This window comes from Pseudomonas machongensis, from assembly GCF_034961125.1.
Lineage (GTDB): Bacteria > Pseudomonadota > Gammaproteobacteria > Pseudomonadales > Pseudomonadaceae > Aquipseudomonas > Aquipseudomonas machongensis.
Genome location: NZ_JAYFUI010000197.1, coordinates 1 through 55,270, shown reverse-complemented (window position 1 = coordinate 55,270; position 55,270 = coordinate 1). Strand labels below are relative to the sequence as shown.

Annotated in this window: 53 protein-coding genes, 2 pseudogenes and 1 riboswitch (1 of these 56 cut by a window edge); of the genes and pseudogenes, 18 read left to right on the top strand and 37 right to left on the bottom strand. The window is 63.7% G+C overall.

Annotation, left to right across the window (positions count from 1 at the left end):
* The 4 genes from VA602_RS26085 to VA602_RS26070 all read right to left on the bottom strand — a co-directional run.
* A protein-coding gene (locus VA602_RS26085; RefSeq protein WP_323454726.1) for a 3-deoxy-7-phosphoheptulonate synthase crosses the window boundary here: on the bottom strand, positions 1-310 show its 5' portion. 752 nt of this gene lie to the left of the window's left edge; only the first 310 of its 1,062 coding nucleotides appear in the window; the start codon lies at positions 308-310; the stop codon falls past the left edge of the window.
* Between the two features lie 564 nt (positions 311-874).
* Positions 875-2,026: an acyl-CoA dehydrogenase family protein gene (locus VA602_RS26080; protein WP_125929948.1), complete on the bottom strand. Its 1,152-nt coding sequence runs from the start codon at positions 2,024-2,026 to the stop codon at positions 875-877.
* 17 nt (positions 2,027-2,043) lie between these two features.
* A complete protein-coding gene (locus tag VA602_RS26075) occupies positions 2,044-3,114 on the bottom strand; it encodes an enoyl-CoA hydratase/isomerase family protein (protein ID WP_054890642.1) in 1,071 nt (356 codons plus the stop codon).
* 233 nt (positions 3,115-3,347) lie between these two features.
* The gene (locus VA602_RS26070) at positions 3,348-4,733 is read right to left on the bottom strand and encodes an aldehyde dehydrogenase family protein (protein WP_323454725.1); all 1,386 of its coding nucleotides are present in this window, start codon (positions 4,731-4,733) and stop codon (positions 3,348-3,350) included.
* 118 nt (positions 4,734-4,851) lie between these two features.
* Here VA602_RS26070 and ptrR point away from each other — a divergent pair, with 118 nt between their 5' ends.
* Positions 4,852-5,715 carry a putrescine utilization regulator PtrR gene (ptrR, locus tag VA602_RS26065; RefSeq protein WP_054890640.1) on the top strand — a complete coding sequence of 288 codons (864 nt, stop codon included), beginning with the start codon at positions 4,852-4,854 and terminating at the stop codon, positions 5,713-5,715.
* Positions 5,716-5,945: 230 nt separating this feature from the next.
* The gene (locus VA602_RS26060; RefSeq protein ID WP_054890639.1) at positions 5,946-6,467 is read left to right on the top strand and encodes an acyloxyacyl hydrolase; all 522 of its coding nucleotides are present in this window, start codon (positions 5,946-5,948) and stop codon (positions 6,465-6,467) included.
* Positions 6,468-6,598: 131 nt separating this feature from the next.
* On the opposite strand, the gene VA602_RS26055 is transcribed toward VA602_RS26060, so the two are convergent.
* The 18 genes and pseudogenes from VA602_RS26055 to paaF all read right to left on the bottom strand — a co-directional run bounded on the left by VA602_RS26055 (position 6,599) and on the right by paaF (position 25,374).
* Entirely contained in the window at positions 6,599-7,621 is a 1,023-nt protein-coding gene (locus VA602_RS26055; RefSeq protein WP_200602403.1) for a FecCD family ABC transporter permease, read from the bottom strand.
* Complete coding sequence (locus tag VA602_RS26050) at positions 7,621-8,589, bottom strand: ABC transporter substrate-binding protein (RefSeq protein WP_323454724.1); 969 nt, start codon at positions 8,587-8,589, stop codon at positions 7,621-7,623. The genes VA602_RS26055 and VA602_RS26050 overlap by 1 nt, the downstream gene beginning before the upstream one ends.
* On the bottom strand, positions 8,586-9,362 hold the full coding sequence (locus VA602_RS26045; protein ID WP_323454723.1) for an ABC transporter ATP-binding protein: 777 nt from the start codon (positions 9,360-9,362) through the stop codon (positions 8,586-8,588). Before VA602_RS26045 ends, VA602_RS26050 begins: the two co-directional genes overlap by 4 nt.
* A 112-nt stretch (positions 9,363-9,474) precedes the next feature.
* Positions 9,475-9,680: riboswitch (cobalamin riboswitch) on the bottom strand.
* A gap of 83 nt (positions 9,681-9,763) precedes the next feature.
* On the bottom strand, positions 9,764-11,815 hold the full coding sequence (paaZ, locus tag VA602_RS26040; RefSeq protein ID WP_323454722.1) for a phenylacetic acid degradation bifunctional protein PaaZ: 2,052 nt from the start codon (positions 11,813-11,815) through the stop codon (positions 9,764-9,766).
* A 24-nt stretch (positions 11,816-11,839) separates the two neighbouring features.
* The gene (locus tag VA602_RS26035) at positions 11,840-13,072 is read right to left on the bottom strand and encodes an OprD family porin (protein ID WP_323454721.1); all 1,233 of its coding nucleotides are present in this window, start codon (positions 13,070-13,072) and stop codon (positions 11,840-11,842) included.
* Between the two features lie 33 nt (positions 13,073-13,105).
* A pseudogene (locus tag VA602_RS26030) lies at positions 13,106-14,674 on the bottom strand (cation acetate symporter); the annotation flags it as partial.
* Entirely contained in the window at positions 14,665-14,973 is a 309-nt protein-coding gene (locus VA602_RS26025; RefSeq protein WP_063544952.1) for a DUF485 domain-containing protein, read from the bottom strand. The pseudogene VA602_RS26030 and the gene VA602_RS26025, both read right to left, overlap by 10 nt.
* Positions 14,974-15,260: 287 nt before the next feature.
* Positions 15,261-16,337, bottom strand: a complete 1,077-nt coding sequence (gene paaE / locus VA602_RS26020) for a 1,2-phenylacetyl-CoA epoxidase subunit PaaE (RefSeq protein WP_323454720.1) — start codon at positions 16,335-16,337, stop codon at positions 15,261-15,263.
* 15 nt (positions 16,338-16,352) lie between these two features.
* The gene (gene paaD / locus VA602_RS26015; RefSeq protein WP_323454719.1) at positions 16,353-16,886 is read right to left on the bottom strand and encodes a 1,2-phenylacetyl-CoA epoxidase subunit PaaD; all 534 of its coding nucleotides are present in this window, start codon (positions 16,884-16,886) and stop codon (positions 16,353-16,355) included.
* On the bottom strand, positions 16,873-17,631 hold the full coding sequence (gene paaC / locus VA602_RS26010) for a 1,2-phenylacetyl-CoA epoxidase subunit PaaC (RefSeq protein WP_323454718.1): 759 nt from the start codon (positions 17,629-17,631) through the stop codon (positions 16,873-16,875). The genes paaD and paaC overlap by 14 nt, the downstream gene beginning before the upstream one ends.
* 8 nt (positions 17,632-17,639) lie before the next feature.
* Positions 17,640-17,921 carry a 1,2-phenylacetyl-CoA epoxidase subunit PaaB gene (paaB, locus tag VA602_RS26005; RefSeq protein ID WP_004374528.1) on the bottom strand — a complete coding sequence of 94 codons (282 nt, stop codon included), beginning with the start codon at positions 17,919-17,921 and terminating at the stop codon, positions 17,640-17,642.
* 26 nt (positions 17,922-17,947) lie between these two features.
* Positions 17,948-18,937: a 1,2-phenylacetyl-CoA epoxidase subunit PaaA gene (gene paaA / locus VA602_RS26000; protein ID WP_054893413.1), complete on the bottom strand. Its 990-nt coding sequence runs from the start codon at positions 18,935-18,937 to the stop codon at positions 17,948-17,950.
* 223 nt (positions 18,938-19,160) lie between these two features.
* The gene (gene paaK / locus VA602_RS25995) at positions 19,161-20,480 is read right to left on the bottom strand and encodes a phenylacetate--CoA ligase PaaK (RefSeq protein WP_323454717.1); all 1,320 of its coding nucleotides are present in this window, start codon (positions 20,478-20,480) and stop codon (positions 19,161-19,163) included.
* A gap of 111 nt (positions 20,481-20,591) precedes the next feature.
* Positions 20,592-21,812, bottom strand: coding sequence for a 3-oxoadipyl-CoA thiolase (gene pcaF / locus VA602_RS25990; protein WP_323454716.1), 1,221 nt, complete (start codon positions 21,810-21,812; stop codon positions 20,592-20,594).
* Positions 21,805-22,260 carry a hydroxyphenylacetyl-CoA thioesterase PaaI gene (gene paaI / locus VA602_RS25985; RefSeq protein WP_323454715.1) on the bottom strand — a complete coding sequence of 152 codons (456 nt, stop codon included), beginning with the start codon at positions 22,258-22,260 and terminating at the stop codon, positions 21,805-21,807. Before paaI ends, pcaF begins: the two co-directional genes overlap by 8 nt.
* On the bottom strand, positions 22,253-23,770 hold the full coding sequence (gene paaH / locus VA602_RS25980) for a 3-hydroxyacyl-CoA dehydrogenase PaaH (protein ID WP_323454714.1): 1,518 nt from the start codon (positions 23,768-23,770) through the stop codon (positions 22,253-22,255). Before paaH ends, paaI begins: the two co-directional genes overlap by 8 nt.
* 1 nt (position 23,771) lies before the next feature.
* Positions 23,772-24,563 carry a 2-(1,2-epoxy-1,2-dihydrophenyl)acetyl-CoA isomerase PaaG gene (paaG, locus tag VA602_RS25975; protein WP_054893418.1) on the bottom strand — a complete coding sequence of 264 codons (792 nt, stop codon included), beginning with the start codon at positions 24,561-24,563 and terminating at the stop codon, positions 23,772-23,774.
* A 37-nt stretch (positions 24,564-24,600) separates the two neighbouring features.
* A complete protein-coding gene (gene paaF, locus VA602_RS25970) occupies positions 24,601-25,374 on the bottom strand; it encodes a 2,3-dehydroadipyl-CoA hydratase PaaF (RefSeq protein ID WP_323454713.1) in 774 nt (257 codons plus the stop codon).
* A 304-nt stretch (positions 25,375-25,678) separates the two neighbouring features.
* Here paaF and paaY point away from each other — a divergent pair, with 304 nt between their 5' ends.
* Both paaY and paaX read left to right on the top strand, forming a co-directional pair.
* Positions 25,679-26,278: a phenylacetic acid degradation protein PaaY gene (gene paaY, locus VA602_RS25965; RefSeq protein ID WP_323454712.1), complete on the top strand. Its 600-nt coding sequence runs from the start codon at positions 25,679-25,681 to the stop codon at positions 26,276-26,278.
* Between the two features lie 77 nt (positions 26,279-26,355).
* Positions 26,356-27,279, top strand: coding sequence for a phenylacetic acid degradation operon negative regulatory protein PaaX (paaX, locus tag VA602_RS25960; protein ID WP_197890890.1), 924 nt, complete (start codon positions 26,356-26,358; stop codon positions 27,277-27,279).
* A gap of 113 nt (positions 27,280-27,392) precedes the next feature.
* On the opposite strand, the gene VA602_RS25955 is transcribed toward paaX, so the two are convergent.
* The gene (locus VA602_RS25955; protein WP_323454711.1) at positions 27,393-28,247 is read right to left on the bottom strand and encodes an NmrA family NAD(P)-binding protein; all 855 of its coding nucleotides are present in this window, start codon (positions 28,245-28,247) and stop codon (positions 27,393-27,395) included.
* A gap of 119 nt (positions 28,248-28,366) precedes the next feature.
* Here VA602_RS25955 and VA602_RS25950 point away from each other — a divergent pair, with 119 nt between their 5' ends.
* Complete coding sequence (locus tag VA602_RS25950) at positions 28,367-29,278, top strand: LysR family transcriptional regulator (protein ID WP_323454710.1); 912 nt, start codon at positions 28,367-28,369, stop codon at positions 29,276-29,278.
* Positions 29,279-29,413: 135 nt separating this feature from the next.
* On the opposite strand, the gene VA602_RS25945 is transcribed toward VA602_RS25950, so the two are convergent.
* The 5 genes from VA602_RS25945 to VA602_RS25925 form a co-directional block, all read right to left on the bottom strand.
* Positions 29,414-30,028 carry a class I SAM-dependent methyltransferase gene (locus VA602_RS25945; protein ID WP_323454709.1) on the bottom strand — a complete coding sequence of 205 codons (615 nt, stop codon included), beginning with the start codon at positions 30,026-30,028 and terminating at the stop codon, positions 29,414-29,416.
* A 370-nt stretch (positions 30,029-30,398) separates the two neighbouring features.
* Positions 30,399-31,418, bottom strand: a complete 1,020-nt coding sequence (locus tag VA602_RS25940; RefSeq protein WP_323454708.1) for a transketolase family protein — start codon at positions 31,416-31,418, stop codon at positions 30,399-30,401.
* Entirely contained in the window at positions 31,418-32,263 is an 846-nt protein-coding gene (locus tag VA602_RS25935) for a transketolase (RefSeq protein WP_063544917.1), read from the bottom strand. Before VA602_RS25935 ends, VA602_RS25940 begins: the two co-directional genes overlap by 1 nt.
* 17 nt (positions 32,264-32,280) lie before the next feature.
* Positions 32,281-33,579 carry an MFS transporter gene (locus VA602_RS25930; RefSeq protein ID WP_153773657.1) on the bottom strand — a complete coding sequence of 433 codons (1,299 nt, stop codon included), beginning with the start codon at positions 33,577-33,579 and terminating at the stop codon, positions 32,281-32,283.
* 99 nt (positions 33,580-33,678) lie between these two features.
* Positions 33,679-34,428 carry an SDR family NAD(P)-dependent oxidoreductase gene (locus tag VA602_RS25925; RefSeq protein ID WP_323454707.1) on the bottom strand — a complete coding sequence of 250 codons (750 nt, stop codon included), beginning with the start codon at positions 34,426-34,428 and terminating at the stop codon, positions 33,679-33,681.
* A gap of 173 nt (positions 34,429-34,601) precedes the next feature.
* Between VA602_RS25925 and VA602_RS25920 the strand changes: the two genes are divergently transcribed.
* The 7 genes and pseudogenes from VA602_RS25920 to VA602_RS25895 all read left to right on the top strand — a co-directional run bounded on the left by VA602_RS25920 (position 34,602) and on the right by VA602_RS25895 (position 40,361).
* Complete coding sequence (locus tag VA602_RS25920; protein ID WP_112898264.1) at positions 34,602-35,519, top strand: LysR substrate-binding domain-containing protein; 918 nt, start codon at positions 34,602-34,604, stop codon at positions 35,517-35,519.
* 151 nt (positions 35,520-35,670) lie between these two features.
* Positions 35,671-35,748 (top strand): annotated as a pseudogene (locus tag VA602_RS26920) (hypothetical protein); the annotation flags it as partial.
* 114 nt (positions 35,749-35,862) lie between these two features.
* Positions 35,863-36,390: a (2Fe-2S)-binding protein gene (locus VA602_RS25915; protein ID WP_323454706.1), complete on the top strand. Its 528-nt coding sequence runs from the start codon at positions 35,863-35,865 to the stop codon at positions 36,388-36,390.
* On the top strand, positions 36,387-37,388 hold the full coding sequence (locus tag VA602_RS25910; protein WP_323454705.1) for an FAD binding domain-containing protein: 1,002 nt from the start codon (positions 36,387-36,389) through the stop codon (positions 37,386-37,388). The genes VA602_RS25915 and VA602_RS25910 overlap by 4 nt, the downstream gene beginning before the upstream one ends.
* Positions 37,385-39,583, top strand: a complete 2,199-nt coding sequence (locus tag VA602_RS25905) for a xanthine dehydrogenase family protein molybdopterin-binding subunit (RefSeq protein ID WP_323454704.1) — start codon at positions 37,385-37,387, stop codon at positions 39,581-39,583. Before VA602_RS25910 ends, VA602_RS25905 begins: the two co-directional genes overlap by 4 nt.
* A gap of 51 nt (positions 39,584-39,634) precedes the next feature.
* The gene (locus VA602_RS25900) at positions 39,635-40,060 is read left to right on the top strand and encodes an SDR family NAD(P)-dependent oxidoreductase (RefSeq protein WP_323454703.1); all 426 of its coding nucleotides are present in this window, start codon (positions 39,635-39,637) and stop codon (positions 40,058-40,060) included.
* On the top strand, positions 40,035-40,361 hold the full coding sequence (locus tag VA602_RS25895; protein WP_323454702.1) for a helix-turn-helix transcriptional regulator: 327 nt from the start codon (positions 40,035-40,037) through the stop codon (positions 40,359-40,361). Before VA602_RS25900 ends, VA602_RS25895 begins: the two co-directional genes overlap by 26 nt.
* 8 nt (positions 40,362-40,369) lie before the next feature.
* Here the strand turns inward: VA602_RS25895 and VA602_RS25890 are convergent, their stop codons facing one another.
* A complete protein-coding gene (locus VA602_RS25890) occupies positions 40,370-40,876 on the bottom strand; it encodes a peroxiredoxin (protein ID WP_323454701.1) in 507 nt (168 codons plus the stop codon).
* A gap of 205 nt (positions 40,877-41,081) precedes the next feature.
* Here VA602_RS25890 and VA602_RS25885 point away from each other — a divergent pair, with 205 nt between their 5' ends.
* Positions 41,082-42,452 (top strand): GntT/GntP/DsdX family permease, encoded by a 1,371-nt coding sequence (locus VA602_RS25885; RefSeq protein WP_323454700.1) that lies wholly within the window; start codon positions 41,082-41,084, stop codon positions 42,450-42,452.
* A 48-nt stretch (positions 42,453-42,500) separates the two neighbouring features.
* Here the strand turns inward: VA602_RS25885 and VA602_RS25880 are convergent, their stop codons facing one another.
* The 3 genes from VA602_RS25880 to VA602_RS25870 form a co-directional block, all read right to left on the bottom strand.
* Entirely contained in the window at positions 42,501-43,004 is a 504-nt protein-coding gene (locus tag VA602_RS25880; RefSeq protein ID WP_323454699.1) for a hypothetical protein, read from the bottom strand.
* 107 nt (positions 43,005-43,111) lie between these two features.
* Complete coding sequence (locus VA602_RS25875) at positions 43,112-43,702, bottom strand: HD domain-containing protein (RefSeq protein WP_323454698.1); 591 nt, start codon at positions 43,700-43,702, stop codon at positions 43,112-43,114.
* A gap of 3 nt (positions 43,703-43,705) precedes the next feature.
* Positions 43,706-44,305 (bottom strand): TetR/AcrR family transcriptional regulator, encoded by a 600-nt coding sequence (locus VA602_RS25870; protein WP_153773647.1) that lies wholly within the window; start codon positions 44,303-44,305, stop codon positions 43,706-43,708.
* Positions 44,306-44,548: 243 nt separating this feature from the next.
* On the opposite strand from VA602_RS25870, the gene efeU reads away from it, so the two are divergent.
* The 5 genes from efeU to cprA all read left to right on the top strand — a co-directional run bounded on the left by efeU (position 44,549) and on the right by cprA (position 50,371).
* The gene (gene efeU / locus VA602_RS25865) at positions 44,549-45,391 is read left to right on the top strand and encodes an iron uptake transporter permease EfeU (protein WP_323454697.1); all 843 of its coding nucleotides are present in this window, start codon (positions 44,549-44,551) and stop codon (positions 45,389-45,391) included.
* Positions 45,392-45,393: 2 nt separating this feature from the next.
* Positions 45,394-46,602 carry an iron uptake system protein EfeO gene (efeO, locus tag VA602_RS25860; RefSeq protein ID WP_323454696.1) on the top strand — a complete coding sequence of 403 codons (1,209 nt, stop codon included), beginning with the start codon at positions 45,394-45,396 and terminating at the stop codon, positions 46,600-46,602.
* Between the two features lie 17 nt (positions 46,603-46,619).
* The gene (gene efeB / locus VA602_RS25855) at positions 46,620-47,918 is read left to right on the top strand and encodes an iron uptake transporter deferrochelatase/peroxidase subunit (protein ID WP_323454695.1); all 1,299 of its coding nucleotides are present in this window, start codon (positions 46,620-46,622) and stop codon (positions 47,916-47,918) included.
* A gap of 30 nt (positions 47,919-47,948) precedes the next feature.
* Positions 47,949-48,761: an iron uptake system protein EfeO gene (gene efeO, locus VA602_RS25850; protein ID WP_323454694.1), complete on the top strand. Its 813-nt coding sequence runs from the start codon at positions 47,949-47,951 to the stop codon at positions 48,759-48,761.
* 461 nt (positions 48,762-49,222) lie between these two features.
* Positions 49,223-50,371, top strand: coding sequence for a cationic peptide resistance protein CprA (cprA, locus tag VA602_RS25845; RefSeq protein WP_323454693.1), 1,149 nt, complete (start codon positions 49,223-49,225; stop codon positions 50,369-50,371).
* 55 nt (positions 50,372-50,426) lie between these two features.
* Here the strand turns inward: cprA and VA602_RS25840 are convergent, their stop codons facing one another.
* The 5 genes from VA602_RS25840 to VA602_RS25820 all read right to left on the bottom strand — a co-directional run.
* The gene (locus VA602_RS25840; protein WP_063544901.1) at positions 50,427-51,059 is read right to left on the bottom strand and encodes a response regulator; all 633 of its coding nucleotides are present in this window, start codon (positions 51,057-51,059) and stop codon (positions 50,427-50,429) included.
* A complete protein-coding gene (locus tag VA602_RS25835) occupies positions 51,056-52,411 on the bottom strand; it encodes a cache domain-containing protein (RefSeq protein WP_323454692.1) in 1,356 nt (451 codons plus the stop codon). The genes VA602_RS25840 and VA602_RS25835 overlap by 4 nt, the downstream gene beginning before the upstream one ends.
* Before the next feature lie 106 nt (positions 52,412-52,517).
* Positions 52,518-52,721 carry a YbdD/YjiX family protein gene (locus tag VA602_RS25830; protein ID WP_153773642.1) on the bottom strand — a complete coding sequence of 68 codons (204 nt, stop codon included), beginning with the start codon at positions 52,719-52,721 and terminating at the stop codon, positions 52,518-52,520.
* 11 nt (positions 52,722-52,732) lie between these two features.
* Positions 52,733-54,790: a carbon starvation CstA family protein gene (locus VA602_RS25825; RefSeq protein WP_065862908.1), complete on the bottom strand. Its 2,058-nt coding sequence runs from the start codon at positions 54,788-54,790 to the stop codon at positions 52,733-52,735.
* Between the two features lie 222 nt (positions 54,791-55,012).
* Positions 55,013-55,270: hypothetical protein (locus VA602_RS25820; RefSeq protein ID WP_323454691.1), on the bottom strand; the 258-nt coding region annotated here is incomplete at its 5' end.

Here is a 55,270-nt window from a genome sequence, read left to right as displayed (position 1 = left end):
CCACGTAGGCACGCATCACCAGCAGCAGCTTGTCATCGACTTCACGGCTCAGGGCCGCCAGACGGTCGGCGTATTCGAGGGCCGAGCGTGGGTCGTGGATCGAACAGGGGCCGACGATCACCAGCAGGCGTGGGTCGCGGCCTTCGAGAATGGCGCGCACGGCCTGGCGATGGGCGTGGACTTGCTGGGCGAGTTCGCTGGAAAGCGGCATCTGCTGCTTGAGCAGGTGGGGGCTTGGCAGACGCTGGCTGACGGAGGCGTTGGCAGCGGCAGGTTGGGTCAGTGGCAGAGCGAGATTCGAAGCTTGCATGGCGTTGTTTCCCTGGGCGGACGGCGGGTGCTTCCCGCGCGGTCGGCCCTATCGAGGTGTTCGACAGGTATTCGGATGATTACTGTGTGCAGCGTCGCCACCAGTGATGGACCGTACGGAGGCGGCAGGCTGGCCCGAGCGGGATTGGCTAAATCGCCAGGCGTAGGTGTCTGCGTAGGGGTAGCTGGTGTAGTTCATGAATCTGTCCTCGGAACGAATGAATGTTTTTCAGGGCCTGGAAACGCAAAACCCCCGGTCGGGGAGCCGACCGGGGGTTTGAGTATTCTCATGTTCGGCGGCCCCTCGAAGGTGGGCGCCGTGTGGGTATCGGCGCCTAGTGGCTAAACCAATACCCAAAATAGGAGCAGGCGACGGTACGACCGGCAACGGCCAGCACAGGGCGCGAGGTGCGACCGGTGGTGTTGGCGTGATTGCAGGTATGTTTCGACATGTTGCTCTCCAGTGAATGGGGTCGAGCTTACTGCACCTGTAACGCTGTGTTCAATGGATAAATGCTATCGCGATGATAATCCGGGGCAGCGGCGCGGCCCCGGGTGCGCGCTATCACAGCGGGTAATGCTTGAGCTCGCGCGCGATCAGCATCCGCTGAATCTCGCTCGAGCCCTCGTAGATCTGTGTGATGCGCGCATCGCGGTAGTACTTTTCCACCGGATAGTCCTCTAGATACCCATAGCCGCCATGCACCTGGATGGCCATGGAGCACACCCGTTCGGCCATTTCCGAGGCGAACAGCTTGGCCTGCGAGGCTTCCGACAGGCATGGCTTGCCGGCCGTGCGCAGGCGCGCGGCGTGGAGGATCAGCAGGCGTGCGGCGTTGACCTGCACCTGCATGTCGGCCAGCAGGTTGGCGATGCTCTGGTGCTCGTTGATCGGTTTGCCGAACTGGATACGCTCGCGCGAATAGGTCAGCGCGGCCTCGAACGCGGCACGGGCAATGCCCAGGGCCTGGGCGGCGATGCCGATGCGTCCGCCTTCGAGGTTGGACAGGGCAATGGCCAGGCCCTTGCCGCGCTCACCCAGCAGGTTGGCGGCCGGGATGCGGCAATTGTCGAGGGTGACTGCGCAGGTGTCAGAGGCGCGGATGCCCATCTTGTGTTCGCTGCGATCGACCTTGAAGCCTGGGTTGTCGGTCTCTACCAGAAACGCCGACAGGCCCTTCTTGCCCAGCTCCGGATCGGTGACGGCAAAGACGATGGCCAGCCCCGCACGGCGGGCGTTGCTGACGAATTGTTTGGCGCCGCTGATGACCCAGTGGCCGTCCACCAGCTCGGCGCGTGTGCGCAGGTTATGGGCTTCGGAGCCGGCCTGCGGCTCGGTCAGGCAGAAGCAGCCAATCACTTCGCCACTGGCCAGGCGCGGCAGCCATTGCTGCTGTTGCTCAGCGCTGCCATAAGCCAGCAGCGGGCCGCAGCCGACCGAGTTGTGGATGCTCATCATCGCACCGGTCGCGCCGTCGCCAGCCGAGATTTCTTCTACCGCCAGGGCATAGGCGACGTAGTCGGTGTAGCTGCCGCCGAAGGTGTCGGGCACGACCATGCCCAGCAGGCCCAGCTCACCCATGGCGCGGACCACGTCATCGTCGATCCAGCCAGCCTTCTCCCAGGCCTGGGCATGGGGCGCGATCTCGCCACGGGCAAAGTCCCGGGCCATGTCGCGGATCATGATCTGTTCTTCGCTCAGTTCCAGGTCTTGCATGCTGTGTACTCCCGGGCTCACAGGCCTTCGAAGAATTGATCGACCCGCTGGCGCGACAGCGCGGCGAGTGTGGGCGGGTTCCAGCGGGGCTGCTTGTCCTTGTCGACGATCAGCGCACGCACGCCCTCGATGATGTCGCCATGGGCGAACCACTGGCGGTCCAGGTGCAGCTCCATGGCGAAGCATTCTTCCAGGCTCAGGCGGCGACCGCGACGCAACATCTCCAGGGTAACCGCCATCGCCAGTGGTGAACGGGTTTCCAGCTGATCGGCGGTGGCCAGCGCCCAGGGGCGGCTGTCGCCGATGCTCACGGCGCGCAGTTGCTCGATGATGCTGGTCAGGTCGGGCAGGGCGAAGAAGTGATCGATGGCCGGGCGCAGTTTGGCCAGGGGCGCGTCTTCCAATATCTGCGAGCCAAGTTTGGCGAGCAGACCTTGCAGATCCTTGAGTGGCTGGTCGCCGAAGTTCAGATGGTCCAGGCCTTCGTCCAGCGCGGCCAGCTTTGCGCTGTCCACATACCAGTCCGCCAGCCCGCAGTACAGCGCATCGGCGGCCTGGATCTGCGCGCCGCTGACACCCAGGTAGATCCCTAGCTCGCCAGGGATGCGCGAAAGGAAGTAGCTGCCGCCGACATCGGGGAAGTAGCCGATACCGACTTCGGGCATCCCTAGACGACTGCGTTCGGTGACGATGCGCAGGTCCGCGCCCTGGGCCAGGCCCATGCCGCCACCGAGTGTGAAGCCGTCCATCAGTACCAGGATGGGTTTGCGGTAATGATGGATGCACAGGTCGAGGGCATATTCCTCGACGAAGAAGCGTTCATGCAGGTCGCTGCCGGACTTGAAGCTGTCGTGCAGCGAGCGGATGTCGCCGCCGGCGCAGAAACCCTTGGGGCCTTCGCCGCGCAGTACAACGGCCTTGACTTGCGGATCCTGCGCCCAGGCGTCGAGGTGATGCTGCAGGCTGCGCACCATGTCGAGGGTCAGGGCGTTGAGGCCGGAGGGACGGTTGAGTGTCAGGTGGCCGATGTGATTGCGGGTGTCGGCCAGAACATGATCCGTGGCCGTTGGTTGAGCGTGCGCGGTCATCGCGGTCTCCCTGCTTTGTTATTGATTTTCCAAGGTAAGTCTGGAAGTACGCTGGAGGATCAACGGATCCTGCCATGCGTATTTGCCTGACACAATTGGTAAATCTGCAGGGGAGGGGTGCATTTTTGTGGCAGATGATCAGGAATCTGCTGTGTGGGTGCTGCCCTTTTCGCGGGCAAGCCCGCTCCTACAAGGAGCGGGCTTGCCCGCGAAAAGAGCGACGCGCACTCGCCTCAGTTACGATCCAGCCACACCGTCTGCACGTTGCAGAACTCGCGCACACCAAAGTGCGACAGCTCACGCCCGAAACCGCTCTTCTTGACGCCGCCGAACGCTACGCGGGGGTCGGAGGCGCAGTAGCCGTTGATGAACACACCGCCGGTGTCCAGCGCCGAGGTCATACGCTCTGCCTTTGCCAGGTCGGCGGTATAGATCGTCGCCGCCAGGCCGAACTCGCTGTCGTTGGCCAGTTCTATCGCGTGTTCGGCGTCACGGGCGCTGATGATCGCCGCCACCGGGCCGAACAGCTCCTGCTTGAAGGCAGTCATGTCGCGGGTCACGTTGGCGAACACGGTCGGCTCGTAGAAGTTGGCGCTGCCTTCGACTTTCTTGCCGCCCAGCAGCAACGTGGCGCCTTCGGCGAGGGTTGCCTGAACCTGGCCATCGAGCTCGTCGCGCAGGTCGAATCGGGCCATCGGGCCGATGTAAGTGTCGTCCTGCAGTGGGTTGCCGATTTTCAGGGCGCGGGTCGCTTCCACGAACTTCTGCGTGAAGGCCTCGACGATGCTGTCTTCCACGATGAAGCGTTTGGCCGCGGCGCAGACCTGGCCGGTGTTCTGGTAGCGGCCGATCACTGCAGCCTTGACGGCGGCATCGAGGTCGGCATCGGCCAGCACGATGAACGGATCGGAGCCGCCCAGTTCGAGCACGCACTTCTTCAGCGCTGCGCCCGCTTGGGCGCCGATGGCCATGCCGGCACGCACGCTGCCGGTGAGGGTAATGGCGGCGATGCGCGGGTCATTGATCGCGCGGGTGACGCCATCCGGAGTGACGTTGACCACCTCGAACACGCCTTGCGGCAAGCCAGCCTGCTTGAACAGCTCGGCCAGCAGGTAGGCGCTGCCCATCACGTTCGGCGCGTGCTTGAGCACATAGGTGTTGCCGGCCAGCAGGGCAGGGACGGCGCCACGCAGCACTTGCCAGATCGGGAAGTTCCACGGCATCACCGCGAGGATAGGGCCGAGTGGGCGGTATTCGATACGCGCTTTTTCGATCTGGGTGGCCTCGGGGGCGAGCATGGCCGGGCCGTGTTCGGCGTACCACTGGCACAGGCCGATGCACTTGGTCACTTCGCCACGGGCCTGGGCGATCGGCTTGCCGATTTCGCGGGTGATCATCACCGCGAAGGCCTCGTGGTTGGCCTGCAGTGCGTTGGCCAGAGCGATCAGGTATTCGCTGCGCTGACCCAGCGACACCTGGCGCCACTGGGCGTAGCCGGCCTTGGCGCGTTGCAGGGCTGCGTCCAGTGCGGCATCGGTGTCGTAGGGGTAGACGCCAATCTGTTCGCCGCTGTACGGGTCGACGGAAATGGCATGGGTCAGGCTGCTGATCTCGCTCATGGCGGGTCCTCTTGTTGTCTTGGCGGTGTCGTATTCGACTGAAGGCCAGACTAGTGGCGTGCGCCTTTAATGAAAACTGAATAATAATGAGCGAAACATTCACGAATGGAGAAAGACTGTGGACCTGGTGCAACTGGAGATGTTCAAGGCCGTGGCCGAACACGGCAGCATCAGCGCTGCCGCCCAACACATCCATCGGGTGCCGTCGAACCTGACCACCCGTATCAAGCAGCTCGAAGAAGACCTGGGGGTGGAGCTGTTCATCCGCGAAAAGAGCCGCCTGCGCCTGTCTCCGGCGGGCTGGAACTTCCTGGAGTACACCCGGCGCATCCTGGAGCTGGTGCAGGAGGCGCGCTCGACCGTGGCCGGCGAAGACCCGCAAGGCACCTTTGCCCTCGGCTCGCTGGAGAGCACCGCAGCGGTGCGCATTCCTACGGTGCTGGCGGCCTATAACCAGCGTTATCCGAAGGTCGATCTGGATCTCTCCACTGGCCCGTCGGGGACCATGCTCGAAGGGGTGCTGTCCGGGCGGCTGGTGGCAGCCTTCGTCGACGGCCCGGTGCTGCATCCGACACTTGAGGGCATGCCGGTGTTCGAGGAGGAGATGATGGTCATCGCACCCTTGAACCACGCCCCGGTCAGTCGCGCCCAGGATGTCAACGGCGAAAGCATCTACGCCTTCCGTGCCAACTGCTCGTACCGGCATCATTTCGAGAGCTGGTTCGTCAAGGACAAGGCCGTCCCGGGCAAGATCCACGAGATGGAGTCGTACCACGGCATGCTCGCCTGTGTCAGCGCTGGTGCAGGCCTGGCACTGATGCCGCGCAGCATGCTCGACAGCATGCCCGGCGCCAGTACGGTCAGCGCCTGGCCGTTGTCCGAGGACTTTCGTTACCTCAAGACCTGGCTGGTGTGGCGTCGCGGTACGGTGTCACGCAGCCTGAGCATGTTCATCCGCCTGCTGGAGGAGCAGGCCGGCTGAGAGGGTCAAGGCGAAAAAACCGATACCTTGCTAACTTTTTTCCTATTCGATAGTGGCAAATGACTTTCATCTTTCATCGCTACTGACGATAATCAGAAAAGTATTACTACTTGTGACCCCAGGTGGGATGGCCTGGGGCGCAAGCGAAGAACGAGAGGCCAAGCCTCCACTTGCTGCAGGCACGACCCACCAGGGCACCTGCCCGTGAAGACCTTCTGGAGTAGTCATTGATGAAAACCCGTCTTGCCACCTCGCTGGCCGCCGCAGTACTGGCTCTGGCCGGTGCCAACCTGGCCCAGGCCGCGCAAATCTCCGGTGCCGTGGGCGCCACTAGCCAGGGCGACATGACCTATCGCATCGGCCTGTCGTTCGACTGGGACAAGAAGTGGCTGCAGAGCAGCACCGGTCACCTGACCGGTTACTGGGATGGCGCCTACACCTACTGGGAGGGTGGCGACTACAGCGGCGCCCACTCCCTGTCGTTCAGCCCGGTATTCGTCTATGAGTTCGGCGATTCGGGCTATGTCCCGTTCATCGAGGCCGGTATCGGCCTGGCCGCCTTCTCCAAGACCGACGTCGGTGATCAGAAGCTGGGCTCGTCGGTCAACTTCGAAGACCGCATCGGCTTCGGCCTGAAGCTGCCGGGTCAGCAGAAGATCGGTATTCGCGCCACGCATTACTCCAACGCCGGCATCAAGCAGCCGAACGACGGCATCGAGTCGTACGCCCTGTTCTACAGCGCCGGCTTCTAAGCGCTGCCTGTGCACCGTCGGTATCGGTCCGACGGTGCACTGGCGCGCCATGCTAGCCCTGGCTGAAGGCGTGGCTAGACGAGCCCTCTGCCAGGTCAGGGCCGGCGAGCAGTCCGCAGGTCTCGTTCATCTCAGGCCTTGCGTCGCAGCAAGAGGATGAAGAACAGCCCGCCGATGGCTGCCGTGGCGATGCCGATCGGCAGATCCTGCGGGGCGATCAGCGTGCGTGCGCCGACATCGACCCAAATCATGAACAGCGCCCCGAGCAAGGCACAAGCCGGCAGCAGCCGGCGATGTTCGGCACCCACCAGGCGGCGAGCGACGTGGGGCAGCATCAGGCCGACGAAACCGATGGCGCCCGACAGCGACACCAGCACACCGGTCAGCAACGCTGTGCCGACGAACACCTTGGCCCGCACGCGCCGGGTGTCGAAGCCCAGGCTGACAGCGGTCTGCTCGCCACTCATCAGCGCGTTCAGCGCCCGTGCCAGGCTCATCAACAGCACGAAGCCCGCCAGTACGCAAACGGTCGGCAGCCACAGCAGCGACCACTGTGCCAGGCCCAGGCCGCCAAGCATCCAGAACATCACCGAGGCGGCAGCATGCGGGTCGCCGGTGTAGAGCAGCAGGTTGGCGGCGGCCATCACCACGAACGACACCGCCACCCCGGCCAGCAGCAGGCGATCGCTTTCCAGGCGCCCACCACGACTGGCCACGCCGAGTACCAGCAGCATGCTGCCCAACGCGCCGATGAACGCGGCCAGGGGCAGGCTGAAGGCTCCGGCGAACGGGCCGAGGAACAGCACCACCAGCACTGCACCGAATACCGCCCCGGAACTGACCCCCAGCAGGTGCGGGTCGGCCAGGGGGTTACGGGTCACCGCCTGCAAGGCGCCGCCGACCAGCGCCAACCCTGCACCGACCAGCGCCCCCAGCAGCACGCGCGGCGCGCGGATCTGCCAGATGATCTGCGCCTGGCCGCGGCTCCAGTCGCCGCCTGGCCCCAGCCCCACCTGCTGCAAAACAATGCCAACCACCTTGCCCAGTTCGACCTGCGCCGAGCCGAACCCCAGTGACAGCAGGCACGACAGCAGCAAGGCCAGCAGCAGCGAAACGATCAGCAGGCGATAGCCCGCAGGGCTGCGAATCGGCATCAGCGGCGGGCCTCGGCGAACTGCTGCGGATGCAAGGCCGTGGCCAGGGTCTCGATGGCCTGGGCGTTCTCCACCGACGGTGTCACCTCCAGGTACGACAGCACCACGAAACGCTGCTTGCGGATCGCCTCGACACTGCCCAGTGCCGGGTGCTGTAGAAGGAAGTCGCGTTTTTGCTGCCAACTGGTGGGCCCATAGTCGACGATGACGATCACCTGCGGATCGCGTTCCACCACGCTTTCCCAGTTCACCTGGGTCCAGCTGGCGGCGACATCGCTCATGACGTTATCGCCCCCCGCAGCGCTGATCAGCGCCTGGGGCATCCCCAGGCGCCCGGAGGTGGTGGGGCGGTCTTCGCCACTGTCGTAGAGGAATACGCGCGGCCGTTGCTTGACCTCGGCCATCTGCGCTGCGACGCGCTCGACGCGTTGGCGCAACTGGTTGACCAGCGCGGTAGCGCGCTCGCGCACATCGAAGATGCGGCCAAGGTTGTCCAGGTCGCGGTAGAGATCGTCGAGGCTGGCCTGGCGTTGCGGCATGATCCAGGAACACGACTCGCTCAGTTCGTACACCGGGATATCGAAGGGCGCGAGGGTCTGTGGGGTGACCGGCCCGCCGATTCGCATGCCGTAGCTCCAGCCGGCGAGGAAGAAGTCGGCGTTGGCATCGAGCAGGTTTTCTACCGACACGTAGCGCGGCGCCAGCTCTGGCAGCCCTTGCAGTGCTTCGCGCAGGCTTGGGTCAAGGGTTTTCCAGCCGCTGATACCGCTGTAGCCGGCCATGTGGTCGCGCAGGCCGAGCGCGAGGAGCATGCCGGTGAGATTGATATCGTGGCTGACGGCATGCTGCGGCGCATGGGTGAAGGTGACGTCGCGTTCGCAACTGCGCACGGTCAGTGGATAGTTGTCGGCCTCGGCGGCCAGCGGCAGGGCGGCCAGCAGGGCCAGGCTGGTGAGCAGCGATTTCATGCGGGGCTGATCCAGGTAATGCGTGGATGGGAGGCCAGCGGGTGGCGGTCGACCAGGGCCTGCACGCCGAACACCTCCGCCAGGCACTGCTCGGTGAGCACCTGCCCTGGCGTGCCGTGGGCGACGATGCGCCCGGCATCGATCACGTACAGCCGATCGCAGAAGGCGGCGGCCAGGTTCAGATCGTGGAAGCTGGCCAGCAGGCTCAGGCCGGTGTTGCGCAATTGCTGAAGTAGCGCCAGCTGGAAGCGTGGGTCGAGGTGATTGGTCGGTTCGTCGAGGATCAGCAGCCGAGGTTGCTGGACCAGTGCCCGGGCCAGCAGCACGCGCTGTTTTTCTCCGCCCGACAGGCAGATGAAGGCATCGAGGGCGCGCGGCAGCAGGTCGAGCCTGGCCAGGGTGTCGTCGATCAGACTCGCGTCGCCATCACCGTCGAACCAGCCCAGGTGTGGGGTACGGCCCATGGCTACGACGTCACGCACGCTCAAGCCGAAGTCTTCGGGAAACTCCTGCAGCATCACCGCGATGCGCTGGGCGACCCAGCGTGGGTTGCGCTGCCAGATATCCTCGCCATCGAGGTGCACCTGCCCGGCGATGGGGCGATTGAAACGGTAGGCGCAGCGCAGCAGGCTGGTCTTGCCGCTGCCGTTGGGGCCGATCAGGCCGACGAATTCACCGGCGCCGATCCGCAGGTCGATGCCCTCCAGCAGCGGCTGCCCACCGCTGTGCGGTGACCAGTGCAGGCCTTGGATATGCAGGGTAGGGCATGACATGGATGAACCAACCGTCGCAGGGTGAGTGATACCCGTACGGTGGAGGTGCGCGCAGCTGTCGCGGGCGTGCGGCTGCCGCGAGAACCGGCCTGCGCCCGCCCACCGCGGGAGTTGCCAACTGCTGTGACAGGCCGGTCTCCGGGCTTGCGAGGGGCATGAGGCATTCACCTTCCCATGCCGTTGGCACAGTGGTGTATCGAATGCATCGCTCGCTTACCGTTGCGGGGGCAGCGCCGGACTGCTCGCATGGGCGAGGCACCGGCTTCCCGTTTAATCCCCGGCTCGGCGGCAGGGGACACCTGAAACAAGGGGCGCATCTGAGCATTTATGGGGTGGGGAGTCAACCGGCCCTGTCGCGGGGCACGCCCGCGCCAGGGCCGACACGTTCAGGCCGGCAATGATCAGCTGCGCTTGAGCACCAGCGTCAGGATGTCGTAACTGGCCACCAGTTCACCGAGCTGGTTGGTCACCTCCACCTCCCAGGCCACCACCCCTTGCGGCTGCCCCAACGGGCTGGTCTTGCCCTGGTCGATCTTGCGCTTGCAGGTCAGGCGCGCCTGGATCGTGTCACCGATCCCCACCGGGTTGATGAAGCGCAGGGTGTCCAGCCCGTAGTTGGCCAGTACCGGCCCTTCACCTGGCGACACGAACAGCCCGGCCGCCGCTGACAGCACGAAGTAGCCATGGGCGATACGCTTGCCGAACTGCGACTGCTTGGCGGCGATTTCGTCGAAATGCATGTAGAAGTGGTCGCCCGACAGGCAGCCGAAGTTCACCAGGTCCGCCTCGGTGACGGTACGTCGGTGAGTCAGCAGCGATTCGCCGATGCGCAGCTCATCGAAGTAGCGACGGAACGGATGCACCTCGGTCTCGATCACCTCGGCGCCGCGCACGTGCTCGCCAGTGATCGCCGCCAGCATGCTTGGCGAGCCCTGGATCGCGGCACGCTGCAGGTAGTGCTTGACCGCCCGCAGCCCGCCGAGCTCTTCGCCGCCCCCGGCACGCCCGGGCCCGCCGTGCTTGAGCTGTGGCAGCGGCGAGCCGTGGCCGGTGGACTCCGGCGCCGCCTCGCGATCGAGCACCAGCAGGCGGCCGTGCCAGGCGGCGGCCGCGGGAATGGCCTTGGCGGCGATGGCGCGGTCGCGGGTCACCAGGGTCGCCACCAGGCTGCCCTTGCCACGCGCGGCCAGGACCAGGGCTTCGTCCAGGTCGTCGTAGGCCATCAGGGTGCTGACCGGGCCGAACGCCTCGATATCGTGGGCGCCGCCTTCGGCGTGTGGGTCGCGTGCGTGCAGCAGGGTCGGGGCAAAGAACGCACCTTCGGCCACACCTTCGCCCACCGGCGAGAAGCCGTCGTCGGCGCCGAACAGCTGGTCGCAGCTTTGCAGCAGGCTGCGCACGCGCTCACCGACGTCACGCTGCTGGTCATGGGAGGCCAGCGCGCCCATGCGCACGCCTTCGACCGACGGATCGCCCACCACCACCTTGGCCAGGCGCTCGCGCAGGCGGGTGGCGACGGCATCCAGGTGCCTGGCCGGCACGATGGCGCGGCGAATGGCGGTGCATTTCTGGCCCGCCTTGGTGGTCATCTCGCGTACCACTTCCTTGACGTACAGGTCGAACTCCTCGTCGTTGGGGGTTACGTCCGGCCCGAGGATGGCGCAGTTCAGCGAGTCGGCCTCAGCGGTGAAGGGCACCGAGTTGCGCACCAGGTTCGGTGTCATGCGCAGCTTGGCAGCGGTGTCGGCGGAGCCGGTGAAGGTCACCAGGTCCTGGCCCTGCAGGCGCTCGAGCAGATCGCCGGTGCTGCCGATCACCAGTTGCAGGCTGCCGGGCGGCAGCAGGCCTGATTCGTCGATCAGGCGCACCACCGCTTCGGTCAGGTAGCTGGTAGAGGTCGCGGGCTTGACGATGCACGGCATGCCGGCGAGGAAAGTCGGTGCGAACTTCTCCAGCATGCCCCAGATCGGGAAGTTGAAGGCGTTGATGTGCACCGCCACGCCTGCCCGCGGCACCAGGATATGGCTGCCGGCGAAGCGCCCTTGCTTGCCCAGCGGGATGGCCGGGCCTTCGTGCAGCAGGTTGCCCGAGGGCAACTCGCGGGTGCCGATGCCGGAGTAGGAAAACAGCGTGGCGTTGCCGCCTTCGATGTCGATCCAGCTGTCGGCACGGGTCGCGCCGCTGTGGTGGGAGAGGGCGTAGAGCTGTTCCTTGCGCTCGGCCAGGTACAGCGCCAGGGCCTTCAGGCGGGCGGCGCGCTGTTGAAAGTCCAGGGCCATGAGCCCGGCGAGGCCCTGGCGGCGGCCGAAATCCAGCGCTTCGGCGAAGTCCGGGCGTTCCTCATGGCTATAGGCCAGGACCTGCCCATCGAGGGCGCTGCGCAGGGCCTGGGCGCCGTGCTGGCCAATCCAGCGACCGGCGATGAAGCTCTGCAGGGTGTGGGCTTCAGACATGCTGTTCTCCTGTGAGGGGCGCGGTTACCACAGCGCCAGGGTGTAGCCGATGATCAGGCGGTTCTCGTCCACGGCGTTGGTCAGGCCATTGCCGGAACGGAAGGTGACGTTGCGCCAGCGCAGGCTGACGTCCTTGAACGGGCCGCTCTGGATGACGTAGGTGATGTCGGTGTCGCGCTCGCGTTCGCGGCCATTGCTGAGGGTCGCGGTTTCGGCGTGGCGACCGTCGGTGTAGCGGGTCATGAAGCTCAGGCCCGGAATGCCCATCGCGACGAAGTCGTAGTCGTAGCGCACTTGCCAGGAGTCGAGACCTGCGCGGGTGAAGGTGTTGTAGGTGACCAGGTTGACGGTGTAGGGGTCGCCACCGTTGAGAAACGGAAACGCGCTGTCGCCGGACATCTGCTGCCAGGTGGCGGTGAACTTGTGGGCCTTCACGCCCAGGGTGAACATGGCGTTGAAGTTGCGGTTGTCGATGCGGCCTGCGCGTTCGGCGCCGTCGCCGCGGCTGTCGAAGTAGCGCAAGTCGCTGCGCAGGCTCATCCCTTCGCCCAGCGGCTGGGTGTGCAACAGCCCCAGGTATTGCTGGCGATAGATCTCGTCGAGCTTGGCGTAGTAATAGCTGACGCTGGTCTGCGGGGTGATCGCGTAACTGCCGCCGCCGAAGTCGAAGTGGTCGCTGCTGGCCGCGCCGTAGCCGATGTCGTCGCGTCCGGATGAGTCGCGCAGGTTGGCCTTGGTCAGGCGTCCGGCGTTGACGGTCAGGCCCTCGAGCTCCTGGCTGGTCAGCAGGCCACCCTGGAAGGTCGATGACAGCAGGCGTGTGTCGTTGTACACCACCACCGGCAGAATCGGCTGTAGGGTGCCCAGGCGCAGGGTGCTCTTCGATACGCGCAGCTTGCCGGTCAGCCCCAGCTCGCTGTAGTCGTCCACCGGTTCCAGGCTGTGCGGGCCGAAAGGCAGCAGGCCGGTGTTGCGCCGGTCGCGGCTGGAGTCGAGCTTGATCCCCAGTTGCCCCATGGCGTCCACGCCCAGGCCTATGGGGCCTTCGCTGAAGCCCGATTCGAAGCGCGCGGTGAAACCCTGGGCCCATTCCTCGGCCTTGGCTTGCGGCGCATTGGACTGGCGGAAGTCGCGATTGATGTAGTGGTTGCGCAGCTCGACGCGGGCGTGGCTGTCAGCGATGAAATCCGCCATGGCCGGCAAGGGCAGGGCGAGGGTGGCCAGCCAGGCGGCCGACTTGAGACGAGTGTGGTTCATTGTTGTTATATCCGACATTCGAGGTTCAAGGGTTCAGTGCTTGCTGGCGCCGGCAGCGCCGATCCCGGTCATGGAGCGGATGAACTGGCCCAGGTAGCGGCCACGCTCTTCGCTGGCCCGTTGCGAGCTGTCGGTGACCGAGAACGCCCAGGCACCGAGGAACGCCAGGCTCATGGAGAACAGTGCCGGGTTGCTGTAGGGGAACAGCGCGCGCTCGTTGTGCAGCACGTTGACCCACACCGCCGGGCCCAGCACCACCAACACGATGGCCGAGGCCAGCCCGGCCATGCTGCCGGCTACCGCGCCGCGGGTGGTCAGGCCTTTCCAGAACATCGAGAGCAGCAGCACCGGGAAGTTGACCGAGGCGGCAATCGCCAGCACCAGGCCCGAGAGGAAGGCGATGTTCTGCGATTCGAACAGCAACCCCAACAGTACTGCGAGCAGGCCGATCAGCAGGGTGGCGATGCGCGACATGCGCATTTCTTCCTGCTCGCTGGCCTGGCCCTTGCGCACGACGCAGGCATAGAGGTCATGGGAGATCGCCGAGGCACCGGATAGCGCCAGGCCTGCGACCACGGCAAGAATCGTGGCGAAGGCCACTGCCGAGATGAAGCCCAGGAACAGGTTGCCACCCACGGCCTGGGCCAGGTGCACGGCGACCATGTTGCCGCCGCCGATGATCGCGCCGCTGGCGTCGCGGTAGGCCGGCTCGGTCCCCACCATGACGATGGCGCCGAAACCGATGACGATCAGCAGCAGGTAGAAGTAGCCGATGAAACCCGTGGCGTAGAACACGCTCTTGCGTGCTTCCTTGGCGTCACTGACGGTGAAGAACCGCATGAGGATGTGCGGCAGCCCGGCGGTGCCGAACATCATGCCCAGCCCCAGCGAAATGGCGTCGATGGGATTGGACAGCAATGCCCCGGGAGCCATGATCGCCTGGCCCTTGGCATGCGCTGCCACGGCGCTGGCGAACATCGCCTCGGTGCTGAAGCCGAAATGCTTGAGCACCATGAACGCCATGAAGGTGGTGCCCGACAACAGCATCACCGCCTTGATGATCTGCACCCAGGTGGTGGCGAGCATGCCGCCGAAGGTCACGTACAGCACCATCAGTACGCCCACCAGGGTGACGGCGTAGAGGTAGCTGATACCGAACAGCAACTCGATCAGTTTGCCGGCGCCGACCATCTGCGCCACCAGGTACAACAGCGCGACGGTCAGCGTGCCGAACGCGGCGCTCAGGCGTACCGGGGCCTGCGCCAGGCGGTAGGAAACCACGTCGGCGAAGGTGTACTTGCCCAGGTTGCGCAGGCGCTCGGCGATCAGGAACAGGATGATCGGCCAGCCGGCGAGTACGCCCAGGGCATAGAGCAGGCCGTCGTAGCCGTTCATGAACATCATCGCCGAGATGCCGAGGAAGGACGCGGCGCTGATCATGTCGCCGGCGATCGCCAGGCCATTCTGCATCCCAGTGAGGCCACCGCCTGCGGTGTAGAAGTCACTGGTCGAGCGGGTGCGGGCCGCGGCCCAGCGGGTCACCAGCAGGGTGAAGCAGACGAACACCATGAACATCGAGATGGCAGTCCAGTTCATTGCGCGCACTCCTGGCGAACCTTGTCGTTGAGTGGATCGATGACGCGGTTGGCGCGGTGCATGTAGATGCCGGTCAGGGCGAACGACAGCAGCACCATCAGCACACCCACCAGCATGCCGACGCTGGTGACGCCGCCATTGAGCGACTGGCCGAGCAGGCCGGGGGCGAAGGCCACCAGCAGCACGAAGCCGTAGTAGGCGGCAAGCATGGTCAGGGTGAGGCTGCCGTTGAGGCGGCGCTTGCGGCGGATCAGTTGCTGGAAGTCGGGGTGCTTGCTGATGGAGTCGATGTGCTCGGGTGTCATGGGAAGCGGTCCTCTGTCTTGTAATTGTTTTTTCAGGTCACGCAGGGTGTTGCAGGGTTGCTGGCGGCCTCATCGCGGGACGAGCCCGCTCCCACAGGTACAGCGGTGACCATCGGTCTTGTGGGAGCAACGGTCTTGCTCAAAATTTGAAGTCCAGCCCAGTTCCTGCGGGAGCAGGCTTGTCCCTTTAAAGTCCAGCCCAGTCCCTGTGGGAGCAGGCTTGTCCCTTTAAAGTCCAGCCAATCCCTGTGGGAGCGGGCTTGTCCCGCGATGAGGGCGCCGCGGTCTCAAAGTTGATCGAAATCCAGCACCACGCGATCACTCAGCGGATACGTCTGGCACGACAGCACATACCCCGCCGCCACCTCGTAATCCTCCAGCGCATGGTTGCTGTCCATTTCCACCTCGCCCTCGATCACCCGGCACTTGCAGGTCGAGCACACGCCGGCCTTGCACGAATAGGGCAGCTCGGCGCCAATGGCGTTGCCGGCATCGAGAATGTTCTGACTGTTGCGCGGCAGGTCGAAGGCCAGGGCACGGCCATCGCTGATCACGGTGATATGGCTCAGCGCCGAGTCCAGCTGGCGCTGAGCCTCGCGGGCTTCGCGCCGGGCTTCGCTGCCAGCGGCGGCAAACAGCTCGAAATGGATGCGTTCGCGCGGCATGCCGTTGTCTTCGAGGCTGGCGCGCACGGTTTCGGTCATCGCCTGCGGCCCGCAGATGAAGGCGGCATCGAGGGCTTGCACGTCGAGCCAGCGAGAGAACAACTGGCCACACTTGTCAGCATCGATTCGGCCGTTGTACAGGTCGACATCCTGCTGTTCGCGGCTGAACACGAAAATCAGGTTCAGGCGGTCCAGGTAACGGTTCTTCAGGTCTTCCAGGCGATCACGAAACAGTGCGCTGTTGCTGGCGCGGTTGCCGTACAGCAGGGTGAAGCGGCTGTTGGGCTCGCAGGCCAGGGTGGTGGCGATGATCGACAGGATCGGGGTGATACCGCTGCCGGCGGCGACCCCCAGGTAATGGCCATGACGCTCGGCCTGCAGTGGAACGAAGAAGCTGCCGCTGGGCGGCATCACGTCCAGTTGCTGGCCGGCCGCGAGCACATCGTTGGCGAATGCCGAAAAGCGCCCGCCTGGCACGCGCTTGACCGCCACGCGCAGCTCGCCGTCCTGCACGGCACTGCAAATCGAGTAGGAACGTCGCACTTCCTCATCGTCGAGAAAGGTGCGCATCACCAGGTACTGGCCCTGGGTGAAGCGGAACGCGTCCTGCAGATGGGCGGGAACGTCGAAGGCGATCGACACGGCGTCGCGTGTCTCGTGACGTACTTGCTTGATGGTCAGGCTGTGAAACTGGCTCATGGTCGTCTCCACGGCTCAAATGCATTTGAAATAGTCGAACGGCTCCAGGCACTCGCGGCAGCGATAAAGCGCCTTGCAGGCCGTGGAGCCGAACTGGCTGAGCAGTTCGGTATGGGCGCTACCGCATTGCGGACAGCACACATGAGGGGCTTCGCCGAGCAGGCTGCGCTTGCTGGCGCTGCCCTGGGGCGGGGCGATGCCATAGACACGCAGGCGTTCGCGGCCCTGCTCGCTGATCCAGTCGGTGCTCCAGGCCGGGGTCAAGCGCCGTTCCAGCGCTGGCTGGGCAAAGCCGGCCTGTTCCAGGGCCTGGCGAATATCGCCCTCGATCACCTCGGTGGCCGGGCAGCCGGAGTAGGTGGGGGTCACCACCAGGTGCAGGTGGCCGGCGCGCCAGTCCAGGTCGCGCACGATCCCCAGGTCGACCACGCTGACCACCGGCACTTCCGGGTCCATGACCTGCTCCAGCACCGCCCAGGCCCTTACCAGGTCGCCCTCGCGCAGGCCGCGGGCGCCACGGTCGCCGGCGATCAGCTCACCAGGTTGCATCGGGGTAGGCCCGTGGCAGGAACTGCATCTCGGCCAACAGCAGGCCCAGGTGTTCGGTGTGCAATCCCTTGCGACCGCTCAGGTAGAAATGACTGGCGGGCTTGGGTTGCGGGAGCTCGACCGAGGCGAAGATGGCGCTGACCTGGGCGAGCCAGGCTTGCCCAACTTGCCCCGGGTCGGCGGCAATACCCGCGGCGGCCAGGCGCGTCTCGCTTTCACTGCCCTGGCTCAGCTCCACGGTGAAACGCCACAGTGCCGGGATTGCCGCGAGCATGCGGCGACGGCTCTCGTCGGTGCCGCCGCCCAGGCGCTGCACCCATTCACCGGAGCGCCGCAGATGGTAGGTGACCTCCTTGAGCGCTTTGGCTGCGATGCCGGCGATGCACGGATCGCTGGAGGCGCACAGGCCTTGGAGCATCGCCAGGTGCCAGGCGTCGTAGAGGAACTGCTTGGTCATGGTCACGGCAAAGTCGCCGTTGGGTTGCTCGACCAGCAGCAGGTTGTGGAAGGCGCGTTCGTCGCGGCGAAACGCCAGGGCGTCGGCATCGCGACCGTCGTCGAGCAGTTCGGCGGCGTACTCCAGCCAGTTGCGCGCCTGGCCGATCAGGTCGAGGCCGACATTCATCAGGGCCAGCTCTTCTTCCAGTGCCGGGGCGTGGCCACACCATTGGCACAGGCGCTGGCCCTGGATCAGGGCGCTGTCGCCGAGCAGCAAGAGGTAGGGGATCAGATCGTCATTGTGCATGGCGGGCCTCACATGTGTCCGACTTCGTCAGGCAGCTCATAGAAGCTGGCATGGCGGTAGACCTTGTCGTCCGAAGGGGCGAACAGCGGGTCTTTTTCATCAGGCGAGGAGGCGGTGATCAGCGCCGAGGGCACCACCCACAGGCTCACGCCTTCACTGCGCCGGGTGTACAGCTCACGGGCGTTCTCGATGGCCATGGCCGCGTCGGCGGCATGCACGCTGCCCACGTGCTTGTGGTTCAGGCCGTGCTTGCTGCGCACGAATACTTCGTAGAGGGTCCAGACAGACATGTTCGATCTCCGCATCGGTCGCCGCTTCAGGCGGCGTTCTTGTTCTGTTGCTTGCGCGCATAGGCCACGGCGGCCTCGCGTACCCAGGCCCCGTCTTCGATGGCCTGGCGACGGGTGGCGACCCGCTCCTGGTTGCAGGGGCCGTTGCCCTTGATCACTTCGTAGAATTCGTCCCACTGGATTTCACCGAAGTCGTAGTGACCGCGGTCGGCGTTCCACTTCAGTTCCGGGTCCGGGGCGGTGCAACCGAGCAACTCGAGCTGCGGCACGGTCTGGTCGATGAAGCGCTGGCGCAGTTCGTCGTTGGTCTGGCGCTTGATCTTCCAGGCCATCGACTGGGCGCTGTTGGGGGAGTGTTCGTCACTGGGGCCGAACATCATCAGCGAGGGCCACCACAGGCGATTGATTGCGTCCTGGACCATGTCCTTCTGCGCCTGGGTGCCGTGGCGCATCATGGTCAGCAGCAGTTCGTAGCCCTGGCGCTGATGAAAACTCTCTTCCTTGCAGATACGGATCATCGCGCGCGAGTAGGGGCCGTAGGAGGTGCGTTGCAGTACCACCTGGTTGACGATCGCCGCGCCGTCGACCAGCCAGCCCACCGCGCCCATGTCGGCCCAGCTCAGGGTCGGGTAGTTGAAGATGCTCGAGTACTTGGCCTTGCCGCTGTGCAGCTTGGCGATCTCTTCGTCGCGGTCGGCGCCGAGGGTTTCCATGGCGCTGTACAGGTACAGGCCATGGCCGGCTTCGTCCTGGATCTTGGCCATCAACTGCAGCTTGCGCTTGAGGCTCGGCGCGCGGGTGACCCAGTTGCCCTCGGGAAGCATGCCGACGATTTCCGAATGGGCGTGCTGGGAGATCTGCCGGATCAGGGTCTGGCGATAGGCCTCGGGCATCCAGTTTTTCGGTTCGATCTTGATCTCGGCGTCGATCTTCTCCTGGAAGTGGCGCTCTTCGGGCGACATCTCTTCCAGTGACTTGACACGTTTGACGCCGGTTTCGACTAGCTGTGCGTACATGTTCGGACTCCCGCCGCAGGGGTGGTTGGGGCATGGAGTCTTTTATAAGCGATACGTGATCTAACATCAAACATAAAATCATGTATCAAATAAAATTGTGTATCACATTACGCCTCATCGTGGGGCTGTGGGAGCGGGCTCGTCCCGCGATAGGGCCGGCAAATCCAGCGCAAAAAAAAGCCCCGGACCAGGCCGGGGCAGAAAAAGGCAGCCGAATCGAAAGTCAGCTGGCCAACCGTTTGTCGTAGACGTGGCAAGCCTTGCCCTCTGAGCGCTTCAGCGTTCCGCAGGGCTGCAGGCGAATCTGCGTGCTGATGCCGATGTAGGTCTTGATCTGCTTGCTCAGCTCACCCACAAGCGCCTTGCGCGTAGCGTCGTCCAGGTACTGGCTGTCGGCGCGCAACTCCACGTGCACTTCCACGCTGTCGAGATTGCCATTGCGATACAGATGAATCTCGTATAGCTCTGAAAGTTGTTTTATTTTCAGCACCTGCTCTTCGATCTGCGTAGGGAACACGTTGACCCCGCGGATGATCAGCATGTCGTCGCTACGGCCGGTGATCTTGCCAATGCGCCGCATCGGCCGTGCCGTGCCGGGCAGCAGACGGGTCAGGTCGCGGGTGCGGTAGCGCACCATCGGCAGCGCCTCCTTGCTCAGCGAGGTGAACACCAGCTCGCCCAGTTGCCCGTCCGGCAGGACCTCGCCTGACAGCGGGTCGATGATCTCGGGATAGAAATGGTCTTCCCAGATGGTCGGGCCGTCCTTGGTCTCGATGCACTCCATGGCCACGCCTGGCCCCATGATTTCCGACAGGCCATAGATATCCAGTGCGTTGATACCCAGGCGTTGCTCGATGGAGCGGCGCAGCTCGTCGGTCCAGGGCTCGGCACCGAAGATGCCCAGGCGCAACTTGAGGTCGTTGGGGTCGATGCCCTGGCGCTCGATCTCGTCGGCCAGGTTGAGCATGTACGAGGGCGTGACCATGATGATGTCGGGCTGGAAGTCGCGGATCAGTTGCACCTGCTTCTCGGTCTGACCGCCGGACATGGGGATCACCGTGCAGCCCAGGCGCTCGGCGCCATAGTGAGCGCCCAGGCCACCGGTGAACAGGCCGTAGCCATAGGAAACATGCACCTTGTCGCCCTTGCGTCCGCCTGCGGCGCGGATCGAGCGGGCGACCACGTTGGCCCAGGTGTCGATGTCGTTCTGGGTATACCCGACCACCGTTGGCTTGCCCGTGGTGCCGCTGGAGGCGTGCAGGCGTACCACTTCTTCCTGGGGGACGGCAAACATGCCGTAGGGGTAGTTGTCGCGCAGGTCGCTCTTGCCGGTGAAGGGGAAGCGCGACAGGTCTTCGAGCGATTTCAGGTCGTCCGGGTGGGCACCGCAGGCGTCGAAGCGCTGACGGTACAGTGCCACCTTGTCGTAGGCGTGGCGCAGGCTCCAGCGCAGACGTTCGAGCTGGTGCTGGCGCAGCGCATCGACACTGGCAGTTTCCATGGGGTCAAGCAGGGCGCGTTCGGCATCGTGGTACATGTTCATGGCTTCACTCGAGTTGTTCTTGTACGCCGGCCCGTCGAGGGGCCGTGAGTGTCATGGTGGGCAGCATACTGCCCGTTGCAGCGTGGGTCGCGGTCCGTTGGTCGAAGTGCCTCAAAGGCGCTCGATCACCATGGCGATGCCCTGGCCGACGCCGATGCACATGGTGCACAGCGCGTAGCGGCCGCCGGTCAGCTCCAGCTCGTGCAGCGCGGTGGTGACCAGCCGCGCGCCGCTCATGCCCAGCGGATGCCCCAGGGCGATGGCGCCACCGTTGGGGTTGACCCGTGGATCGTCGTCGGCAACACCCAGCTCGCGCAGCACTGCCAGCCCTTGGGCCGCGAAAGCTTCGTTGAGCTCGATCACGTCCATGTCGGGCAGGGCAAGACCGGTCAGCTCCAGTACCTTGCGCGTCGCAGGCACCGGGCCGATGCCCATCATGCGTGGCTCGACACCTGCTGCGGCCATGCCGACGATTCGCCCGCGGGCCTTCAGGCCGTGGCGGCGGGCTGCGCTGCTGCTAGCCAGCAACAGTGCGCACGCACCGTCGTTGACCCCCGACGCGTTGCCGGCAGTGACGCTGCCACCTTCGCGAAACGGCGTGCCAAGGCGCGCCAGCTGCTCCAGGGTGGTGTCGCCGCGCGGGTGTTCGTCTTGCTCGACCAGCTTGGGCGGGCCCTTGCGCTGGGCGATCTCGACCGGGACGATTTCCCGCGCCAGGCGGCCATTGGTCTGGGCGGCGGCGGCCTTGTGCTGGCTGCGCAAGGCAAAGGCATCCTGGTCGGCGCGCGAGATGCCGAACTGCTCGGCGACGTTCTCGGCGGTCTCGGGCATCGAGTCGATGCCGTATTGGGCTTTCATCAGGGGATTGACGAAGCGCCAGCCGATGGTGGTGTCGAACAGTTCCGCACTGCGGCCGAAGGCCTGTTCGGCCTTGCCCATGACGAACGGCGCGCGGGACATGGATTCGACGCCGCCGGCCAGCATCAGCCCGGCCTCGCCACAGCGCAGGGCGCGGGCGGCGTTGCCGATGGCGTCCAGGCCGGAGCCGCACAGGCGGTTGAGGGTGGTGCCCGGCACCTCGACAGGCAGCCCGGCCAGCAGCGTGGCCATATGCGCAACGTTGCGATTGTCTTCGCCGGCCTGGTTGGCGCAGCCGAGGATCACATCGTCTATGGTGTGCCAGTCCAGTGTCGGGTGGCGGGCGATCAAGGCCTTGATCGGGATCGCCGCCAGGTCGTCGGCACGCACGCTGCTCAGGGCGCCGCCGTAGCGGCCGATGGGCGTGCGCACGGCGTCGATGATCAGGGCGTCGTTGAGGGTCGGTTCAGTCATCTTGCGTCTCCTGCGTCAGCACGCTGCCGCGCAACTTGTAGGACTTGCCATGGAACAGCGCCACCAGCTCGCCACGCTGGTTTTCCAGGCGCACGTCGTAGAGGCCGGTGCGGCTCTTGCGCACCAGCTCGTGGGCGGTGGCGGTCAACTGGTCGCCGAGCAGCGCCGGGGCCACATAATCGATGCTGCAGCCCAGGGCCACAGTGGCCTCGTCGTGGCTGTTGCAGGCAAAGGCGAACGCCGAATCGGCCAGGGCGAAGAGAAAGCCGCCGTGGCAGGTGCCGTGGCCCTGGATCATGTCGGCGCGTACGGTCATACGCACGGCAGCGCTGCCGGGGCCGGCCTCGAGCAGTTCGATACCCATGCCTTGAGTGGCCCGGTCACGGGCGTACATGGCGTCGGCACAGGCGCGGGCCAGCGCTTCGGGCGTGCGAGGTATGTCAGTCATGCAGGCGGCCTCCTTCGGCATGGGTGCGGCGCAGCAGCAGGGAAGGGCGATAGCGTTCTTCGCCGTAGGCCTGCTGCAGGTGTTCGAGGGTGTGCAACGTGTGGGCAAGGCCGATGCGTTCGGCCCAGGCCAGCGGCCCCAACGGATAATTGACCCCGGCGCACATGGCCAGGTCGATGTCGGCCGCCGACGCGACACCTTGCAGCACGGCATCGGCGGCTTCGTTGGCGAGCATGGCCACCGTGCGCAGCACGGCCAGGCCCGGCAGGTCGGCCAGGGCGCTGACGTTGAAACCGGCACGCTGGAGCAGCGCGACAACCTGATCGCGGGCTTCGATCGTGGTGTTCCTGGCCCAGGTAATCGCGATGCGTGTCGCGCTGCTGTAATCCAGGGCAAGGTCGATCAGGACCAGGTTCTGCAGGCCGTCGTCGCGGGCGCGCTGGCTGGCCAGGCGACCGTCGGACAGGGCCAGGGTGGCATCGCCAATGCGCAACAAGCCCTGGCCGGCGCGTCGGGTCAGTTCGACACCGCTGGCGCTCAGGCGCTGCAGCAGCGGCTGCATGACACCGAGGTCGCCCTCGACCACGCAGCGTGTAACTTCGGCAGAGCTGCGCAATTCGGCAGGCTGCGGGCGTTCGGCGCCTTCGCGGTAGTCATAGAAACCCTGGCCGCTCTTGCGCCCCAGGCGCCCGGCGGCCACCAGTTCCTTTTGTACCTGCGAGGGCTGAAAGCGCAAATCCCCGTAGTAGGCGTCGAACACCGAACAGGTGACGGCGTCGTTGACGTCATGGCCGATCAGGTCGGTGAGTTCGAACGCGCCCATGCGGAACCCGCCAGCCTCGCGCAACAGCGCATCGAGGCTGGCGCAATCGGCGGCACCTTCCTGCAGTAGGCGCAGGCTCTCGGCATAGAACGGACGGGCCACGCGGTTGACGATGAAACCGGGGGTGGAGCGTGCATGCACGGGCTGCTTGCCCCAGGCCTTGGCGGTGTCGTACAGCGTATCGGCCACCGCCGGTTCGGTCGCAAGCCCCGACACGACCTCGACCAACGCCATCAAGGGGGCAGGATTGAAGAAATGCATGCCGATCACGCGCTCGGGTCGGGCCAGCCCCGCTGCCAGGCGGGTAATCGACAACGACGACGTATTGCTGGCGAGGATGCAGGTTTCAGCGCAGAGGGCTTCAAGCTGACGCAGCAGTTGCTGCTTGATATCGAGGTCTTCCACGATCGCCTCGATCACCAGCGCCGCATCGGCCAGGGCCTCGAGCGACTCGGCAGGCTGCAGGCGGGCGACGGTCGACTCACGCTCGCAGGGGTTCAGCTTGCCTTTGTCCACCAGGCGCGCCAATTGCCGGGCGATGCCGTCGATGGCCTGCGCTGCGGCGCCCGGGCGATTGTCATAAAGCCGGACCGCATGCCCGGCCTGGGCTGCAACCTGGGCAATGCCGGCCCCCATGGCGCCAGCGCCGATCACCGCAACCTGAGCTTCAATGTGCAAGGCACTCATCTCAGCACCCCTTGAACACGGGCGTACGCTTTTCCATGAAGGCGCTGACGCCTTCGCGGTAGTCGTCGCTGCGCCCGGCCAGGCGTTGCAGGTCGCGCTCGAGCGTCAGTTGCTGGTCGAAACTGTTGTCGAAGCTTGCGTTGAGACTGCGCTTGATCAGCGCCAGGCCATAGGTGGGCTGAGCCGCCAGGTGTCGGGCCAGGCGCAGTGCTTCGTCGCGCAACTCGGCGTCGTCGACCACGCGGTGAATCAGCCCCCATTGCTCGGCCTGTTCGGCGCTCAGGCGCTCGCCCAGCATGGCCAGGGCTTTCGCGCGGGCCATGCCGACCAGGCGTGGCAGCAGCCAGGTGCCGCCAGAGTCAGGAATCAGCCCGATGCGGCAGAACGCCTGGATGAAGCTGGCCGAGCGGGCGGCCAGCACCAGGTCGCAAGCCAGGGGAATATTGGCCCCGGCACCGGCAGCCACGCCGTTGACCGCACAGATCACCGGCATCGGCAAGTCGCGCAGGCTACGGATCAGCGGGTTGTAGAACTGCTCGATCGACAGGCCCAGGTCGGGCCGCTCGGCACCGGGCGCGACGTTGCGGTCGGACAGGTCCTGGCCGGCGCAGAAACCGCGGCCTTCGCCGGTCAGCAGCAGGACCCGCGCCTGTTCGCTCTGGCGTACCTGCTTGAGAGCCTCGCGCACCTCCTGGTGCATGGCGGTGTTGAAGCTGTTGAGTTGCTCGGGGCGGTTGAGCGAGAGGAGGGCGATGCCGTCCTCGATGGAAAACAGGATGTGCTGGAAGCTCATGGCAAGCGCGCTCCGTCAGTCGGTGGAATCGGGTGGGTCAGCGGCCGATGAAGCTGGCCGGGCGTTTTTCCTGGAAAGCGCGGATGCCCTCGTCGCGGTCGGCCGTGCCGGCCAGCAGGGTGAAGGCATGTCGCTCGAAGCGCAGGCCGCTGGCGAGGTCGGTATCCTGGGCCTTGAGTAGCGCCTCTTTGGCCAGGCGCACGGCCAGGGGCGCCTTTTGCGCGATGCTGCGCGCCACCTGCAGGGCGCGTTCAACGGTCAATTCGGGCTGGGTCATTTCGCTGATCAGCCCGGCTTGCAGGGCATGGCGGGCATCGAGGGTTTCACCGGTGAGCACCAGCTGCATCGCCAGTGGCTTGCCAACTGCGCGAAGCAGGCGCTGGGTGCCGCCTGCGCCGGGAATGATGCCGAGGTTGATCTCTGGCTGGCCGAAGCGTGCGTCGGACCCGGCGATAACAATATCGGCGCACATCACCAACTCGCAGCCGCCGCCGAGGGCGAAACCGTTGACGGCGGCGATCAGAGGCTTGGGAAAAGCGGCGATGCGCTGCCAGTGGGCGACACGGGGATCGTTGAGGATACCGACCAGGTCGCGCTCGGCCATCTCGTTGATGTCCGCGCCTGCAGCAAAGGCCTTGCGATTGCCGGTGATGATCACCGTACGGGTGTGCTCGTCATGGGCGGCAGCGTCGAGTTCGTCGGCGAGCTCTGCCAGCAGCTCGGTATTCAGGGCGTTGAGGGCTTGCGGGCGGTGCAGGGTGATCAGGCGGACACCGTCCGCCTGGGCCTGCACAACGAGGTTGCTTGGCATGGTGATACCTCAGGCTGCACGTTTGGCGCCGGTCAGTGCCGGCCAGTTCTTGGAGTCGGTTGCAGTGATGGCGCAAGTATAGGCGCAAAGCGATACAAAATATCAACATCAAAATTAGTATGATGTATCTAAACGTCTACTGCTGATCGCCGGGGTCACTGAAACCCTTTGTGCGCATAGGTTTCGAGCAATCAGTCGATAAAAGGGACGATTCAAGAAAGCGATACAGCAATTACAAAATTGACTGATCTATTTGAAGTGATACATGATCCTTGACCTTCATGAATCACATTGAGTCGTTCCCATGCCCTGCTATCGCCTCGACGGCTTGACCCCAGTGGTCCATCCCACCGCCTACGTCCACCCCAGTGCCGTCCTGATCGGCGATGTGATCGTCGGCCCCGGCTGTTATGTCGGACCTCTCGCGGCGTTGCGGGGCGACTTTGGGCGCATCGTCCTGGAGGAGGGCGCCAATCTGCAGGACACCTGCGTGATGCATGGCTTTCCGGGCGGCGACACGGTCATCGAGCGCAATGGTCATGTTGGCCATGGCGCGGTGCTGCACGGGTGCCGAGTAGGGGCGGATGCGCTTGTGGGCATGAATGCGGTGGTGATGGATGGTGCGCACATCGCGCCACGCTGCATCGTGGCGGCCACGGCTTTCGTCAAGGCGGGGTTCACCTGCGAGGCGCAGAGCCTGGTGGTGGGCTCGCCGGCCCAGGCCAAGCGTACGCTGAGCGATGAGGAAGTCGCCTGGAAGCAACGTGGCACTCAGGAGTACCAGGCGCTCGCCAGACGCTGCATGGCGTCGATGGTGGAGTGTTCGCCGCTGAGTGCGGCCGAGCCCGCGCGCCCGCGCATGGGCGATACCGGCCTGCGGCCGAAGACGGGGCATGGCGCATGAGCATTGCCGTGTCGCGCCATGGCCAGGCGGGGCGGGGTAAAGGTATAGTCGGGGCTTTCTCCGCGCCCAGTTCCCCCATGAGCAGCCTCGCACCCCTGAATCACCTGATCACCCGCTTCCAGGAGCAGACGCCAATCCGCGCCAGCTCGCTGATCATCACGCTGTATGGCGATGCCGTCGAGCCCCACGGTGGCACGGTGTGGCTGGGTAGCCTGATCGGTTTGCTGGAGCCCTTCGGCATTAACGAGCGACTGATTCGCACGTCGATCTTCCGCCTGACAAAAGAAGGCTGGCTGACCGCTGAAAAGGTTGGTCGCCGTAGCTACTACAGCCTGACCGGCACCGGCCGACGGCGTTTCGAGAAGGCATTCAAACGGGTCTACAGTGCCAGCCTGCCAGCCTGGGACGGCGCCTGGACGCTGGTGCTGCTCTCGCAGTTGGACGTAGCCAAGCGCAAGTCGGTACGTGAAGAGCTGGAGTGGCAAGGCTTCGGAGCCATCGCCCCTAACGTGATGGGTTGCCCGCGTGCTGATCGTGCGGATCTGGCGGCCACCCTTCGCGAGCTGGAGGCCGAGGAAGACAGTATCGTCTTCGAGACCCATGCCCAGGAAATTCTCGCCTCCAAGGCCATGCGCGCGCAGGTCAGGGAGAGCTGGGGGATCGACGAGCTGGGCCATCATTACAGCGAGTTCATTCGCCTGTTCCGTCCGCTGTGGCAGGCACTGCGCGAACAGGAAACGCTGGAGGCGCAGGATTGCTTCCTGGCGCGCACCTTGCTGATCCACGAATACCGGCGTTTGCTGTTGCGCGATCCGCAGTTGCCCGATGAACTGCTGCCCGGTGACTGGGAGGGCCGTGCAGCGCGCCAGTTGTGCCGCAACCTCTATCGCCTGGTGTCGCCCAAGGCTGAAGCCTGGCTCAATGACATGCTGGAGACGGCGGACGGACCGCTGCCGGATGCCAGCGAGAGTTTCTACCGTCGATTTGGTGGTTTGAGCTGAAGCATACGTGGTACGTATCACGGTATGTTATGGCGACTGAGGTCGACCATACTTCTATGGCCACCCCTGAAAGCTGAAGCGCCCTGCAGGGCGCGCCAGCCAAAGAGTCGTGCTCAACTCCGCTCGACCAACCCCGCCAATACCGTCTGCAGATCGGTGCGCGCCTGGCGCGGCGTCCCTTCAAAGTCGATCCAGCCCGCATTGAAGCCATCGAGCATTTGCATGCGCGGTACCGGATTCTCCATCCCTTGCTCAAGGAATAGTGCCTCCCAGCTATCGCGCGGGACTGCTTGCGCCTTCACTTCAAGCCCGAGCACCTGGCCAAGCGTGGCAGCGAGCTGCAGCGGGGAGATCGCTTGAGGGCCGGTCAGCTCCACCACCCGCACGCCCTCCCAAGGCTCCTGCAGCAGCTGCGCCGCAACGCGCCCGACATCGGCCGTGGCGACCATGTGCACCGGCTTGTCCAGCGGTTGCAGGAAGCTGTACAGGACGCCATGTTCCCGAGCAGGGGCAATGTCCCACAGGCTGTTCTCCATGAACCAGGCAGCGCGCAGAAACGTTATCGGCATGGGCAACTGCCCCAGCACATGTTCCATTTCACCCAGCTGCGATAGCAGGTTAGGGTGGCTGGCCTGCGCGCCAACGGTGGAGAGGCACACTACGCGTTCCGGTTGGCTGGCCAGTAGTGCTGCGTGCAGGTTGGCGAGTATCGCGCGGGTTTCGGGGAAATCAGGGCGAGGGTCGAAGTTCGGCGGCAGCAGCACGAACACAGCGGTGGCGCCTTGGAACGCACGAGTCAGGGCGACACGGTCCTGCATGTCGGCTACCGCGACGCTGCACCCCTGGGCCTGCCAGGTTTCGCCCTTGGCGGCATCGCGCACCACAGCGCGCACCTCCTTGCCTGCGGCCAGCAGGTTGCGCGCCAGGGCGCTGGCGACTTGGCCGGTGATGCCAGTGATAACGTACATGGTATGTAACTCCTGAGTGGGAGGCGGCACAGCGCGGCCTTCGGGAGCCAGTCTGTGGTGCGTCGATTGATTAATCGATAACATGAAGCTCATTTCAATAATGACTGATTGGCATCAATATGAGTTTCGATGAGCGCAGCCTCAGTGGCATGAGTGTGTTCGTCGCCATCGTCGACAGTGGCAGCTTTGCCGCTGCAGGCGAGGTGATGGACATGTCCCAGCCAGGTGTCAGCCGGGCGTTGGCGCGCCTGGAGAAACGCCTGGGGATTCGCTTGTTTGACCGCACCACACGCTCGGTCACTCTGACCGACGAGGGGCGCCGCCTGTACGAACAGGTGGTGCCGTTGCTGGCAGCGCTGGACGAGGCGGCCAGCTCGGTGACCGAGGGGGCAGGGGTGGTCAGGGGGCGGCTGCGGGTCAATGTCGATCCGTTTTTCGCTCGCCTGATACTTGGGCCGCGCCTGGGCGGGTTTCTCGAGGTGCACCCACAACTGAACCTGGAACTGATCACTCGCGATCGCCTGGGCGACATGGTCGCCGAAGGTTTCGATCTGGCCGTGCGTTTCGGCGAGCCCCGTACGTCCAGCCTGGTGGCGCGCAGGCTGCTGGACACTCGCATCCTCACCGTGGCTGCACCGGCCTACCTCAAGCGTTTTGGCCGCCCGGCACAGCCGCAGGCCCTCAGCGAACATCGCTGCATCCAGTTCCGCGATCCGCAGAGTGGTCAGCCTTTTGCCTGGGAGTTTCACCGCGGTGCCGAGCGCTTGACCGTGGACACGCGCGGGCAATTGCTGGTCAACGATGTGGGCAGTCTGCACAGCACCTGCCTTGCCGGCTACGGAGTTGCGCAGGTGATGGCTTTGGGTAGCGAGCTGCTACTGGCCGAGGGCCGCCTGGTCGAGCTGTTCGACGACTGGCCGGACGAGCGTTTTCCGCTGTATGCACTGTACCCTTCGCGGCATCACCCGCCGGCCAAGGTGCGCGCATTTCTCGACTTCGTCCTGGAGTTGCTCAATGCACCTCAGGTGTGAGGGCAGGGCGTAGCTAAGTGCGGGTGAGCTTGTCGGCTTGCGTGCTGTCGGCGAGAGATCTGGGGGCGTACATAATGCGTGGTAAGCATAACTCAACTAAATAACTATTTAGCGTAGCTATAATTTAGATGCCTATTAATCAGACAGGCGACGCCCAAGCCAAACCGTCTGGCCACCGCATTCCGCGTCCTCTGCGATGTGCTCCAGCAACTCAAAATCGTGGCTGGCGAGCAGTGCCGTGTATTCCTGAGGGTCGAGGCTCGCATGGTACAGCGTTTCACCCTCGAAAACGCCCAAGGCTTCGCCATGAGAAGGCCCACTGGTGAACATCAGCAACGCTCCAGGTGCGGCATGACGCTGAAATACCGGGAACATCTTGCGCTGATCGTCGGGCTTGAGATGAAAAAAGCTGTTCCAGGCCAGGATGGCCGCGAACTGGCGATCGAGCGCCAATGTGCGCATGTCTGCGTGAATCCATTCCTGCGTTGGAAATTGCGCGCTGCATAGTGCGAGCATCTGCTCAGACGAATCCACACCGATGACAGACGCGCCGGCGTCGATCAGATAACGTGCCACGGGTTGGCCGGAACCGCAGCCCAGATCCAGAACGGTCGCAGACGGCGGTAGCAATGAACGGAAGCGTTCGATCCATTTGCGGTCGATGAAATGGTTGACGCGCAGATCGTTCCACGTAGCGGCGTGGCGGTCGTAGAGGCTGATGATCTGATCTGCGGATGGATGGTGAGACATGAACTGGAGCATCCTTGATCGGCTTTGAAGGGTGAAGGCTCATGAGGGGCTTGCTGAGAGTCGAATGTACCTTGGGTGTGGTTCGTATGGGAAATACAGAAATACGCATAATATATATTATGTTAAATTTAGTATTGTGAGAGTTGACCTCGATCAGTGTCCAATCCCACATACCTCCGGTCAAATCCCCACACCCCCCGTTTCCCAGAACTCCAAAAGCTTGGGTTTCATTCATAAGTACCACAGCTGCATTATGGGTCTGGCGAAAATGCTCAATTGGAGCTTTGCTCATGGCCTGTCGCTCGTTGACTGGCGCCGCAAAGACTTTGGGAACTCATTGGGGCCTCCATGCCCTCCTAGCCGAGCTATATCAAAGCCAGGCTTTGATCTGAGCACATACGGCGTCGGTCGATATGCCGTACCGATCATGCAATGTCGGCAAGGCACCGGCATCGAGAAACGCATCGGGCAGCGCGATCTGGCGGAACGTCGGCGTAACACCGTTGCGCAACAACAACCCGGCAACCGCCTCGCCCAAACCGCCGATAATGCTGCTGTTTTCGGCGGTGACCACCAGCCGCCCGGACTGCTTCGCTTCGGCCAGGATGGTGTGTTCATCCAGAGGCTTGATGGTCGGCACGTGCAATACAGCAGCGTCGACACCATCGGCCTGGAGCTTGTTGGCCGCTTCGAGCGAGCGCATCGTCATCAGCCCGGTGGAGATGATGAGCACGTCCCTGCCGGTGCGCAGGGTCTTGGCCTTGCCGATTTCGAATTTGTACCCGTACTCGTCAAGCACTACCGGTACGTTGCCGCGCAGCAGGCGCATGTAGACTGGCCCCTGGTGAGCAGCGATTGCCGGCACTGCCTGTTCGATCTCCACGGCGTCGCAGGGATCGACGATCATCAGGTTTGGCATCGCTCGGAAGATGGCGAGATCGTCAGTCGCCTGGTGGCTTGGGCCATAACCGGTAGTGAGCCCGGGCAGCCCACAGACGATCTTCACGTTCAAATTCTCCTCGGCGATTGCCATACAGATAAAATCGTAGGCGCGCCGCGAGGCAAACACGGCGTAGGTGGTGGCGAAGGGTACGAACCCCTCCCTTGCCATGCCCGCAGCCGCGCTCATCAACAGTTGCTCGGCCATGCCCATCTGGTAGAAGCGGTCCGGGTGCGCCTTGGCAAAAATATGCAGGTCGGTGTATTTGGACAAGTCTGCGGACAGCCCGACAATTTCAGGGCGCTGCTCAGCCAGCGCAGCCAGGGCATGGCCAAAGGGCGCCGAGCGGGTCGCTTGGCCCTCAGCGGCGATCGAGGCGATCATGGCCGAGGTGGTCAGGCGCTTCTTGGTTGGCTCGGCAGTCGAAGTAGAACTATTCGGCTTGCTCATCACTGTTTTCCTTCTTCGAGATTGTTGAGCGCCAACGCCCATTCATGTTCTTCCACGCGTATGAAGTGGGTCTTTTCCCGCGTTTCGAGGAACGGTACCCCCTTGCCCATCTTCGTATCGCAAATGATCACGCGCGGTTGCGCGCCTGTGTGATTGCGCGCCGCATCGAACGCTGCGACCAGGGCTTCGATGTCATTGCCATCGACTCGCTGGGTGAACCACCCAAACGCCTGCCAACGATCGACGATAGGTTCAAAAGAAAGAATTTCGCTGGAATAACCATCGGCCTGCTGGTTGTTCACATCGACGATGGCGATGAGGTTGTCGAGCTTCCAGTGAGAGGCCGACATGACGGCCTCCCAAGTGGAGCCTTCATTGAGCTCACCATCTGACAAGAGGTTGTAAACGAAAGAAGTCGATTGCTTGCGTTTGAGGCCCAGGCAAGCACCAACCGCAATACCCAACCCCTGCCCCAACGAACCGCCGGTGATTTCCATGCCCGGCGTATAAGCGGCCATGCCGGACATGGGCAGGCGGCTGTCGTCCGAACCATAGGTTTCCAACTCATCGAGCGGGACGATTCGGGCCTCGATCAAGGCGGCATACAGCGCAATGGCATAATGACCGATGGACAGATAGAAGCGGTCGCGCGGTTCCCAGTCAGGATCATCGGACCGATAGCTCAGTGCATGGAAGTAAGAGACTGCCAGCAGGTCCGCAGCGCCCAGGGCCTGCCCCACATAACCTTGACCTTGCACCTGCCCCATGCGCAACGCATGGCGACGGATATTGTGCGCGCGCTCGGCCAGGCTCAAGGCGGGCTTCAGCATAGTGTTCGTATTCATTACGTAGCTCCGTTAACTCAACGATTGACCGCTGCAGCGGGGATGCGCAGGACCAACGAGGCCCCCGCAAGCAGGACGGCTGTAATCAGATACATGCCGATGGCGCTGGACCCGGTCTGGGTAGTGATCCACCCAATCAGGTAGGGCGAGCAGAAGCCGGCCAGGTTGGCAAAGCTGTTGACGGCGGCGATGCCTGCGGCAGCGGACACACCGCCCAGAAGCGTGGTGGGCAGCATCCAGAACAGCGAGGTGGCCGAGAGGATTCCCGACGCAGCGAGGCACAAGCTGAGGATCGACAGTGTCACGTTGCCGCCCATCAATGCGGCCAGGCTGAGCCCGATGGCGCCGACAATCATCGGTATGATCAGATGCCAGCGGCGCTCGCGGTGCTTGTCGCCGCTTCGACCGACCAGCAGCATCGCGGCAATGGCGCACAGGTAAGGCAGGCTGGACAGCATGCCGATGTGGAGCGGGTCAGATACACCGGCATTGCGCACCAAGGTCGGTAGCCAGAAGGTAATGGCGTACTGGCCCATGACCACACAGAAGTAGATGCCAGCCAGCAACCACAACCGACGGTCGCGGATGAATTCCCCCACCGAACCATGGCTGACTTTCTGTTGGTTGTCCTCGGCCAGTTCGCGGGTAACCAGGGCCTTTTCTTCGTCGTTCAGCCACGTGGCCTGGTGCACGCCGTCCTTGAGGTAAGCCAATACCAGCAGGCCAACCAGCACCGTCGGCACCGCTTCGAGCACAAACATCCACTGCCAACCGGCCCAACCGTGCACGCCGGCAAACTGGTTCATGATCCAACCGGAGAGAGGCCCGCCAACCATGCCCGACAGTGGGATGGCGATGAACCACAACACCGTCATCCGTGCCCGGCGATAGGAAGGGAACCAGTAGGTAAGGTACAGCAGCAGCCCTGGCGCAAGACCTGCCTCGGCGATACCTAGGAGGAATCGAAGGACGTAGAATTGCCACGCTGTTTCGACGAATGCGAACAGCGCGGAAATGATCCCCCAGGTGATCATGATGCGCGCGATCCATACCCGTGCGCCCACTTTGTGAAGGATGATGTTGCTGGGAACCTCGCAGAGAAAATAGCCAATGAAGAACATGCCCGCACCCAGGCCGTAGACTGTCTCGCTCAAGGCGAGATCGTTCATCATCTGCAGCTTGGCGAAACCGACATTGACGCGATCCAGATAGGCGCAGAGGTAGCAGAGCATCAGGAACGGCATCAGGCGCCAGGCGGTCTTGCGGTAGGCGGAGATACGCACGGTCGAAACCGCTTCGAGCGATAAGGTAGTCATGCTGGTCTGATCTCTTGTTGTTATTGGCAGCCAGGCCTGAAACTTGGCTGTCATTGATCCAGAACCGCGCGGGCCGGGGGCCGGCCCGCCCACGTGTACTCAGTGAATCAGCATCCCGCCGTTGACATCCAGGGTAATGCCGGTCAGGTAGGTAGAGAGGTCGCTGGCGAGGAACAGTGCAGCGTTGGCGACATCCTGGGCCTGGCCAAGGCGGCCCAGGGGGATGCCTTCGATGATCGCGTGGCGGCGCTCATCCTGCATCAGCCCACCGGTGATGTCCGTGTGGATCAAACCCGGTGCGATGGAGTTGACCCGCACGTTGTCCGGCCCCAGTTCACGCGCCATCGCCTTGGCAAGGCCCAGCACGCCGGCCTTCGCGGCACTGTAGTGCGGGCCGCCAAAAATGCCCCCGCCGCGCTGTGCAGAAACAGAGGACATGCATACGATGCTGCCGCTGCCTTGCTCACGCATTTGCGGGATCACCGCCTGCGACATCAGCAGCGTGCCCCGCAGGCTGACATCCAGCACCTTGTCATAATCAGCGCCACGGATATCCAAGGTCTTCAGCGGCTGGGTAATGCCGGCGTTATTGATCAACACGTCGATGCGGCCGAAATGTTCGACAACCGTGGCAACAGCGCGCTGAACCTGGGCTTCGTCAGCGACGTTCGCCGCCAGGCCCAGATGGCTTTCGCCCAGTGAGGCGGCAGCATTGCGGGCGGCAGATTCGTCAAGATCGAGGATTACCACGCGGGCACCTTGCTGAGCGAACGTTGCGGCCGTGGCACGGCCAATGCCTCGTGCGGACGCTGCGCCGGTGATGATTGCGACTTTACCTTGGAGAAGCATGTGTGAACCCTCTGTTTGTTGTTATGGGCCGATTCAGGAATCGTGGGTTCAGCTTGTGGCCCGCGAGCTACGTGAGCAATAACGTGAAAATCATCCGATGCTGAAAAAAATTCAGCCCTTCTGCGCTATCCTACGGGTTTCCCGGAATAAAAATAACGCTTTGGAGAATCTGTATGCGCTCGGTGAACGACGCGGCATCGCCACTGCCACCGCTCAAAACCATCCAGGCTTTCGAGCAGGCCGCCCGGTTCGGCAACGTTGCCCGAGCTGCCGAGGTGCTGGACTTGACCCCCTCGGCGGTCAGTCATCAGCTTGCCAAACTCGAGGCCATGATCGGCAGACAGCTGTTCGTGCGTGGCGCACGTGGCGTAGCCCTTACCTCAGTTGGCCAGCAGTACTTGAAAGACGTCTCGGGTATCCTGCACAGCCTTGCCATCGCCACCGAACGTGCCAGCAGCGATGTCAGCCTTGACTGCCTGCGCCTGCACTCTTCACCGAGTTTCGGCCTGCTCTGGCTGATGCCGCGTCTCGAGGCGTTTCGCGAGGAGTTCCCGTCCATTCAGATCAATTTGTCATGCTCCTACGAGGCGCTGCATTTCAGCCGTGACAAGATCGACGTGGACATTCGTCATGGCGATCCGAACTGGCCCAGTTACGAAGTCCGCACGGTAAGTAACGAGACCTTCGAGGTGCTGGCGGCACCCAAGCTCCTCTCCCGCCATCCGGTGCATGATGCCAGCGACCTGCTCGATTGCGACCTGATCCTGTCCGAGGCGACCTTGTTGAGGTGGCCGGCGTGGTTTGCCCAGCACGGGCTGGCACGGCCCGAAAAACCCTATGCGCTGAGCTTCGACCGTTCCTACATGAGCCTGGAGGCCGCCAGCCACGGCCTGGGCTTCGCTTTGGAAAGTGGCTTGCTGGCGCAGAAATACCTGGAAGCCGGGACCTTGGTGAAAGTGGCGCCCGAGGCCCTGGGTGCACCGGTCGCTGCGCACCATCTGGTGTTTCCCAAGGCCCACGCAGCCTTTCCCAGGGTGCGGTGTTTTCTGCACTGGGTAGAGAAGGAACTGGGGCACCAGTTCGTTTTCTGATGCTTAACTATCCAAGTTCGGACGACACGCCGTAAGGCCATGGGGCACAGCGCACACTGATGCCCCCTACCCCTACCCCTACCCCTACCCCTACCCCTGCTCCGCCAGCTGCGCTTGATACTGCTGCGGACTGACCCCGTGATATCGAGGCGTGGCCACCTCTGGCCCAGGCGCCTTGCACCTGCTCACCGGCCTGTACGATGCCCGCATGGCCCACCAGCCGGTGCTACCTGGCAAGAAGTGACCGCCCCCTCGGCGACCCGGCTGAACGTTTAGTCAGCCGGGCCTGTCGCACGACAGAGACGCAGCACACTGCGCGTACCCTGACCGTGAGGACCTCACCATGAGCGCGATCTCTTCCAATGGGGCTGAAACGCACCCCATCTGTCTGACCCTCAATGGTCAGTCCCGAACACTGCAGGTGCATCCTTGGGTCACCTTGCTCGACCTGCTGCGTGAGCAATTGGACCTGGTCGGTACCAAGAAAGGTTGCGACCATGGCCAGTGCGGCGCCTGCACGGTGCTACGCGATGGCAAGCGCGTCAATGCCTGCCTGACCTTGGCCATCATGTGCGACGGCGCCGACCTGGTGACCATCGAAGGACTGGCCAGCGGCGACGTCCTGCACCCCATGCAGCGCGCCTTCATTACCCACGATGCGTTCCAGTGCGGTTACTGCACCCCGGGGCAGATCTGCTCGGCAGTCGGATTGGCTCACGAGGGCCGTGCCGACAACCGGGAGGCCATTCGCGAGCAGATGAGCGGCAATCTTTGCCGCTGTGGTGCCTATGGCAACATCGTCGCGGCGGTGGAAGAAGCGCTGCCGTTGATGAGGGATGGGATCGAGCCACAACGAGGGCAGAATCCATGACACCCTTCAGCTACCACAAGCCCAACTCGGTCAGCGAAGCGGTGAACCTGGCTGACGCCTGCTCGCACTTCATCGCGGGTGGTACCAACCTCGTCGACCTGATGAAGGAAAACGTGGTTCGCCCCAAGCGCCTGATCGACATCTCCGGACTCGGGCTGAACGATATCCACCCTACTCCCGGCGGCGGCGTGCTGATCGGTGCACGGGTGAGCAATGCCGACCTGGCCTGGCACCCGATGATCGAGCAGCATTATCCATTGCTGTCAGACGCGATCCTGGCTGGGGCATCGCCGCAGTTGAGGAATATGGCCAGTACCGGTGGCAACTTGCTGCAACGTACCCGCTGCTACTACTTCTACGACACCGGCACCCCCTGCAACAAGCGCGAACCGGGCAGCGGATGCCCTGCGCGTACGGGCATGAACCGCATCCATGCCATTCTCGGCGCCAGCGATGCCTGTGTCGCGACCCATCCCTCGGACATGTGCGTGGCATTGGCAGCGCTCGAAGCCGTGGTGCACGTACAGGGGCCGTCCGGTGAGCGGCAGATACCCTTCGCGGATTTCCATCGCCTGCCCGAGGACACCCCCGAGCGCGACAATCAACTGGCGTTCGATGAACTGGTGACAGGCATCGAACTGCCGCCCCCAATGTTCGAACACCATTACTGTTACCTGAAAATACGCGACCGCGCCTCCTACGCGTTCGCGCTGGTATCAGTCGCTGCAGCCTTGAGCTTCGATGGCGAAGTGATCCAACAGGCCCGCCTGACGTTGGGCGGCGTTGCCCACAAGCCCTGGCGGGACCTGGCTGTCGAGCGCATGTTGGTCGGCCAGGTGCCTTCAGAAGCACTCTTCACCCGCGCCGCGCAAACGTTGCTGCAAGGTGCACAACCCCTGAGCCACAACGGTTTCAAGGTAACGCTCGCTCAGCGAGCAATCGTGCGTGCATTGGATGACGCGGCGCGCGGCGCCGCTAACGGGGGAGCACGACCATGATCAAAAGCACACCAGTAGTCGGCACGCCAATGGACCGGGTGGACGGCGTGGCAAAGGTCACCGGGCAGGCCCGCTATGCGGGCGAATACCCCGAGGCAGACCTGCTACACGGCAGCGTAGTGTCCAGTACCATCGCCCGCGGTCGGGTACTCGACATCGACAGCACGCAGGCCTTGCGCGTACCCGGGGTAATCGCCGTGCTCGACCATGGCCATCGCCCGCATATATCGAGTTATGACGACGACTATAGCGATGCCGACTCTGCCGAGGGCTCGCCGTTTCGGCCCTTGTTCAATGATCGAGTGCTCTACAGCGGGCAACCGGTAGCGCTGGTGGTCGCTCAAACCCTCGAACTGGCCCGGTATGCAGGCTCGCTGCTCAAGATCGACTATGCCGAGGAGGCTCACCAGACAGACCTGGGCGCATGCCAGCAGTCGCATCCGGCACCCGCCGAAACGCCGGCGCCGCGTGGCGATTTCGCCGGGCAGTTTGCCGGCGCGCCGGTGCAGGTGGATGCGACCTACCTGACGGCGAACGAGCACCACAACCCGATGGAGCCCCATGCGTCGACCGTGCACTACAAGGCCGACGGCACGCTGGAAATCCACGACAAGACCCAAGGCACGCAGAACTGCCAGGACTACCTGCACAAGGTGTTCGGCCTGCCCAAGGCCAATATTCGTGTGCGCGCGGCGTTCGTCGGCGGAGCCTTCGGCTCGGGCTTGCGCCCGCAGTACCAGTTGCCGCTGGCAGTGATGGCGGCGTTGCACCTGAAGCGCTCGGTGCGCGTGACCCTGACCCGCCAGCAGATGTTCACCTTTGGCTACCGACCCCGCACCGAGCAACGCTTGCGCCTGGGGGCAGACGCAAACGGGCGCTTGCTGGCAATCGCTCACGATGCGCTTGGCCAGACCTCCCGCTTCGAGGACTTCACCGAGCACCTGGTGGAATGGAGCGGCATGCTTTACCAGTGCGAAAACGTCGCGCTCAGCTATCGCTTGGCCTCGCTCGATGTGTACACCCCGCTGGACATGCGGGCACCTGGGGCCGGGTCTGGGATGATTGCGCTGGAATGCGCCATGGATGAGCTCGCTTGTGCAGCGAAGATCGACCCGGTCGAGCTGCGCCGGCGCAATTTCGCCGCCAACAATGGCAACGAGGGCAAGCCCTACTCCAGCAAGGAATTGCTGGCCTGCTACCAGCAAGGTGCCGAACGTTTCGGCTGGCATGAGCGCACACCCCAACCGCGCAGCATGCGCAATGGCAACCAATTGATCGGCTGGGGCATGGCCGGTGGCGTCTGGGAAGCCATGCAGATGAAGGCCAGCGCCAAGGCGCGCATCGATGCCAAGGGCCACCTCACCGTAAGCAGTGCCACCACCGATATCGGGACCGGCACCTATACCGTCATGACACAGATCGCAGCCGACGCTGCCGGCACCAGGGTGCAGGACGTCACCTTCGTGCTGGGTGACTCTTCACTGCCCACCGCACCGCTTCAGGGCGGATCGTTCACGGTGTCGTCGGTGGGCTCAGCCGTGCGCCAGGCCTGTCAGGTTCTGCGCACCAAGGTGCTGGAGCATGCGCGCAACCTGTATCCCCAGGTGGCCAGCACCCCCTCGGAGCAGATCGTTTTCGCCAATGGCTACTTGCACGCTGGTAGCCAGCGTTGGGCCTTGGCGGATATCGTGGCGAGCGCCCCCGACGGTGAGTTCGAAGTGCAGATCGACGCCGAGCCCGGCGCCCGACGCCAACCGTTCTCGACCGCCACGCATTCGGCGGTATTCGTGGAAGTCCACGTCGACGAAGACCTTGGCACGATCAAGGTGGTACGTGTGGTCAGCGCCGTGGCGGCTGGGCGCGTGGTCAACCCGAAAACCGCGCGTAGTCAGATCCTGGGAGGCGTGGTGTGGGGGGTGGGCATGGCTCTGCATGAAGCAGCGCTGACCGACCATCGGTTGGGCCGCATCGTCAATCACAACCTGGCGGAGTACCACATCCCGGTGAACGCAGACATCGAGGATATCGACGTGATCTTCGTTGAAGAGCACGACGAGATTGTCAATGAGCTCGGGTCCAAGGGCGTGGGCGAAATTGGCGTCGTCGGAGTGGCCGCTGCGGTGGCCAATGCGGTCTACCATGCCACGGGCAAGCGTGTGAGGGAGTTTCCCATCACGCTCGATAAAGTGCTCTGATCGGGTGGGGCCAAGTCCCCACCCGTTTTGCGCTGTCGGCAGCGCCTCGATGTGCTCGTGCACAATGCCGGCCATATGGTGTTCGGTCCGGCGGAGGCGTTCACGCCGGAACAACTGATGCAGCAATACGACGTCAATGTGCTGGGCACGCAACGTGTGAACCGCGCTGCCCTGCCCCACCTGCGCAAGCAGGGCAAGGGGTTGCTGGTCTGGGTCGGGTCCTCGTCCACGTGCGGCGGCACACTACCGTTCCTGGCGCCCTACTTCGCGGCGAAAGCTGCGATGGATGCATTGGCCGTGGCCTATTCGACCGAGCTGACGCGTTGGGGCATCGAGACCACCATCATGGTGCCAGGCGCGTTCACCAAAGGGACCAACCACTTCGCACTCCAGGGCGGACCTGTTGATGAAGCTGTTGGCCGAGGAACTGCGCCTATCCGAAGCACTGCCCATGCACTTGCCTTTGCCAACGGATGAACGGATCAGGTTCATCTGTGAGCATCTGCTCAGCTACCCGGACAACACCTTCACGGTCGCTGAGTGGGCTGAGCGGGTCGAGGTGACCAGCAAGACGGTACATCGGTTGTTCACGCGGGAAACCGGTATGTCGTTCGTGCAGTGGCGTGACCAAGCCAGGTTGCTGTTTGCGCTGCGCCAGATCGCCAATGGCCGGAAGATCATCGATATCGCCTTCGAGTGTGGCTATGCAAGCCCGAGTGCGTTCACCGCGATGTTCAGGCGGCATTTCGGGGTGCCGCCCTCGAGCTTTTACGACTGAGGGAAACCTCAACGTTGCTGGATAACCGCCAAGATGCTCTGCGCATCGCTGACCTCGAACTTGCCGGGCGCCTCGACCGCGAGGTGCCTGACCACGCCATCTTCGACCAGCATCGCGTAACGCTGGGAACGATGGCCCATGCCGCGAGCCGACAGATCCTGGCTCAAGCCCAGGGCTTTGGCGAATTCGCCATTGCCGTCGCCAATCATCTTCACCGCATCACCCACTTGCAGGCTGCTGCCCCAGGCATTCATGACGAAGGCATCGTTGACGGAAACGCAGAGGATTTCGTCGATACCCGCCGCGGAAAACGCATCGGCCGCAGCGACATAGCCGGGGACGTGACGTTCGGAACAGGTAGGTGTGAAGGCGCCGGGCAAGGCGAAAATCACCAGTTTGCGCTGCTGGCAGCGCTCGCGGATGGAAAAGGCGTTCGGGCCGATCGCGCAGGCACCCTCCCCGTTGCTGTAGGCGTACAGCGTGATATCAGGCAGTGAATCGCCGGTCTTGATCATGACTCTCTCCTAGGGTGGTGGGCTGCGCGTGGCGCGCGGCGGCCAGTTTTAGCAGGTTTGCGAGGACGATGCAGGGTTACGCGGTTTCTGAAAAAACTTTCATGTCTTGCAACCCTGGAAAACGGGATCAGCTAGTCGTCTATATGAATCCATCCGGTATATTCCTTCAAGAGACGTAACAAGACATTACAAGAAGGGGTTTCCGTTGGATATTTCACATGCCGCGTGGCTTGCCCACGACACCCGCCTGGTGCTCTGTTGCCTGGCGGCCATTACCACCATCATCGTGTTGATCAGCGTCACCAAGTTGCCGCCCTTCCTTTCGATCCTGATCGGTACCTTCGTGGCCGGCCTGGGCGCTGCCCTGCCGCCAGAGGAGGTGGCCAAGGCGTTCGGCAAAGGCGCTGGCAGTCTGCTGGGCGAGGCCGGGATCATCATTGCCCTGGGCGCGATGCTCGGCGCGCTGATGGCCGAGTCCGGGGCCGCTGATCGTATTGCCTCGACGCTGTTACGCCATGCCCGGGGCAAGGCGCTGCCCTGGGTGATGGCGCTGGTGGCGATGGTCATTGGCTTGCCGCTGTTCTTCGAAGTCGGCCTGGTGCTGATGGTGCCGGTGATCTTCGTCATCGCCCGTCAGTCTGGGCAGCCGCTGCTCAAGGTGACGATCCCGGCGCTCGCCGGGATGACCACCCTGCACGCGTTGATGCCTCCCCACCCTGGGCCGCTGATCGCAGTCAGCGCCCTGCATGCAGACCTGGGGATGACCATGTTGCTGGGCCTGTGCATCGCCGTACCGGCGGTGATCCTCGCCGGCCCGCTGTATGGCATCTGGATGTCGAAACGCCTGGACGTGCAGGAACCCGCGGAACTGGGTGCGCTGTTCACCGCCAAGGTCGAGACCCGGCGCAAGCCGAGCTTTGCCGTATCGCTGCTGATCATCCTGCTGCCAGTGCTGCTGATGCTGGGCAGTACGCTGGCCAAGGTCGCCATGGCGCCGCAAAGCACCCTGGCGCTGACCCTCAAGTTTCTCGGTGAGCCGCTGATTGCCCTGGGGCTGGCGGTGATCGCTGCGGTGATCTGCCTGGGCTGGTCGATCGGTATGGCCCGTGACCAGGTCGGCAGCGTACTGCGCAAGAGCCTGGCGCCGATCGCCGTGCTGTTGTTGACCATCGGAGCCGGTGGTGGCCTGAAACAGACCCTGCTCGAAGCCGGGATCAGCGACACGATCAGCAAGGTGGCCAGCGGCGCGCACCTGTCGTACGTGCTGTTGGCCTGGCTGATCGCGGTGGCGCTGCGCCAGGCGACAGGCTCGGCCACCGTTGCGACCACCACCACTGCCGGTATTCTCGCGCCATTGATGGCGGGCCTGGCGACCACCCAGAGTTCGCTGGTGGCACTGGCCATCGGTGCCGGCTCGGTATTCTTCTGCCATGTCAACGATGCCGGGTTCTGGATGGTCCGCGAGTACTTCGGGTTGCAACTCAAGCAGACGATCTGGGTGTGGTCGGTGCTGCAGACCATCGTCTCGGTGGTTGGGCTGGTCGGCACCCTGCTGCTGTGGCAATGGTTCCAGTAAGCGGCTAGTGACAGCGCAGCCACAGTGGCTGCGCTGTCGCCTCGGCGATCAGAGCGCTTGTGCCCTGCGGCGCTGCAACCTGATCCAGCAGGCCTGTACCGCTGCGCCTACCACGAAAATCCCCAACCATCCGGCCAGCGCGGCGCGCACCAGCGGCGACTCGGGGCCGTCCGCCAATGGCTGGCCGCTTGGCAGTCTCGTCAGGGTTTCGTTGATCCCCGGTACCAGCAGCAGGAAGAAGCTGAATGCGAATGCCAGCTGCGCCAGGTAGGGCCGCGCACGCCCCAGCAGGCTGACCTTGGGGATGACCAGTGCCGCTCCGACCGCCAGCAGCGCCAGGATGCCGAGCGCATGCCCGACGTTGAATCCGCCAGTACTGGAAAGCCCGAACGCGGTCAGTACCGACACCAGCATCCCGAACAGGTAGCCACGTGCAGCCGGCTCCCGTGGCTCGATCTGATGATGGCGCGCATAGCTGTAGAGCCCGGCGACGAAGGTCGCCACGCTGACAGCGGTATGGATGGCGCCAAGGGTTGAAATAGGGTGTGGCATGGCTGATGACTCCGTCTTTGTGAACAGGTTGCTACCGACTAGTAGGTAGGTGCATAGCTACAAAAAAAACCGCTGCTTCTGCACAGCGGCTTTTCACCGTGAAAACCTCAGGGTTGCCCATCACCCGCGAAATGCCGCGCGATCCAGCGCTCGCAGAGCGCCCAGAGCTCGGGTGCGCCGCGCTGAATGACCGGCCCGTAGCGCTCGATGACCTGCTGGCGCGATACACCGTTTTCGGACCAGGTGCCACCGCCGGTGAAGATGTTGATCAGCAGTGGCTGAAAACGGTCGAGCGCCTTGGCGAAACGCGCATCAGCAGTCTCGGCCTGCTCGAACTCCTGCCACAGTTCCAGCATCTGCGTGGCCTGTGGTTGCGGCAGCAGGCCAAACAGCCGCTGGGCTGCCTCGGACTCCTGCTCGGCCTGCAACTGGCTGGACGAGCCTCCATGAATTGGGTAATCGCCTACGTCGATCTCCACGATGTCGTGCAACAGCAGCATGCGGATGACCCGGTCGCTGTTCACTGCCCCGCTGGCATGCTCATTGAGGATCAACGCATACATGGCCAGGTGCCAGGAGTGTTCGGCGGAGTTTTCCTTGCGGCTCTGGTCCAGCAACGGTGATTGGCGACGCACGCTTTTCAACTGGTCGATCTGGCGCAGAAATTCCAGTTGCTGTTCCAGAGGGCTTGGCAGCATGGCTCAGGCTCCGGGGGCCGGAATCGGTGTGATCAGCCTGTCGATCAGCGGCTGCGTGATGAGCCCGAATACGCCAGGCTCGCCATAGGCGCGGGCAGACAACATGGCGCCATGCACGGCAGCCATGAAACGCTCAGCCTCAGCCTGAGGGGTATCGGAGAGGGTCAGACTGCCCACCTGCGCGCCGCGCTCGAGCACTGTGGTAATCCAGGCCGAGAGGCTGCGGAAATGCGCCCTCACCTCAGTGGCGACTTCGGCAGGCAATACCGGTATCTGAGTGGCGAGCAAGGCACACACGCAATAGCCCTTGCTGGCCTCGCCGACGCATTCCAGCCAATAGCCTATATAGGCCCTGAGCTGGTCGACGGGGGCGGGAAAGTAACGCTCCAGGGCAGCCATGCCGGCCTTGGCCTCTTCGCGGTATTGCGCGACCAGAACGCGCACCAGGTCCGCCTTGGTGGGGAAATGGTGATGGATGCTGGCTTTGCGTATCCCGACGCTCTCGGCGATGTCGGCGTAGCTGAAGCTGTTGTACCCGCCCGTGATGATCAGGGTGCGGGCGCACTGGAGAATGTCGGAGTAGGTCGTGGATTGAGTGCTCATGAACGGCACCCTACCTCCTGGTAGGGACATGGTCAACCGCCGTGAGCGTTCTTTCAATCAGCCCGGTAATCGCAGCAGAGCACATTTGTACTCCGCCGTTGCAAAGCCTATTTTCCCGGGACTGGCCAGGGTGGAAATGGCAGAAGTTAAAATATTATTCACATGCGCTAATGATTCTCATTGAAGTAGATTTCCCGGCGACCTCGCCATGGGGTCGATGCCTTCAGCCATCCCGGGAGAATCATGCTAGTCCCCTTCCTCATCATGCTCCGCGAGGGCATCGAAGCCGCGCTGATTGTCGGCATCATCGCCAGCTACCTGCGCCAGACCGGCCGTGGCCAGTGGATGCCGGCCGTGTGGATCGGCGTGTTTCTCGCCGCAGCCCTTTCCCTCTTCGTCGGCGCCGGCCTTGAGCTGATGAGCAGCGAGTTCCCGCAGAAACAGCAGGAACTCTTCGAAGCGCTGGTCGGGCTGGTCGCGGTGGTGATCCTCAGCTCCATGGTGCTGTGGATGCGCAAAGTGGCACGTTCGATCAAGCACGCGTTGCACGTCTCGCTTGATGCCGCGCTCGCGGGTTCGAAGCACCAGGCCTGGGCGCTGATCGCCATGGTGTTCTTCGCCGTCGCTCGCGAGGGCCTGGAGACGGTGTTCTTCCTGTTGGCGGTGTTCCAGCAGAGCGAGGGTCCTGCAGCACCGCTGGGCGCCCTGCTTGGGCTGGTGGTGGCGATCCTGGTGGGGTTGGCGCTGTACTCCGGCAGCCTGCGCCTGAACCTGGCGCAGTTCTTCCGCTGGACAGGCCTGTTCATCCTCGTGGTGGCGGCGGGGATCCTTGCCAACTCGGTGCAGGCGCTGCACGAGGCCGGGGTCTGGAATGCGCTGCAGGGGGTGGTCTTCGATATCAGCCATAGCCTGCCGATGGATGGCCCCACCGGATCGGTGCTGGCGGGGATGTTCGGTTACCAGGACACCCCGACCGTGAGCACCCTCGGGGCCTACCTGCTCTATCTGGTCGGTGCGCTGGTGCTGTTCTTCTGGCCGGCACCGGCCAAGCCTTCCTCTTCCCACGTTGCACAGAAACAAGGGTAAGCATGACCAGTCACGAGACCGGCGCCGCCGGCAAGCCCCCCTCCCCCCGTGTACTGAGCCTGGCGGTTGCCGGCAGTGCCCTGTTGATGGTCGGTGCGGGCCTGGTGTTCTTCTATGCCTCGCACCAGGCCCAGGCCAGGCGTGCGGCCAACGCCGGACATGAAACGCTGATCACCATCCGCGATCACGCCTGCGAGCCGAACGACCTGAGCGTCCCGGCCGGGCCCAACAGTTTCCGCATCGTCAACCAGTCGCAACGCGCCGTCGAGTGGGAGATTCTCGATGGCGTGCTGGTGATCGAGGAGCGCGAGAACATCGCGCCGGGCTTGTCACAGGTGATCAACGCCACACTGCAGCCGGGTCGCTACGCGATCACCTGCGGTTTGCTCAGCAACCCCCGTGGCAGCTTGACCGTCACCCCGACCGCCGCCTCCGAAGCGGCCGCCAAGGCGCGCCCCGCACTGACCGCCTTTATCGGGCCGCTGTCCGAATACCGCGTCTACCTGGCCAGCCAGGGCAGCGCCCTGGTGCGGGCAGGCCAAGCGCTCAAGGACGCGATCCAGGCCGGCGACCTGCAGCAGGCGCAAGCTGCCTATGGCGCAGCGCGGGTGATCTACCAGCGCATCGCCCCGGCCAGCCAGCGCCTGGCTGAACTGGACAATCGGATCAATGCCCGCGCCGACTACTTCGAACAGCGTGAGCAGGACCCGGCGTTCGCGGGCTTGCACCGCATCGAGTACGGCCTGTTCCAACAGCGCACCACTGCAGGGTTGGCACCGGTGGCCGAGGCAATGCTGCGCGACCTGAGCGAACTCAAGACGCAGCTGCTTGCCCAGTCCATCGCGCCGCAGCAATTCACCGAGGCGGTCGTGCGCAGCCTGCGCAACCTTGCACAGATCCGCAGCAGCGGCGAAGAGGAACGCTACAGCCACCTCGACCTGCCGGGTTTTGCCGCCAACCTCGAAGGTGTGCGCAAAGTGATCGATCTGTTGCGCCCCTTGTTGGCCAGGACCGGCCCTGAGCCGTTAGCGACAGTCGATAGCGCCATGACTCGTTTCGAGCAGCACCTGCAGGCCCTGCGCGGCGCCGAGGGCTACCTGCCCTACGACCAGGTGCCACAGGCGCAGAAACAGCAGATCGCAGCCGATGCCGAAGCACTGGCTAGCGCGATCGCGGCCATCGATCAGGCCCTTGGCCTGGCCGACCAGTAAAGACAAGCGAGCCCCAGATGACAGACCGCGATACCCGTAACGCCCCGCAATCCCAAGAGCGCCGCCGCCTGCTGGCAGGCCTTGGTGTGGCAGGCGTCGCCATGGCCACCGGCAACGCGCTGGCGGCTCCCTCACCGGCCAAGGTCACCGAAGCCCCGCACAGCGACCGCACGCAAGAGCGCAACGCCTGGATCGGCGAACATCAACCGGGTGTGGTGACACCGCGTCCTACCGCCGGGATGTTCGTCGCCTTCGATGTCCTGGCCCAGGACAGGCAGGATCTCGAACGCCTGTTCCGCACGCTGGACCAGCGCATCCGCTTCCTGATGGCTGGCGGCCCGGTTCCCCAGGTCGACCCGAAGCTTCCGCCAGCGGACTCGGGCATCCTTGGCCCGGTCGTCACGCCGGACAACCTGACCATCACGGTGTCGGTCGGCGAGTCGCTGTTCGACGAGCGATTCGGCCTCACCGGCGCCAAGCCCAAGCGCCTGAGCCGCATGCCCGGCTTCCCCAACGACGCGCTGGAGGCCGAGCGCTGCCATGGCGACCTGGGGTTGCAGTTCTGCTCCAACGCGCCGGACACCAACATCCACGCCCTGCGCGACATCATCAAGAACCTGCCTGACCTGCTCTACGTACGCTGGAAACAGGAAGGCTCGGTGCCGCCGCAGGCACCGCGCAAGGCGGCGGAGCCCGAGCAGAGTGCGCGCAACTTCCTCGGTTTTCGTGACGGCTCGGCCAACCCCGACTCCAGCGACGCGGCACTGATGAACCAGCTGGTCTGGGTACAGCATGGCGACGAACCTGCCTGGGCGGTCGGTGGCACCTACCAGGTGGTGCGGATCATCCGCAATCTGGTCGAGCGCTGGGACCGCACGCCATTGCAGGAGCAGGAGTCGATCTTCGGCCGCAAGAAAGCCAGCGGCGCGCCCATGGACGGCCAGCGCGAAACCGACGTACCTGATTACACCAAGGACCCGGAAGGCAAGCTGACCCGTCTGGACGCCCATATTCGCCTGGCCAATCCGCGCACTGCGGCCAGCCAGCCCAACCTGATCCTGCGCCGGCCTTTCAACTACTCCAGCGGCGTGAACAAGAACGGGCAACTGGATATGGGGCTGCTGTTCATCTGCTACCAGGCCGACCTGGAAAAGGGCTTCATCACCGTCCAGAACCGCCTCAACGGCGAGCCGCTGGAGGAATACATCAAGCCGGTCGGGGGCGGGTACTTCTTCGCCCTCCCCGGCGTAAAGAACGATCACGACTTCATCGGTCGTTCGCTGCTCGACGCTGCCACCCCCACAACAACCGCCTGACACGACACAGAAACGGATCAGGACATCGCCATGAACAAGACCCGCCTCGCCCTGTTGCTCACGCTTGCCCCGCTGTTCGCCAATGCTGCGGTTGACCCGCTGACCCTGGTGCAGCCGGTGTCGGACTACAAGATCTATGTCACCGAGAAGGTCGATCAGCTGGTGAGCGACACCGAGCAGTTCACCCATGCAGTGAAGAAGGGAGACCTGGCCAAGGCCAAGGCGCTGTATGCCACGACCCGGGTCAACTATGAAGCCGTCGAGCCGATCGCCGAGCTGTTCAGCGACCTGGACGCGGCCATCGACTCGCGGGTGGACGATCACGAAAAAGGTGTCGAGGCCGATGACTTCACCGGCTTCCATCGCCTGGAGTACGCGCTGTTCGACAAGAACACCACCGACGGCCAAGGCCCGATTGCCGACAAGCTGATCGCCGACGTGAAAGACCTGCAGGGCCGTATTGCAACCCTGACCTTCCCGCCAGAAAAAGTCGTCGGCGGTGCGGCAGCGTTGCTCGAAGAAGTGGCCGCGACCAAGGTTTCGGGTGAGGAGGATCGCTACAGTCACACCGACCTGTACGACTTCCAGGGCAACATCGACGGGGCCCAGAAGATCTTCGAGCTGTTCCGCAGCCACCTGGAATCCCAGGACAAGGCGTTCGTCGCCAAGGTCGACAAGAACTTCGCCACCGTCAACAAGCTGCTGGCCAAGTACAAGACCCAGGACGGCGGGTTCCAGTCCTACGACAAGGTGGCCGAGCGTGATCGCAAGGCCATGGTCGGGCCGGTCAATACCCTGGCCGAAGACTTGTCGACCTTGCGCGGCAAGTTGGGTTTGAACTGATCTTCAATAACGCGGTTGTTCTTTTCGCAGGCACGCCCGCGAAAAGAACAACACCCTCGCCTCGGCCATAACTACCGCACGAATGAAATATATTTAAAACTCCCCACGGCCTACCCCTTTTCTAAACTTTGTTTCATCGAAAACCCGGCCAATCTCCCCTTCTATTCATCGTCCCCCAGGCATAAAGCGTGGAGAATGGCGCGCCGCTCGCCATGCCCGCTCCCGGACCTGCGCCGCTACGAGTGGCGGCCGGCGCTGTGCTGCATGGCTGCGCCACTTTCAGCTTTGAACGGATAGGCGCTGCGCTAAACAGAGATTGTCTATCCGGGCAAGTTCTCAAGGCGAACAAGTCAGTCCCAACGAATGTCGCGAACCTACTGATGACTTTAAGTTCATTTCAACGTTTCGATGTCGCCACTTAACATTGAACTGCGGATGACTTACCCGTCTTGAGGAAATGTATGAACACGCACGCACTGATCACCTTTACCGCTACCCCCGAACGCATCCTGATTACCGGCGCCACGGGCTTCCTCGGCGGGTCGGTCGTCGCCCAGCTGATCGCCAACGGCCAAGGCCCGCAACTGGTGTTTCTGGTCCGCGCCGAAAACGCCGGGCAAGGGCTGGAGCGCCTGCGCGGCAACCTGCAACAGCATGGCGTCAGCCATGCCGAATGCCTGGCGCTGAACGCAGAGCAGATCATTTGCGGCGACTTCCTCGACACCTCCTGGCTGGCGCACGAAACGCCGCGCCTGCTGGACGTCGACCGGGTCATCAACTGCGCTGCCGTGGCGTCGTTCTCGAAGAACCCGACCATCTGGCCAGTCAACGTCGAGGGCACCTTCGCCTTCGCCGAGGTGATGAGCCGCTCCAAACGCCTCAAGCGTTTCCTCCATGTGGGCACAGCCATGTGCTGCGGCCCTGAGCGTGAATCGCCGATCAGCGAGTCCTGGGAGTTCCCGGACGCCGAACAGCAACTGGTGGACTACACCGCTTCCAAGGCCGAGATCGAACGACGCATGCGCGAGGAACTGCCGGCCCTGCCGCTGGTGGTGGCACGCCCCTCGATCGTGGTTGGTCACCGCAGCCTGGGTTGCCAGGCCTCTGGCAGCATCTTCTGGGTGTTCCGCATGGGCTTCGCCCTGGAAAGCTTCACTTGTGGCCTCGACGAACAGATCGACGTGATTCCGGTGGACTACTGCGCCGAGGCGCTGATCGGCCTGACCCTCAAGCCGCGCCTGAGCCACGACCTCTACCACATCTCCGCCGGGCATGATTCGGCGTGTACCTTCGCCGAGATCGACCAGGCGTTCGCCCTGGCCAATGGTGCCGCGCCGGTGGGCGAGCGCTACCGCAAGATCGATGTCGACAACCTCAAGGAGCTGGCCGCCAGCTTCGAGTCGCGCATCGGCCCGGCCAACCCGCGCCTGGTCCTGCGGGCGCTGCGCCTGTACAGCGGCTTTGCCGACCTGAACTACCTGTTCGACAACCGCCGCCTGCTTGATGAGGGCATTGCCGTGCCGCCGCGTTTCACCGACTACCTGGATGTGTGCGTACGTTCTTCCAGCGGCGTGAGCATCGCGACCCAGATGCAGTGGGATTTCAAGTAAGCAGGCGCTTCGCGGGTGAGCCCTTCGCGGGCAAGCCCGCTCTCACAGGGCAGTCTCAGAGCGTCACCAACCCGTGCTCCAGCGCGTACTTCACCAGTGCCGCCGGAGTATCGATATTCAGCTTGCGCCGGATGCTCAGCCTGAAGGTCTCCACCGTGCGCACGCTGATGCCCAGCTCCCGGGCCATCTCCTTGTTGTTGCTACCCCTGGCGATCATCGCCAGCACCTGTAGCTCACGCGGAGTCAGGTCGTTCTCGTCGCGCCCGCTGCTGACCAGCTTGCGGGCGATTTCCGGGCTGTAGAAACTGCCACCGGCAGCAATTGCCTCGATCGCGGCTATCAGCTCGGTGGAGGGTGCGTTCTTCAGCACATAGCCCCTCGCCCCCGCCGTGATCGAGGTGCGCACATACTCCTGGTTGTCGTACATGCTCAGCATCAGCACCCTGATGCCGGGGTACAAACCACACAGGCGGCGGGTCAGCTCCAGGCCGTTCATGTCCTGCAGGCCAACATCCACCAACAGGATGTCCAGCTCCAGCGACGCCACCAGCTCAAGCGCCTGGGCGCCGGATTCAGCCTGGCCGACCACCTGGAAATGGGCAATCGCGCCCAGCAGTGCCTTGACGCCGTCGCGTACCAGCACATGGTCGTCGACCAGGGCAATGCGGATTGGTGTGGTCTCGCTCATGCAAGCCTCGGGTTGTTCATGGGTATCTGGACCTGCAGCTCGGTGCGCCCGGCAGACGACGCAATGCTGAAACTGCCCCGGTGGTGTTCGACCCGCTCGCGCAGGTTGCGCAGGCCAATGCCGTGGCTTTCGTACGCCGCACTCGGGTCGAAGCCTCTCCCGTTGTCCTCCACGCGCAGTACCAGCAACCCGTCGTGAGCAGAGATGGAAATGATCGCGACACTGGCCTTGGCGTGGCGGTCAACATTGGCCAGCGCCTCCTGGATGATACGGAACAGCGTCAGCGAAAGCTCGGCATCCACCTCGATGTCCGTCAGCCCGCACTCGTACTGGGTACGAATGCCAGTGCGCTGCTCGAAGTCGCGCACATGCTGGTCGATGGCCGGCGAAAGGCCCAGGGTGTCGAGCAGCGAGGGACGCAGGTCATGGGAGATCCGCCGCACTTCACCGATCGCCGAAGCCAGGCGAGTGGTGCCGTTGCGCAGGTTGTCCAGCCCGCCGGCGCGGCCGTTGTCCAGCTCCATCGCGGCGAGCTCGAACTGGAACTTGATCGACACCAGTTCCTGGCTGATGCCGTCGTGCAGTTCGCGCGCCACCCGCGAACGCTCCTCCTCCTGCAGATCGACGATACGCTGGTTGAGCGCCGACAGCTTGCGATCGGCCAGGCGGTGCTCGCTGACATTGAGCATCAACCCGCCGGCAAAGATGACCAGTACCGCCAGTAACGAGAAGGACGCGATCGCCAGCACCGTGGTCAGCACGCCGGAGGCCACCTCCTGACGCGACTTGAGCGTGGCCACCTCGACATCGTCGATGTAGATACCGGTGCCGAGCATCCAGCCCCAGCGCTCGAGCATCACCACATAGGCCAGTTTGCCGGTGGACTGCCCGGTGGAGGGCTTCTGCCAGTCATAAAGCTGGTAGCCGTCACCGCGTTCGGCGCTCTTGAGCAGCGCCTGGATCACCAGCAGGCCCTTGTTGTCGGTCATGCCGATGAGGTCCTTGCCCACCAGTTCGGCCTGGCGCGGATGCATCAGGCTCTTGCCGTGGCGATCGTAGACGAAGAAGTAGCCGTCCAGGCCGAAACTGGCCCGCGACAGGATCTGCAAGGCACGCTGGCGGGTGTCGTCATCGTCGGCGCCGCTGTCGTACAACGGCGCGATCAAGCTCATGGCCAGGCCCAGGTAGTTCTTCAGCTCGGCCTTTTTCGCCGCCATGATGCTGCTTTCGACCAGGCGCGCCTGGTCCTCCTCGAGCTTGCGGCTCTGGGCGAACACCAGGATGCAGATGAACAGCACCGACACGATCAGCGGCAAGACACTGAGCGTGACGATCTTGTGCTTGAGTTGCATGGTCACTCCGGTTGCGGGGGCGGCGCGGCGTCAGCTTCGCCTGTGGCCCCGACAAATGACAAGGGCGCCACGACAAGCGTGGCGCCCCTTTTACACGGCAATCAATTCAGCAGCAACGCGTCGGACGTCCGCTGGCACCGTTGTAGCGTGCGTCCTGGCGCTCGCGGAAGAACGCCTTGCGGCTCATCACCGGCTCGCCGGGGTGCTGGGCCTGCATATGCTCGAGGTAGGTGTCGTAGTCGGGCATGCCGACCAGCATGCGCGCGGCCTGCCCCATGCATTGGCCCATCTTGCTCAGTTTGTTGAACATCGCAGCTTTCCTCAGGCGTCGGGGATTGGCTGGAACGGCGACTCCTTGTCGCTGCGCTCAGGCTTGACCCAGGCTCGCCGGCCGACCTTCACGGCAAAGCACAGGATGCTCAGCACCACGAACAGGAACAACCCGGTCAGCACGGCGTTGGTGTAGGCGTTGAAGATCACATGCTGCATCTGCGCCAGGTCCTTGGCCGGTGCCAGCACCTGCCCGGCTGCGGCGGCATCGCTGTACTTGCGCGCCAGCGCCAGGAAGCCCATGCCTGGGTTGGGGTCGAACAGCTTGATCAGGCCCGCGGTGGTGGTGCAGATCAGCAGCCATACGGCCGGCAACAAGGTGACCCAGACATACTGCTGGCGCTTCATGCGGATCAGCACCACCGAGGCGAGCATCAGGGCGATGCCGGCCAGCATCTGGTTGGAGATGCCGAACAGCGGCCACAGGGTGTTGATGCCGCCCAGTGGATCAATCACCCCCTGGTACAGCAACCAGCCCCACATCGCCACGCAGCCGGCGGTGGCCACCACGTTGGCGGTCCAGGAGTCGGTCTTTTTCAAGGCAGGCACGAAGTTGCCCAGCAGGTCCTGCAGCATGAAGCGCCCGGCACGCGTACCGGCATCCACGGCGGTCAGGATGAACAGCGCCTCGAACAGGATCGCGAAGTGGTACCAGAAGGCCATGGTGTTCTCACCCGGCAGCGCCTGGTGCAGGATCTGCGCGATCCCCACCGCCAGCGTCGGCGCACCACCGGCACGGGCCAGGATCGAGTGCTCGCCGATGTCGGTCGCGGTCTGCTGGAGGATTTCCGGAGTGATGGTGAAACCCCAGTTGCTGACCGTCTGCGCCACGGTGACCACATCGCCACCGACCACGGCGGCCGGGCTGTTCATGGCGAAGTACACACCTGGCTCGATCACCGAGGCGGCGACCATGGCCATGATCGCCACGAACGATTCCATCAGCATGGCGCCGTAGCCGATGTAGCGGGCATGGCTTTCGTTGGCCAGCAGTTTGGGCGTGGTGCCGGAGCTGATCAGCGCATGGAAGCCCGACACCGCGCCGCAGGCGATGGTGATGAACAGGAACGGGAACAGCGCCCCCTTCCACACGGGGCCTGTGCCGTCGACGAACTGGGTGATGGCCGGCATCTTCAGCTCAGGCGCGATCACCAGGATGCCGATGGCCAGCGCGACGATGGTGCCGATCTTGAGGAAGGTCGAGAGGTAGTCGCGTGGTGCCAGGATCAGCCAGATCGGCAGCACGGCGGCGACGAAACCATAGCCGATCAGCATCCAGGTGATCTGCACACCGGTGAAGGTGAACGCAGGGCCCCACACCGGATCTGCGGCAACCAGACCGCCGCCCCAGATCGATGCAAGCATCAGCAGCACGCCGATCACCGAGATCTCGCCGATGCGCCCTGGGCGCAGGTAGCGCAGGTACACCCCCATGAACATGGCGATCGGGATGGTCGCCATCACCGTGAACATGCCCCACGGGCTCTCGGCCAGGGCCTTGACCACGATCAGCGACAGCACCGCAAGGATGATGATCATGATCAGGAAAGTGCCGAACAGCGCGATGGTTCCGGGGATCGAGCCCATTTCCTCGCGTACCAGGTCGCCCAGGGAGCGGCCATTGCGGCGGGTGGAGATGAACAGGACCATGAAGTCCTGCACGGCCCCTGCCAGTACCACACCGGCAATCAGCCAGAGCGTGCCGGGCAAGTAGCCCATCTGCGCGGCGAGCACCGGGCCGACCAGCGGGCCGGCGCCAGCGATGGCGGCGAAGTGATGGCCGAAGAGGATGTGCTTGTTGGTCGGTACGTAGTCCAGCCCGTCGTTGTGCAGCACGGCCGGGGTGGCGCGGGTGGAGTCCAGTTGCATCACCTTGTTGGCGATGAACAGGCTGTAGTAGCGGTAGGCAACGAGGTAGATGGCGACTGCTGCGGTGACGATCCACAGGGCGCTGATGGCTTCGCCCCTGCGCAACGCCACGGTGCCCAGCGCGAATGCGCCCAGCAAGGCAATGGCGAACCAGGCAATTCGGGTAGCCAGTTTGGTCATCGGGATTTCTCCTGTCGCGACGGGTGTGCCGGCGACGGTTTTTGTTTTTGTGAGTGCCCGGGTAGGGACGACGACACTCTCGGCGTACTGGGTCCCCAAGAACATTCGCAGTACTACGCGTAAGTGCTACGTAGAACTACGTAGATGGGTGTCAGTGAGGGCTGCGGTGCGCTTTTCGCGGGCAAGCCCGCTTGTATGGTTAGACTTGAAGGGGTGGTGGGACTAAATGCCCGATTCTGACTGTTCGCAGCAGTACAGACCGTGGGAGACATCGCCCCACCCCTTCCACCAAAGCGCCGATAAAGAATGCATCGTTTGCAAGCGACGATAGAAGCAAGCCAGCGCCTCTTGGTGAAACCCCCTCAAGCCCCGAAACCATAACGTGAGGTACCGCCCATGGCAATGCAGGTAGACAGATTGATCGTGGGTGTGGACGTTGCAAAAGCTGAGCTGGTTATTCATCACGATGATCGCGACGAG

What these genes read in the sequence shown, in the direction of transcription:
- paaB (WP_004374528.1), bottom strand. Translation starts at nt 17,921, where the DNA reads ATGTCTGTCTGGACCCTCTACGAAGTATTCGTGCGCAGCAAGCACGGC.
- paaF (WP_323454713.1), bottom strand. Translation starts at nt 25,374, where the DNA reads ATGCCAAGCAACCTCGTTGTGCAGGCCCAGGCGGACGGTGTCCGCCTG.
- VA602_RS25825 (WP_065862908.1), bottom strand. Translation starts at nt 54,790, where the DNA reads ATGACCAAACTGGCTACCCGAATTGCCTGGTTCGCCATTGCCTTGCTG.
- VA602_RS25905 (WP_323454704.1), top strand. Translation starts at nt 37,385, where the DNA reads ATGATCAAAAGCACACCAGTAGTCGGCACGCCAATGGACCGGGTGGAC.
- VA602_RS26025 (WP_063544952.1), bottom strand. Translation starts at nt 14,973, where the DNA reads ATGACACCCGAGCACATCGACTCCATCAGCAAGCACCCCGACTTCCAG.
- paaZ (WP_323454722.1), bottom strand. Translation starts at nt 11,815, where the DNA reads ATGTCTGAAGCCCACACCCTGCAGAGCTTCATCGCCGGTCGCTGGATT.
- VA602_RS25915 (WP_323454706.1), top strand. Translation starts at nt 35,863, where the DNA reads ATGAGCGCGATCTCTTCCAATGGGGCTGAAACGCACCCCATCTGTCTG.
- VA602_RS26060 (WP_054890639.1), top strand. Translation starts at nt 5,946, where the DNA reads ATGAAAACCCGTCTTGCCACCTCGCTGGCCGCCGCAGTACTGGCTCTG.
- paaD (WP_323454719.1), bottom strand. Translation starts at nt 16,886, where the DNA reads ATGCAACCTGGTGAGCTGATCGCCGGCGACCGTGGCGCCCGCGGCCTG.
- VA602_RS25950 (WP_323454710.1), top strand. Translation starts at nt 28,367, where the DNA reads ATGAGTTTCGATGAGCGCAGCCTCAGTGGCATGAGTGTGTTCGTCGCC.
- VA602_RS26075 (WP_054890642.1), bottom strand. Translation starts at nt 3,114, where the DNA reads ATGACCGCGCACGCTCAACCAACGGCCACGGATCATGTTCTGGCCGAC.
- efeO (WP_323454696.1), top strand. Translation starts at nt 45,394, where the DNA reads ATGACCAGTCACGAGACCGGCGCCGCCGGCAAGCCCCCCTCCCCCCGT.
- paaI (WP_323454715.1), bottom strand. Translation starts at nt 22,260, where the DNA reads ATGACTGACATACCTCGCACGCCCGAAGCGCTGGCCCGCGCCTGTGCC.
- cprA (WP_323454693.1), top strand. Translation starts at nt 49,223, where the DNA reads ATGAACACGCACGCACTGATCACCTTTACCGCTACCCCCGAACGCATC.
- VA602_RS25940 (WP_323454708.1), bottom strand. Translation starts at nt 31,418, where the DNA reads ATGAGCAAGCCGAATAGTTCTACTTCGACTGCCGAGCCAACCAAGAAG.
- VA602_RS26070 (WP_323454725.1), bottom strand. Translation starts at nt 4,733, where the DNA reads ATGAGCGAGATCAGCAGCCTGACCCATGCCATTTCCGTCGACCCGTAC.
- VA602_RS25875 (WP_323454698.1), bottom strand. Translation starts at nt 43,702, where the DNA reads ATGCTGCCAAGCCCTCTGGAACAGCAACTGGAATTTCTGCGCCAGATC.
- paaK (WP_323454717.1), bottom strand. Translation starts at nt 20,480, where the DNA reads ATGAACATGTACCACGATGCCGAACGCGCCCTGCTTGACCCCATGGAA.
- paaC (WP_323454718.1), bottom strand. Translation starts at nt 17,631, where the DNA reads ATGCACAATGACGATCTGATCCCCTACCTCTTGCTGCTCGGCGACAGC.
- VA602_RS25945 (WP_323454709.1), bottom strand. Translation starts at nt 30,028, where the DNA reads ATGTCTCACCATCCATCCGCAGATCAGATCATCAGCCTCTACGACCGC.
- VA602_RS25890 (WP_323454701.1), bottom strand. Translation starts at nt 40,876, where the DNA reads ATGATCAAGACCGGCGATTCACTGCCTGATATCACGCTGTACGCCTAC.
- VA602_RS26050 (WP_323454724.1), bottom strand. Translation starts at nt 8,589, where the DNA reads ATGAAATCGCTGCTCACCAGCCTGGCCCTGCTGGCCGCCCTGCCGCTG.
- paaG (WP_054893418.1), bottom strand. Translation starts at nt 24,563, where the DNA reads ATGAGCTTCCAGCACATCCTGTTTTCCATCGAGGACGGCATCGCCCTC.
- efeU (WP_323454697.1), top strand. Translation starts at nt 44,549, where the DNA reads ATGCTAGTCCCCTTCCTCATCATGCTCCGCGAGGGCATCGAAGCCGCG.
- VA602_RS25830 (WP_153773642.1), bottom strand. Translation starts at nt 52,721, where the DNA reads ATGTTCAACAAACTGAGCAAGATGGGCCAATGCATGGGGCAGGCCGCG.
- VA602_RS25925 (WP_323454707.1), bottom strand. Translation starts at nt 34,428, where the DNA reads ATGCTTCTCCAAGGTAAAGTCGCAATCATCACCGGCGCAGCGTCCGCA.
- VA602_RS25895 (WP_323454702.1), top strand. Translation starts at nt 40,035, where the DNA reads ATGCACTTGCCTTTGCCAACGGATGAACGGATCAGGTTCATCTGTGAG.
- efeO (WP_323454694.1), top strand. Translation starts at nt 47,949, where the DNA reads ATGAACAAGACCCGCCTCGCCCTGTTGCTCACGCTTGCCCCGCTGTTC.
- VA602_RS25870 (WP_153773647.1), bottom strand. Translation starts at nt 44,305, where the DNA reads ATGAGCACTCAATCCACGACCTACTCCGACATTCTCCAGTGCGCCCGC.
- VA602_RS25930 (WP_153773657.1), bottom strand. Translation starts at nt 33,579, where the DNA reads ATGACTACCTTATCGCTCGAAGCGGTTTCGACCGTGCGTATCTCCGCC.
- pcaF (WP_323454716.1), bottom strand. Translation starts at nt 21,812, where the DNA reads ATGACTGAACCGACCCTCAACGACGCCCTGATCATCGACGCCGTGCGC.
- VA602_RS26080 (WP_125929948.1), bottom strand. Translation starts at nt 2,026, where the DNA reads ATGCAAGACCTGGAACTGAGCGAAGAACAGATCATGATCCGCGACATG.
- VA602_RS25955 (WP_323454711.1), bottom strand. Translation starts at nt 28,247, where the DNA reads ATGTACGTTATCACTGGCATCACCGGCCAAGTCGCCAGCGCCCTGGCG.
- paaX (WP_197890890.1), top strand. Translation starts at nt 26,356, where the DNA reads ATGAGCAGCCTCGCACCCCTGAATCACCTGATCACCCGCTTCCAGGAG.
- efeB (WP_323454695.1), top strand. Translation starts at nt 46,620, where the DNA reads ATGACAGACCGCGATACCCGTAACGCCCCGCAATCCCAAGAGCGCCGC.
- VA602_RS25935 (WP_063544917.1), bottom strand. Translation starts at nt 32,263, where the DNA reads ATGAATACGAACACTATGCTGAAGCCCGCCTTGAGCCTGGCCGAGCGC.
- VA602_RS25910 (WP_323454705.1), top strand. Translation starts at nt 36,387, where the DNA reads ATGACACCCTTCAGCTACCACAAGCCCAACTCGGTCAGCGAAGCGGTG.
- paaA (WP_054893413.1), bottom strand. Translation starts at nt 18,937, where the DNA reads ATGTACGCACAGCTAGTCGAAACCGGCGTCAAACGTGTCAAGTCACTG.
- VA602_RS25880 (WP_323454699.1), bottom strand. Translation starts at nt 43,004, where the DNA reads ATGCCACACCCTATTTCAACCCTTGGCGCCATCCATACCGCTGTCAGC.
- VA602_RS25840 (WP_063544901.1), bottom strand. Translation starts at nt 51,059, where the DNA reads ATGAGCGAGACCACACCAATCCGCATTGCCCTGGTCGACGACCATGTG.
- paaE (WP_323454720.1), bottom strand. Translation starts at nt 16,337, where the DNA reads ATGAGCCAGTTTCACAGCCTGACCATCAAGCAAGTACGTCACGAGACA.
- VA602_RS25835 (WP_323454692.1), bottom strand. Translation starts at nt 52,411, where the DNA reads ATGCAACTCAAGCACAAGATCGTCACGCTCAGTGTCTTGCCGCTGATC.
- VA602_RS25920 (WP_112898264.1), top strand. Translation starts at nt 34,602, where the DNA reads ATGCGCTCGGTGAACGACGCGGCATCGCCACTGCCACCGCTCAAAACC.
- VA602_RS26045 (WP_323454723.1), bottom strand. Translation starts at nt 9,362, where the DNA reads ATGTCATGCCCTACCCTGCATATCCAAGGCCTGCACTGGTCACCGCAC.
- VA602_RS26035 (WP_323454721.1), bottom strand. Translation starts at nt 13,072, where the DNA reads ATGAACCACACTCGTCTCAAGTCGGCCGCCTGGCTGGCCACCCTCGCC.
- paaY (WP_323454712.1), top strand. Translation starts at nt 25,679, where the DNA reads ATGCCCTGCTATCGCCTCGACGGCTTGACCCCAGTGGTCCATCCCACC.
- VA602_RS26055 (WP_200602403.1), bottom strand. Translation starts at nt 7,621, where the DNA reads ATGCCGATTCGCAGCCCTGCGGGCTATCGCCTGCTGATCGTTTCGCTG.
- paaH (WP_323454714.1), bottom strand. Translation starts at nt 23,770, where the DNA reads ATGAGTGCCTTGCACATTGAAGCTCAGGTTGCGGTGATCGGCGCTGGC.